Origin of the sequence: Streptomyces sp. NPDC048111 (assembly GCF_043202815.1) — a bacterium.
GTDB lineage: Bacteria > Actinomycetota > Actinomycetes > Streptomycetales > Streptomycetaceae > Streptomyces.
In genome coordinates this window covers 1-56,256 of record NZ_JBIDBD010000016.1, presented here as the reverse complement: position 1 = coordinate 56,256, position 56,256 = coordinate 1, and the positions used below count along the sequence as shown (strand labels likewise).

The window sequence follows — 56,256 nt, the reverse complement described above, 5'->3', positions numbered from 1 at the left end:
AGCACCGCCGGACCCGGCCGCAAGGACGGCACCCCGCAGCCGGGCGACCCCGGCGACGACCGCGACGGGGCGAAGGGCGGTCAGTGGCTCGCCAGGACCACCCAGGACTGCCGCGCCTACCGGGCCGGCAGCCTCGACGCGGACAAGCGCCGCAGCCTGGAATCCGCGGCCCACGGCCCGGGCGCCGTGAAGGCGTTCTGCGACCTGCTGCTCGACAGCGGGTCCGGCGGCAAGGGCGGCGCCGGCGGGGACGGCAAGGGCGGCGGCGACAAGGACCACGGCAAGGGCGGCGACGGCGGGAAGCACGGCGGTGGCGGTGGCGGTGGAAAGCAGAGCTCGGTCGGTCCGCGCGGCGACACCGTCCTGGACTGGCTCAAGCCCGGCGCGCTCGCCACGGCCCGCGCCCGCTGAACCCTTCCCCCGTGCCGCTACCAGCGCGCCTTTCCCCACCTTTCCCGGCCCGTCCGGCCGCCCGCCCGGCGGGGACGACATCCCGCAGTAACGTTTTTTGAGACGGCGGCGCAGTACTGAATGAGCCGACTGGTCATCGGCTGCGCAGATGAGCCGGGGTTCCCCCCGTACCCGTGGCTCCGCGCGAATGGCGCGGGCGGGACACGTTCCCCCGGTCCCGCCCGCGCCCTCCCTCTTCCCGGCCGCCGGTCACCCGGCGGCGCCGGGTCACCAGGAGACGACGACCTTGTCGCCGATGTGCACCTGGTCGAACAGGGCCGAGATCTTGGCCTTGTCCCGAACGTTCACGCAGCCGTGCGAGGCACCGTTGTAGCCGCGCGCGGCGAAGTCCGACGAGTAGTGCACCGCCTGGCCGCCGCTGAAGAACATCGCGTACGGCATGGCCGTGTGGTAGATCGTCGAGACGTGGTCGCGGCTCTTCTCGAAGACGCTGAAGACGCCCTCGCGGGTCGGCGTGTACTGCGAGCCGAAGCGGACGTCCATCGTCGACTGCACATGGCCGTCGATCACCCAGGACAGCGTGCGGCTGGTCTTGCTGATGCACATCACGCGGCCCGTCATACAGCGCGCGTCGAGCTTGGTGACCGGCTTGTTGACCGCCCGGCCCGCCAGCTCGTCCGCCGTCGGCTTCTTCGTCATGCCGAGCAGCCGGTCCCAGGTCACGGTGTCCGTGGACCCCGTGGCGGGCAGCCCGCGCTTGCCCTGGAAGCCCTTGACGGCGGCCGTGGTCGCGGCCCCGTACGTCCCGGTCGGGGTGTCGTCGAACCAGCCGATCTGGGCGAGCCGCGCCTGGAGCTCCTTGACCTGGGCGCCCTTCGACCCGGCGGCCATCACCACCTTGGGCGCGGGCCCGGCCGTCGCGCCCGCCGGGGAGCCCGAGGCCGCCGGCTTCCCGGCCGGCTTGCCGTCGTCGGAGGGCGAGGCGGAGGCGGAGGCCGGGCCGGAGGGCGTGGCCCGGGAGGACGCGGAGGCCGAGGGCGATCCCGGCGTGGCGGGCGCGCCCGCGCCGGCCGTGCCGCCCTGCGGCCCGCATCCCACGGCCACCGCGATGACGGCGGTCGCTGCGAGGGTCCTGGCTATGAGAGTGGTGCGTTGGTTCCGGCGCATCGGTCGCCCCCCTGTTCCTCTGTGTCCCCAGAGACAGATTCCCGGGCCCGATGGTTGCAAAAGCGGCCACCCGCATCACGAAAGCTGTGAGCAAGCTCCCAGGGTGCGCCTCTCCATCCGGCGCACGCCCCCCGCTACAGTCCGTCGCGAGGGTCGGGTACCAGCGAGTAGCAAAGCTCTAGCGGGAGGCACAGCACATGGCGCGCGAGTCGGAATCCGGGTTGCCCATCGAGCCCGTCTACGGACCGGAGACCCTCGCCGGCTGGGATCCCGCCGAGAAACTGGGCGAGCCCGGCTCGTACCCGTTCACCCGCGGGGTGTACCCGACGATGTACACCGGCCGGCCGTGGACGATGCGGCAGTACGCGGGGTTCGGCACCGCCGTCGAGTCCAACGCCCGCTACCAGCAGCTCATCGCCAACGGCACCATGGGCCTCTCCGTCGCCTTCGACCTGCCGACCCAGATGGGCCACGACTCCGACGCGGCCATCGCCTCGGGCGAGGTCGGCAAGGTGGGCGTCGCCATCGACTCCGTCGACGACATGCGGATCCTGTTCGACGGCATCCCTCTGGACAAGGTGTCGACGTCGATGACGATCAACGCCCCGGCGGCGCTGCTGCTCCTGATGTACCAGCTGGTGGGCGAGGAACAGGGCGTGTCCGCCGACCGGTTGACCGGCACGATCCAGAACGACGTGCTGAAGGAGTACATCGCGCGGGGCACCTACATCTTCCCGCCGAAGCCCTCGCTGCGGCTGATCGCCGACATCTTCAAGTACTGCCGCGCCGAGATCCCCAAGTGGAACACCATCTCGATCTCCGGCTACCACATGGCCGAGGCCGGCGCCTCGCCCGCGCAGGAGATCGCGTTCACGCTGGCCGACGGCATCGAGTACGTCCGCACCGCGGTCGCCGCCGGGATGGACGTCGACGACTTCGCGCCGCGGCTCTCCTTCTTCTTCGTCTCGCGCACCACGATCCTCGAAGAGGTCGCCAAGTTCCGTGCCGCGCGCCGCATTTGGGCCCGGGTGATGCGGGACGAGTTCGGCGCCGAGAACCCCAAGTCGCTGATGCTGCGCTTCCACACGCAGACCGCGGGCGTGCAGCTCACCGCCCAGCAGCCCGAGGTCAACCTGGTCCGGGTGGCCGTCCAGGGCCTGGCGGCCGTGCTGGGCGGCACCCAGTCGCTGCACACCAACTCCTTCGACGAGGCCATCGCGCTGCCGACGGACAAGAGCGCGCGCCTGGCCCTGCGCACCCAGCAGGTCCTCGCCTACGAGACCGATGTGACCGCCACCGTCGACCCGTTCGCCGGGTCCTACGTCGTGGAGCGGATGACCGACGAGGTGGAGGCGGCGGCCCTCGCCCTCATGGAGCGCGTCGAGGACCTGGGCGGCGCGGTCAGCGCGATCGAACACGGCTTCCAGAAGGGCGAGATCGAGCGCTCGGCCTACCGCATCGCCCAGGAGACCGACTCCGGGGAGCGCGTCGTGGTCGGCGTGAACCGCTTCCAGGTCGAGACCGAGGACCCGTACGAGCCGCTGCGCGTCGACCCGGCGATCGAGGCCCAGCAGGCGGCCCGGCTCGCCACCCTGCGCGCCGAGCGCGACCAGGCCGCGGTGGACACGGCGCTCGCCGCGCTGAAGAAGGCGGCCGGCGGTACGGACAACGTCCTGTACCCGATGAAGGACGCGCTCAGGGCCCGCGCCACGGTGGGCGAGGTCTGCGACGCGCTGCGCGAGGTGTGGGGCACCTACGTGCCGACGGACGCGTTCTGAGCGGGACGGACACCCTGCGGGGGTGATCCCGGGCCGGGTGCCGGCGGTCCGGGACCGTGTCCCCGGTCCGGGCGGAACGGTCCGGTCCGCTCCATGAAACGCGTGTGACCGCTGTCGTACCCGCGTGCGACACTCGCCGCATGCTGGGTGTGCACGACCTTCCGACCTATCTCGCCGGCCTCGCACTGATCATCCTGTTGCCGGGCCCCAATTCGCTGTACGTGCTGTCCGTCGGCGCCCGCCGCGGGGTGCGCGACGGATACGCGGCGGCCGCCGGCGTCTTCACCGGCGACACGGTGCTCATGACGCTGTCCGCGCTCGGCGCCGCCTCGCTGCTGCAGACGACGCCGCTGCTGTTCGCGGCGGTGAAGTACGCGGGCGCGGGCTATCTGTGCTGGCTCGCGGTCGGCATGCTGCGCCAGGCGCGCGCCATGTGGCGCACCCGGCACGAGCAGGCGCAGGACGGCCAGGCCGCCGCGGCGGACGGGGCGGGCGAGCGCCCCTACCGGCGGGCGCTGATGCTGAGCCTGTTCAACCCGAAGGCGATCCTGTTCATGATCTCCTTCTTCGTGCAGTTCGTGCAGCCCGACTACGCCTACCCGGCCCTGTCGTTCCTGCTGCTCGGCGCGCTGCTCCAGCTCGGCAGCTTCCTGTACCTGTCGACGCTGATATTCAGCGGGACGCGTCTGGCCGCCGCCTTCCGCCGCCGCAAGCGCCTCTCGGCCGGTGCCTCGTCGGCGGCGGGCGCGCTGTTCCTCGGCTTCGCGGTGAAGCTGTCGCTCAGCGGGGTCTGACGGGCCGCCGGGTGAGCGCCCTGCGCAGCAGCGGGGTCGCCCGGCGTTCCACCTGGCGGTGCAGCAGCCAGGCCAGCAGCAGCATCACCGCGATGGTGAGGGCGAAGGTGGCCGGGGCGGGGATGCGCAGCCCGCGGTGCAGTACGCCGACGACCACCCAGCCCAGGTGTTCGTGCACCAGGTAGAACGGGTAGGTCAGGGCCCCCGCCACGGTGAGCCAGCGCCAGTCGGCCCACCGCAGGTGGCCGAGCGCGACGGCGCCGACCAGCGCGAAGCCCAGCGTGACGATGGCGATGATCACCGTGGCGTGCCGGTTGGAGAAGGCCCCCGGGTTCGGCCGGTGCCACAGACCGGCGACCGCCCAGTGCTGGCCGATGGCCCAGCTGACGGCGACGATGCCCCAGGCGGTGACGTCGCGCCGGTTGCGGTGCAGCAGGTACAGGCCCATGCCGCCGATGAAGAACGGCGCGTACTGGGGCATGAACACCGCGTCGAGGAAGGGCTGGTGGGCCGTCGCGGTGAGCGCCGCCGCCACGGTCCAGCCCGCGCAGAACAGCACCACCCGGCGCCGGGTCACCCCCGGCAGGACGACGCAGAGGGCGAACAGCGCGTAGAAGCGCAGCTCGGCCCAGAGCGTCCAGCACACTCCGAGCACCCGGGGCACCCCGAGAGGCATCTGGAGCATGGTCAGGTTGACCACGAACTCGCTCGGCGTCACGGCCCGGTAGACCACCCAGGGCAGCGCGAACACCGCGGTCACCAGGATCAGCGCGGCCCAGTACGCCGGGTAGAGCCGGGCCACGCGGGAGGCGAAGAAGGCGCGCAGCGGGCGGCCCCAGCCGCTCATGCAGATGACGAACCCGCTGATGACGAAGAAGATCTGCACCCCGAGGCAGCCGTAGGAGAACCACTCGTGGGCGGCGGGGAAGAGCTTCTTGGGGGAGGCGCCCCACCCCCGGCTGATGTCGCCGGAGCGCCCGCCGTAGTGGTAGAGCGCCACCATCAGGGCGGCCGCGAGCCGCAGTCCGTCGAGCGCCCGGAGCCGGGAGACCGGCGCCACCACCGGGTCGGGTGCGCCCGCGCGTGGCAGCGGCGGCCCGCCGTCGGTGCTGCGTACCCGGGGCAGGGTGTTGGTCACGGCGTCTCTCTTCCCGGCGTTCCGCCGCGGCCCGTCCGGCCCCGGCGTCGACAGAGTAGGACCGCCGGGAGCCGAACCGCCGCCCGGGCAAAGGGAGTTCCGCTGACCGCCGCGCCCCGTTCACCTCGCGCCGCGACGGGTTCGCCCGGACGTCGGTTTCGGCGTCAGGGGCGCCGGACGCCCACCGAGGTGAGGTAGGCGTCGAGACCGGCGGCGCTCTCGCCCGCCCAGCCCACGTAGCCGTCGGGCCGGATCAGGAACAGACCGCGTCCGTACGCCGCGTACGGACCCAGTGCGTGCACCCGGACCTGGTCGAGGTCGAGGTCGAGCGCGGGGGCCGGCGTGTCGACGGCGAGCAGGGTGAAGTGCGGACCGCGCAGCAGGTCGAAGATCCTGCCCTCGGGCAGCGGCCCGTCCGGCGCGCGGTCGCCCGCCTCCAGGCAGCCCGCCCGGCCGGCCGAGAGCGGACCGCCGCGGTAGTGGAGGGCGAGCTGCGACACCTCGTCGGGGCGGCGGCTGTTCTCGCCGGTGAGGAAGGTGCGGTGCAGCCGGGTGGTCATGCCGAGCACGCCGGCCGCGACGGCCCTGCGCTCCTGCTCGTAACTGTCGAGCAGAGCGTCCGGCGCGCCGTGGCGGAGCACCTGGGCGAGCTTCCAGCCGAGGTTGTACGCGTCCTGGACGCTGGTGTTCAGGCCCTGGCCGCCGGCCGGGGAATGGATGTGCGCGGCATCGCCCGCGATCAGGACGCGGCCCGCGCGGTAACGCTCGGCGAGCGCCGCGCGCGGGCGGAAGTCGGAGGCCCAGCGCACCTCGATGACCTGCGCCTCCGTGACGGGCGTGCGGGAGGCGAGCAGCTTGCGGACGCCCGCCGCGCTGGTGTCGGGGACCGCGTTCGCATCGGCGTACTGGGCGATCAGCTGGAAGAGCCCGGCCTCGCCGGGCAGCGGGCAGAGCGCCACCCCGCCGTCCGGACTCCCGTTCCACAGGTGCCAGTTGACGTCGTCCACGTCCGCGTCCGCGGTGACGGTCAGGTCCGCGACGAGCATCGGCTTCGGGTCGACGCTCTCGCCGTGCATCTCGATCCCGAGCGCGCGGCGCACGCCGGACCGCCCGCCGTCGCCCGCGACCAGGTAGCGGGAGCGGACGGTGCGGCCGTCGGCGAGGCGAGCGGTGACGCCGTCGGCGTCCTGGTCGAAGGACGTCATCCCGGCGCCGAACTCCACGGCGCCGCCGAGGCTCCTCAGGTGCGCGTACAGCAGCTCCTGGAAGCGGGACTGGCCGATCAGCAGACCGTCGGGGTAGGGGTCGCCCTCGCTGGGCGTGCCGCGCCCGATCATGTCCCACTCGCGGCCGCGCCCGGTGCCGTCGGGCCCGACGCGGTCGAGCATCCGCGGATAGGCGCGGCCGGCCGCGCGCACACTCCCGGCGAGCCCCAGGTCGTCGAGCACCTCCAGGGTGCGCGGCTGGAGGCCCTTGCCGCGGGAGCCGGGGAAGAGCCGGTCGGACCGCTCGACGAGGACGGCGGGCACGCCCCGGCGGGCGAGGTCGATGGCGAGCACGAGCCCGGTGGGACCGGCGCCGACGATCAGCACGTCGGTACGGACGGAACCCGCTTCCTTAACAGCGTTAAATTCCATGCCTCGAAGCTTGCGCTTAACGGTGTTAAATTGTCAAGGTGGCTACGACGAAGATCGACCGGGCGCAGGTCGCCGACACCGCGCTGAGGCTCCTGAACGAGGTGGGCCTCGACGGGCTCAGCCTGCGGGCCATCGCCAAGGAGCTGGGCGTCCAGGCGCCCGCCCTGTACTGGCACTTCAAGAACAAGCAGGCGCTGCTCGACGAGATGGCGACGGTGATGTACCGGAGGATGGCCGCGGACGGAGTGCCCGGTGCCGGCGAAGCCACGTGGCAGGACCAGCTGCGGGCCGTCAACCGCGCCCTGCGCGCGATGCTGCTCGCGTACCGGGACGGCGCGAAGGTGTACGGCGGCGCCCGTTTCACCGGCACCGAGCACGCGCGGTCCATGGAGGTCTATCTCGAACGGATGCGCCGGGAGGGCTGGGAGCTGCGCGACGCGGTACGGGCCGGCACGCTCGCGTACGCCTACACGATGGGCTTCGTCGCCGAGGAGCAGGGCAGTGTGCCCCGGCCGGGCGAAGGGGGCGAGCCCGTCGACCTGGCGGCCCGCGCGGAGCGCCTGGCCGCCTACCCGCTGGCGGCGGCGGCCGGCACGGAGATCTTCGAGTCGTTCGACGAGCGGTTCGAGGAGGGCCTGAACGTCCTGGTGGCGGGTATCGAGGCCAGCTATCAGCCGCGCCGCTGACGGCGGCCGGGGTCGGCAGCGGCGTCAGCGGCGCCGGCGGGCCAGCGTGCGGGCGCGGCGGGCGATCCGGCGCACGGTCGCGTTGCGCGGGACGAACCCCAGCTGGGAGGGGAGCGCGCCCGGCAGGGCGAGCACGGTCAGGCGGCGGCGCTTGAAGTACCGCCAGGTGTGCGCGTCCAGGGACGTGGCGAGGTACCGCTCGGCCGCACCCCGCAGATCGGGCCGCAGCTCAGGCTGCATCGCGTACCCCACCGCGCCGATCAGCCCCGGCAGGTCGACGGAGGGTGGCGTCCCGCCCTCCAGGGGCGCGAGGAGGGCGTCCGCGATCGTCACCGGCACCCGGTTGCTGTTCTGGTAGGGCGCGAGCCGGTCCAGGAGCAGCTCCGTGCCGACCCGGGCCACCGGGATCCCGTAGAACGCCGACGCCGTCAGGAGGGCCGTCGAGAAGCAGCCCACCACCAGTGCGGGGGAGAGCCGCTCGTACAGCACCTCCGCCAGCAACGGGCGCTCCAGAACCGTCAGTTGGGCGCCGAGGGCCGCCGCCTCCGCCACCAGGGCCGCCGCTCCGGCGGGCGGGGCCGAGGGGTGCGGCTTGAAGACGATCCTGCGCAGGCCCCGCGCCACCGCGCCGCGCACCATCCGCAGATGCAGCTCCTCCTCCTCGGCCGGGGTCAGGATGGACAGCGCGGAGAGGTACTGGCCGAGGAGCAGCGCCATCGGCTCGCCGTCCGCCGTGACGCCCAACTCGTCCTCGAACGCGGCCAGTTCGGAGACGGTCTTCAGGAAGGCCGCCGTCGGCACCGTCTCGCCCGGCACCGCGAACTCGCCCAGCAGCAGCGGACGCAGCTCGGGCACCAGGTCGAGGTGGAGCACCCGGCGCACCCGCCCGCCGATCAGCGGGTCCAGCTTGTTGCGGGTGGGGCCGTACGTCATCAGGCCGTCCGCGTAGACGGTCACGGGCGCGTCGGGGAAGAGCTGGGCCACCGCCTGCGCGGGGTTGACCTGGATGGATTCGAGGGCGAGCTCGATCCGGTCGTCCCCGAGGTCCCACAGGGCCCTCAACTGCCGTTCCCACAGCGGAGCGTCGTCGGGCCGGGGCGACCAGCCGCCCGGGTGGAACGGGGCGATCGTGTCGTTCCAGGAGAGCACCCCGTCGAAGTGCGCGCGCAGCCGTGCGAAGCCGGGCATCGTGTCCAGCGGCGCCGACGTCTCGGGCACGGCGGCGTTGTCGCTGACGAGCAGCAGCCGCCGGTCCGCCGCGGGGAAGCAGCCGCTGTCCAGGGCGGCGGCCAGCGTGGCCACGCCGTACAGGGTGGACGCCGCGAAGATCTGGGTCGTACGCATCAGGCAGCGGCCCCCGCCCGTGAGACGGCCGGGCGGTGGCGCAGCTGGCGCAGGCGGGCGGCGCGGCGCGCGTCCATCGCGTTCAGCGCGTCCTTGAGGTGGTCCTGCGGCAGCCGCCGCAGTGCCCCGGCGCTCAGGGACCGCAATTGTCTGGCCACGGCCGGTTCGAACCTTTCGATGCTGCTCATGTGGTGGGAAATGATCGCGCAATACGTCCGCACGGCTTTCGGGAGGAGTTCGTCCGCCTGCGGGTCCTGCGCCGTCTCCGCGATCACCTGGTCGAAAGCGCGAAGGAAATCGAGTTGCCGTACATCGCCGATCTGCGTCAAAGAGGAGGCGACCCCGCGGCGGTAGAAAACACCCAAGTGACCCGTTACCGCGAACGAATCCGCCTCGCGGTGCAGGCGCCATATCCACGGCCGGTCCTCGGCGGTGCGCAGCCCGTCGGTGAAGTGCAGCAGCCCGCGGTCGGCCAGCCTGCGGTGGTACATCCCGGCCCAGGCGAACGCGTAGTCCACCGAGGTGGAGCGGGTGGCCGGCAGGATCGCCTCGCGGGGCGACATCACCTCACCGCGCCGGCCGTGCGGTACCCGGTGCACCGTGCGCTCCCGGCCGGTCACCTGGACGTGGTCGGTGCGCAGGAAGTCGCACCCCAACTCCTCCATCACGGACAGGAGTTGGGCGAAGTGACCGGGCGCGGTCCAGTCGTCACCGTCCAGGTACGCCAGATACTCGCCGCGGGCCGCGTCCAGGCCCGTGTTGCGGGCGGTGGCCAGGCCGCCGTTGCGTTCGTGTCTGAGCAGCACCGCCCCGGGCAGCTCGCGCTCGGCGCGTTCGAGCAGCTCGATCGTGCCGTCGGACGAGCAGTCGTCGACGAGCAGGAACTCGAAGTCGTCGCGGGCGTTGGCGCGCAGACTCCTGAGGGTGTCGGATGCGTAGGCGCGCACGTTGTAGAACGGCACGATGACGGAGAGCTTGACCACGGCGGTGACGCTAAGCGGGTCGTCCGTCATTCGTCCTGTCCGCCACCAAGATGCCGGGTGAACGAACGGCGGCGGGATTGTTAACCGGCCCGCCCGGGCGCACCGCGTGCCGTCAGTAGTCGCGCTGTTAACCCGTTGTTGCAGTCGAGTTGGGCCGCGAATCCGCACGGCTTCCTAGTTTCTACGGCGTGCCATCACGTACCGATTCACAGCTGCGGATCGCGGTTCTCGCGGATTCGGACACCCGGTGGAAATGGGGTGCGCTCACCGCACGCCGCCTCGCCGGACAGGCCCCCCGGACCGGGACCGCCGCCCCCGCCCCCGCCGCCCGCGCGATCGACGGCTTCCTGCTGCGCGGCCGTGCCACCCCCACCCCGCGCCAGCTGGCCGAGGTGGCGGCGGGCACGGACGCGCCGCGCGAAGTGACGATGGCCCAATTCCTGGACGTGATCGGCGACTTGGGCGCCGACGGTGCGGACGGGCGCGGCTACGACGTGGTCGTGCTCGCCCTGGTCGGCGGGGCCGCGCAGGCCGCGCTGCACGGGCTCGCGGCCCGGCTGCGCGGGCGCGCCCGGCGGCCCGTGGTCGTCACCGGCTATGTGGGCGTCGTCTACGAGAAGCTCGCCGACGGACTGCTCCTGCGGCACGGCGCGGACGTCGTACTCGCCAACTCGGCCCACGACGCGCGACGCTTCCGGGCGGTGTACGAAGGGGTGGGCGCCGACGCGTCCTCGGTCACCGAAGCCGCGCTGCCCTTCCTCGGCGGCCCCGCCCACCGGGCCGAGCCCGGCCGCGACACGGTCGTCTTCGCCGCCCAGCCCTCCGTCCCGGAGAGCCGCGCCGACCGGCGTTACCTGCTGTCCCGCCTGATCGGGCACGCGCGCCGCCACCCGGAGCGCGAGGTGGTCCTCAAGCTCCGCTCCAAGCCCGGCGAACACACCACGCACATCGAGGAACACCCCTTCCAGAAGCTCGCCAGGGGGCTGGACGCACCGGCCAACTTCTCCCTCGCGTACGGGAACATGGGCGACCTCCTCGACCGCACCGACCTCCTGGTGACGGTGTCCTCGACGGCCGCCCTCGAAGCCCTGCACCGCGGTGTGCCGACGGCCGTGCTCACCGACCTCGGCGTGCGCGAGGCCCTCGGCAACCACCACTTCATCGGCTCCGGCTGCCTCGCCTCCTGGGACCTGCTCGACACCGGCCACCGGCCCACGCCCGACCCCGGCTGGCTCGCCGCCCAGGGGGTGGCGCCGGGCGCCGCGTACGAGCGCGCCTTCGAGCAAGTCGGCGCGCGAGTGCGGGAGTTGGCCGCTCGTGCGAGCCTGCCGCCGCTCGCGCCGTACTACACCGCCGCCACCGCGCCCGGATATCTGCCGGGCATCCTCGCCCGCCACCGCCTGGCCCCCGACGGCACGGTGGCGGCGGGCGCGGCCCCGGCCGCCGAGCCCGGCGCGCTGCGCCGGGTGATCAGGGACGCCGTGCGCGACGCGGCGCGCGGTGCCTACCGCCACGGGGTGCAGCGGGTCGCGCCCGTCATCCGCCGGATGGGAGAGCTGTGATGGCCCCGAACGCCTCCGAGCGCCCCAGGGTGCTCGCCGTCATCCCCGCCCGGGGCGGCTCCAAGGGCGTGCCCGGCAAGAACCTGGCGCCGGTCGCCGGGGTGCCGCTGGTGGTGCGGGCCGTGCTCGCCTGCCGGGCCGCCCGCCTGGTCACCGACGTGGCCGTCTCCACCGACGACCCGGCGATCGCGGCGGCGGCCCGCGCGGCCGGGGCCGACGTGGTCGACCGTCCGGCCGGCCTCTCCGGCGACACGGCCACCAGCGAGGCCGCCGTCCTGCACGCCCTGGACGCCTACCCGGACACCGGGGCGGTGCTGCTCGTGCAGTGCACCAGCCCGTTCCTGACCCGCGAGGACGTCGAGGGCGTGGCCGCCGCGGTCGTCGAGGACGGCGCCGCGAGCGCCGTCACCGTCGCCCCCTTCCACGGCTTCCTGTGGCGCGAGGACGAGCTCGGCGGCGGCCGGGGCATGGGCCACGACAAGTCCTTCCGGCCCCGCCGTCAGGACCGCCCCCAGGACTTCCTGGAGACCGGCGCCGCCTACGCGATGGACGCCGAGGGCTTCCGCACCCACCGCCACCGCTTCTTCGGCCGCACCGCGCTGGTGCGCACCGACCCGGCCCGGGTCCTGGAGATCGACGAGCCGCACGACCTGGAGCGGGCCCGCGCGCTGGCCCCCGTCCTCGACCGGCGGCCCGCGCCCGCCCTGGCCGACGTGGACGCGGTCGTCCTCGACTTCGACGGCACCCAGACCGACGACAAGGTCCTCATCGACTCCGAGGGCCGCGAACTGGTCGCCGTGCACCGCGGCGACGGCCTCGGCATCGCCGCCCTGCGCCGGGCCGGACTGAAGCTCCTGATCCTGTCCACCGAGCAGAACCCGGTGGTCGCCGCCCGCGCCCGCAAGCTCAAGATCCCGGTGCTGCACGGCATCGACCGCAAGGACCTCGCCCTCAAGCAGTGGTGCGAGGACGAGGGCGTCGACCCCGCGCGCGTGCTCTACGCCGGCAACGACGTCAACGACCTGCCCTGCTTCGCGCTCGCCGGCTGGCCCGTCGCCGTCGGCAGTGCCCACGACTCGGTGCGCGCCGCGGCGCGTGCCGTCACCCGCGCCCCCGGCGGCGAAGGAGCGGTCCGCGAGATCGCCGCCTGGCTCCTGGGACCCGAACTCGACGTCCCCGGCTCCCCGTACGCCCCCGAGTCCCACCACACCCCCCTTCCCCACCACACCCCCGCCTGATTAAGGAAACGCCCTCATGAGCAACCGTCTGCGCACCCTCGGCAGCCGCATCGCGGGACCGGGCCGTCCCGTGTACGTCACCGGCGAGATCGGCATCAACCACAACGGCGACCTCGACAACGCGATCGCCCTGATCGACGCCGCCGCCGACGCGGGCTGCGACGCGGTCAAGTTCCAGAAGCGCACCCCGGAGATCTGCACCCCGCGCGACCAGTGGGACATCGAGCGGGACACCCCCTGGGGCCGCATGACGTACATCGACTACCGCCACCGCGTGGAGTTCGGCGAGGACGAGTACCGCGCCATCGACGCGCACTGCGCCGAGCGCGGCATCGACTGGTTCGCCTCCCCGTGGGACACCGAGGCCGTCGCCTTCCTGGAGAAGTTCGACGTGCCGGCCCACAAGGTGGCCTCCGCCTCACTGACCGACGACGAGCTGCTGCGCGCGCTGCGCGCCACCGGGCGCACCGTCATCCTCTCCACCGGCATGTCCACGCCGAAGCAGATCCGGCACGCGGTGGAGGTGCTCGGCAGCGACAACATCCTTCTGTGCCACGCCACTTCGACGTATCCGGCCAAGGCCGACGAGCTGAACCTGCGCGTGATCAACAGCCTGATGGCCGAGTACCCCAATGTGCCGATCGGCTACAGCGGCCACGAGACGGGCCTGCAGACCACCCTCGCCGCGGTGGCGCTCGGCGCCGCCTTCGTCGAGCGCCACATCACCCTGGACCGCGCCATGTGGGGCTCCGACCAGGCCGCCTCCGTCGAGCCGGGCGGCCTCACCCGACTGGTCCGCGACATCCGCACCATCGAGGCGGCGCTCGGCGACGGCGTCAAGAAGGTCTACGACTCCGAACTCGCCCCGATGAAGAAGCTGCGCCGCGTCGCCGGCGTGGTCGCCCAGGCCGAGGCCGCCGAGGCCGCCGAGGGCGGGGAGCGCGCCTCGGACCGCGCTCCGGCCGCGGTCTGAGGGGGCGGGCCCGCCGTGCCTCGGGACACCTCCGCCACCCTCGCCTTCGTGGAGAGCCCGGTCCAGCTGCTCAACGTCCTGGAGTGGGCGCACTCGCCGGGTCCGCTGCTCGACGGCGTACCCGCGCAGCAGCGGGGCGCGGCGCCCGACCTGTCGGGCCTGACCGTCGTGGTGCTCTCGCCGACCGACCCCATGTCGCGCGGCCAGCTGCGCCGGATGGCCGAGCTGGCCCGCGACGCGGGCACGAAGGTGCGCTGGGAGGAGGCCCGGGGCGGCCCCACGGCGCCGCTGGCCACCATCGGCGGGCTCACCCCCCTGCTGCGCCGGGCCGAGCGCGTCGTCATGGGCGATCCGTTCTCGCGCTACGTGCAGCTGCTGCTCACCGTCTCGCGCGCCCGTGACCTGGTGGTCGTCGACGACGGGACGGCCACCATGGAGTTCGTCCAGCAGCTCGCGCGCGGCGAACGCCTGGTGCGCTGGCACCGCCGCGGCAGCCGGGCCGGCCTGCGCGACCTGGTGTTCGCGCCGGTCTCCGCGGCCGCCCGGCGCCGCCTGACCCCGGCGCCGCGGCGCGGCGTGGAGGTGTTCAGCGCGATGCCGGTCGAGGCGCCCGACGGCGTCACCGTGACCCCCAACACCTTCGGCTGGACGCGGGCGGGCTTCGGGCCGCCGCGGCTGACCAAGGGGGCCGATCTGGTGGGGACCTCGCTGGTGGAGACCGGGGTGGTCGACCCGGAGAGCTATCTGGCCGCGGTCACCCAGCTGGCCCGTACGCACGGGGTGACCCGCTACTTCGCGCACCGCAGGGAGTCCGCCGAGAAGCTGCACGCCCTGCACGCCAGGACCGGGCTCGAAGTGGTGCGCCCCGATCTGCCGCTCGAACTCATCGCGCGGCGCGGCCCGGTGGGCCGTACGGTCCTGAGTTTCCCCTCCACCGTGGTGCACACCCTCCCGCTCGCCCTCGCGGGCACCGGGGTGCGCGTCGTGGTCTGCGACATCGACCCGCGCTGGCTCACCGAACGTGCCTCGCCGCGCGCCCAGGGTTTCCTGGACGGTGTGACGGGAACGGCGCGCAAGGCCCACGGACTGGCGACGGTGGCGGCCTGAGACCGGTGCCGCCTGCGGCCTCCTCCTGGAGGACGGCGGCGCCTCGCCCCGAGGAGGGAGCGCCCGTTCCAGGTCATCGGGCGGAAGAACGAAACACCTTACCCACGTGACGCGATCGACATGCGCCGCGCGACCAGCTTTCTTTCCCCTATGCGGCTGAACTTTTGTTGATCGCGAGCCAGTTGGACCGTCAAGAGGCCTACCCTCAACGAGTGAACCAGTTGATGTCCCGTGAGTCGTCCGAAGCCGATCAGCCCGGCGGAGCACCGCTGCCCGGCGAATTGAGCGAGGCCCTGTTCGCCGAACTCGTCGCCTTCCGGCGGGACTTGCACATGCACCCCGAGCTCGGCAACCAGGAGTTCCGCACCACCGCCGCGATCAAGGCCCGCCTCGAAGCGGCCGGCCTCGAACCGCGCGTGCTGCCCTCCGGCACCGGGCTCAGCTGTGACATCGGCAGCTGGGACGGCGTGCATCCGATGCTCGCCCTGCGTGCGGACATCGACGCGCTGCCCATCCCCGACGCCAAGACCGGCGTGCCCTACCGCTCCACGGTGCCCGACCGGGCCCACGCCTGCGGCCACGACGTGCACACCACCACGGTCCTCGGCGCCGGCCTGGTCCTCGCCGGCCTGCACCGCGAGGGCCTCCTTCCGGCCCCCGTGCGGCTGCTGTTCCAGCCCGCCGAGGAGGTGCTGCCCGGCGGCGCCGCCGACGCCATCGCGGCCGGCGTCCTGGACGGCGTGGGACGCATCATCGCGGTGCACTGCGACCCGCGCGTGGACGCCGGGCGCATCGGCCTGCGGCACGGCCCCATCACCTCGGCCTGCGACCGCCTGGAGGTCTCCCTGGACGGCCCGGGCGGCCACACCGCGCGCCCGCACCTGACGACGGACCTGGTGACCGCCGTGGCCCGGGTCGCCGCCGACGTGCCCGCGCTGCTGGCCCGCCGCATCGACGCCCGCGCGGGGCTCGCCCTGACCTGGGGCCGCATCGAGGCGGGCCACGCCTGCAACGTGATCCCGATGCACGCCGAGCTGGCCGGAACCGTGCGCTGCCTCGACCTCGCGGCCTGGCGCGACGCGCCCGACCTCGTACACGCCGCGATCGACGAGGTGGCCACCCTGCACGGGGCCAAATCGGAGATCAACTACGTCCGCGGGGTGCCCCCGGTCGTCAACGATCCGGTCGTCACGGAGCTGATCCACGACGCCATGGCGGCGCGCCGTGGCCTCCATGCGATCGAGGACACGGAGCAGTCACTGGGTGGCGAGGACTTTTCGTGGTACCTGGAGCACGTACCTGGGGCGATGGCCCGCCTCGGGGTGCGCACGCCGGGCTCGCACGCCCGCCTTGACCTCCATCGGGGTGATTTCGACGCGGACGAGACGGCGATCAAGGTCGGGGTCGAACTCTTCACCGCCGCGGCGCTCCTCGACGGCAACCGCTCGTAACCGGACACTTCATCCCCTGTTCGCGGCGATTCGATAACGGCTTACGAACAGGGCTTTACGCGACATCTACGCGCGTTACGATCCGACGCGAAACCAGCGCCGGTAGGGGCGCCTCGGTTCAGGTTTGAAGGGACCTCCTCTTGCGCCGGGTATCCAAGATCGCAGCGGCCGGTATCGCCACCGCCGCGCTCGCGCTTTCCGCCACCGCCTGTGGCTCCACGTCCTCGCAGAAGGACTCGGGCAGCTCCTCGTCGTCGACCGGCGGCAAGGGCGTCAAGATCGGTGTCGCGTACGACGTCGGCGGCCGTGGCGACCACTCGTTCAACGACTCCGCCGCGCGCGGTATCGACAAGGCCAAGGCCGAGTTCGGCGGCTCCGTCAAGGAGCTGACCGCCAAGACCACCGACACCGAGGCGGACCGCGAGCAGCGTCTGACCGACCTCGCGGGCGCGGGCTACAACCCGGTCATCGGCATCGGTTACGCCTACGCGAACTCGATGAAGAAGGTCGCGGGCAAGTACCCGAACGTCACCTTCGGCATCGTCGACTCCGTCGTCGAGGGCCCGAAGAACGTCGACAACATCGTCTTCACCGAGGAGCAGGGCTCCTACCTCGCGGGTGTCGCCGCGGCGCTGAAGACCAAGACGAACCACGTCGGCTTCATCGGCGGCGTCGACGTCCCCCTGATCAAGAAGTTCGAGGCGGGCTTCAACCAGGGCGTCAAGGACACCAAGCCGGACGTCAAGGTCGACAACCAGTACCTCTCGCACGGCTCGGACACCTCCGGCTTCGCCAGCCCCGACAAGGGCAAGGAAGCCGCGCAGGGCATGCTCGACAACGGCGCCGACGTGATCTACACCGCGGCCGGCTCCTCCGGCACCGGTGCGATCGAGGCCGTCGCGGGCAAGAAGGGCGCCTGGGCGATCGGTGTCGACTCCGACCAGCACGAGCAGGCCTCGCTGTCCAAGTACAAGAACTCGATCCTGACCTCGGTCGTCAAGAACGTCGACATCGGCGTCTACGACCTGATCAAGTCGATCAAGGACGGCAAGCCGCTGGTCGGCACCAACAGCTACCCGCTGGCCAAGGGCGGCGTTTCGCTCGCCACCAGCGGTGGCTACATCGACGACCTGAAGTCGCAGCTCGACGCGGCCCAGAAGAAGATCGTCGACGGCTCCATCAAGGTCAAGACGACCCCGTGACCCACGGCGGTCCCTGACCGCCCCCGTCACTCCTCGGCCCGGTGAGCAGGGACCGCCCTGCTCACCGGGCCGTAACGAAGTGTCAACTCTACGCGCGTAGGCCGGAGTTGGCGCGCCGTGAGTGTGCTGAACTACTACGCCGGGGGCCCGGCGTGGCACATCAGTACGCTTTCCGGCTTCCCCGGAAGCTCCCCGCCCCCCTGCTCCTGCCCACGAGGAGAGTGCGCCATCAACGCGTCCAGCCCTCCCGCCGTCGAACTGCGCGGCATCACCAAACGATTCCCCGGTGTCGTCGCCAACAAGGACATCGACATCACCGTCCGCAAGGGCACCGTGCACGCCCTGTGCGGTGAGAACGGCGCCGGCAAGTCGACCCTGATGAAGATCCTCTACGGCATGCAGAAGCCGGACGAGGGCACCATCGCCATCGACGGCACCCAGGCCGCCCTCTCCAGCCCCGCGGACGCCATCGCGCTCGGCATCGGCATGGTCCACCAGCACTTCATGCTGGCCGACAACCTGACCGTCCTGGAGAACGTCGTCCTCGGCGGTGAGAAGCTGTACGGCATCGGCGCCAGGGCCCGCAACAAGATCAAGGAGATCTCGGACGCGTACGGCCTCGGGGTCCGCCCGGACGTCCTGGTCGAGGACCTCGGTGTCGCCGACCGCCAGCGCGTGGAGATCCTCAAGGTCCTCTACCGCGGCGCGCGCACCCTCATCCTCGACGAGCCGACCGCGGTCCTGGTCCCGCAGGAGGTCGAGGCGCTCTTCGACAACCTGCGCGAACTCAAGGCCGAGGGCCTGACCGTCATCTTCATCTCGCACAAGCTCGGCGAAGTCCTCTCCGTCGCCGACGAGATCACGGTGATCCGGCGCGGCACCACGGTGGGCACCGCCGACCCCCGCACGACCACCACCAAGCAGCTCGCCGAGCTGATGGTGGGCAGCGAGCTGCCCTCGCCCGAGACCCGCGAGTCGACCGTCACCACGACGCCGATGCTCCAGGTCGAGGGCCTGCGGCTGGCCGCCACCGACCCGGACGGCGTGGTGCGCGAGGTGCTGTCCTCGGTCTCCTTCACCATCCACAAGGGTGAGGTGCTCGGCATCGCCGGCGTCGAGGGCAACGGCCAGGCCGAGCTCGTCGAGGCCATCATGGGCATGCGCATCCCGGACGGCGGCGTCATCACGCTCGACACCACCGACATCTCCACCGCCCCCACGCGCAAGCGCCGCGAGAACGGCGTCGGCTACATCCCCGAGGACCGCCACCGCCACGGCCTGCTCCTGGAAGCGCCGCTGTGGGAGAACCGCATCCTCGGCCACGTCACCGAGAAGCCGAACTCCAAGGGCCCCCTGCTCGACAACAAGGCCGCGCGCCAGGACACCGAGCGGATCGTGCGCGAGTACGACGTGCGCACCCCCGGCATCGAGGTCACCGCGGCGTCGCTGTCCGGCGGCAACCAGCAGAAGCTGATCGTCGGCCGCGAGATGAGCCACAACCCCAAGCTGCTGATCGCCGCGCACCCCACCCGGGGCGTGGACGTCGGCGCCCAGGCGCAGATCTGGGACCAGATCCGCGAAGCCCGCCGTGAGGGCCTCGCCGTTCTGCTGATCTCCGCCGACCTGGACGAGCTGATCGGCCTGTCCGACACCCTGCGGGTGATGTACCGGGGCCGTCTGGTCGCCGACGCCGACCCCGCCACGATCACCCCCGAGGAACTGGGCTCCGCCATGACCGGCGCCGCCAGCGGCCACCTGGAGCACCAGCAGAACACTGGGGGAGAGGACCGATGAAGAAGCTCACCTCCCGCATCGACAAGGAGAAGCTGCTCCTCGCGATCGCGGCCCCCGTGCTCGCGCTCGTCGCGGCCCTTGTCGTCACCGCCCTGATCATCCTGGCCACCGGCAAGAACCCGTTCCCGGCCTTCAACGACATGCTGTCGTACGGCTCGGCGAGCGACAGCCAGGTCTACATCCTCAACAAGGCGACGACGTACTACCTGGCGGGCATCGCGGTGGCCATCGGCTTCCGGATGAACCTCTTCAACATCGGCGTCGACGGCCAGTACCGGCTCGCCGCGTTCCTGGCCGCCGTCGTCGGCGGCGCGATGAGCCTGCCGGGCATCGTGCAGATCCCGGTCATCATCATCGTCGCCATGCTCGTCGGCGCGATGTGGTCGGCGGTCGCGGGCATCCTGAAGGTCACCCGGGGCGTCAGCGAGGTCATCTCGACCATCATGCTGAACGCCATCGCGACCGCGATCATCGCCTATCTGCTCCAGCCCGACCGGCTCGGCCAGCTCGACGAGGCGGGCACGCTCGTCTCGACCAAGCCGCTCCCCGAGTCGTCGTGGTTCTTCACCATCGACATGGGCCCGGCCGGACAGCTGTGGGGCTTCATCGTCGTGGCCGTCCTGGTCGGTGTCGCGTACTGGTTCACGCTCGGCCGCACCCGCTTCGGGTTCGACCTGCGGGCGGTGGGCCAGTCCGAGTCCGCCGCCGCCGCGAGCGGTGCCAACGTCAAGAAGATGATCGTCACCAGCATGATCATCTCGGGTGCGGTGGCCGGTCTCGTCGGCATGCCGACGCTGCTCAACGACAGCCACCAGTTCGACAACAGCTTCCCGCTCGGCCTCGGCTTCACGGGCATCGCCATCGCCCTGCTCGGCCGCAACCACCCGGTGGGCGTCGCGCTCGCCGCCCTGCTCTGGGGCTACCTGGAGCGCACCACCGGCCACTTCGAAGTGATCGGCTACGACAAGGAGATCCTCGGCGTGATCCAGGGCGTCATCGTCCTGTGCGTCGTGATCGCCTACGAACTCGTCCGCCGCTACGGCCTCAAGCGCCAGCAGCAGCGCGTCGGCGCCGAGCTCGCGGCCCAGGCCGCCAAGACCGAGACGGAGGTGACGGCATGAGCGTCACGACCGATACGACCACGACCCCACCGCCTCCGGCCGGGGTCAAGCGGGGCAACGCCAAGCGCAAGTTCTCCCTCGCGCAGGTCCTGCTGATCATCGCGGGCGCGCTGATCCTCGTCTCCGCCGTACGCGTGATCACCGGCGCCGACCAGCTCACCAGCGAGGGCCAGATCAGCGCCGCGCTCGGCCTCGCCGTGCCGATCGGGCTCGCGGGCCTGGCGGGTCTGTGGTCCGAGCGGGCCGGCGTGGTCAACATCGGCCTCGAAGGCATGATGATCCTCGGCACCTTCGGGGCCGGCTGGGTCGGCTGGCAGACCAGCCCCTGGCTCGGCCTGCTCGCGGGCATCGGCTTCGGCGTCCTCGGCGGTCTGATCCACGCGGTCGCCACCATCACCTTCGGCGTCGACCACATCGTCTCCGGTGTCGCGGTCAACCTGCTGGCCCTCGGCGTCACGCAGTACCTCGCCAAGCTGTTCTTCAACGGCGGCGAGGCCCAGGTCAAGGGCGGCAACCCCAAGCAGTCCCCGCCGGCCGACTCGCTGCCCAGCTTCAGCATCCCGGGCCTGTCCTCGGGCCTCGAATCGCTCCAGAACCACCACTGGTTCCTGATCTCCGACCTCGCCGGCATCATCGGCGGTCTGGTCACCGAGGTCTCCTGGGTGACCGTCATCGCCGCCGCGCTCTTCGTCGGCACCTGGTGGGTGCTGTGGAAGACGGCCTTCGGCCTGCGGCTGCGCTCCTGCGGCGAGAACCCGATCGCGGCCGAGTCGCTCGGCGTCAACGTGTACTCCTACAAGTACGCGGCGGTCGCGGTCTCGGGCGGCCTCGCCGGTCTCGGCGGCGCCTTCCTCGCGCTGGTCACCTCGCACATCTACCTGGAGAACCAGACCGGCGGACGCGGTTACATCGGCCTCGCCGCGATGATCTTCGGCAACTGGCGTCCGGGCGGACTCGCCATGGGCGCGGGCCTGTTCGGCTTCTCCGACGCGCTCCAGCTGCGCAACGGCGGCACCACCGTGCACGCCCTGCTCCTGCTGCTCGTCGTGCTCCTCGCGGCCCTCGCGGGCTGGAAGGCGTACAAGAAGGCGATGCTCCAGGCCGCGATCAGCGCGGTGATGGCCGCGCTCATCCTGGTCTGGTACCTGGTCACCGACGACGTGCCCGGCGACTTCGTCGGCGCGACCCCGTACGTCGTGACGCTGCTGGTCCTCTCGCTCTCCGCCCAGCGGCTGCGGATGCCCAAGGCGGACGGCATGCGCTACCGGAAGGGCCAGGGCAAGTGACGCCGACGCCCGACTGGGACGCCCTGCGCACGGCGGCGCGCGAGGCCATGTCCCGTGCGTACGCGCCGTACTCGGGCTACCCGGTCGGCGCGGCGGCCCTGGTCGACGACGGGCGCACCGTGACCGGCTGCAACGTCGAGAACGCCTCGTACGGCATCGGCCTGTGCGCCGAGTGCGGGCTGGTCTCCGCGCTCCAGTTGTCCGGCGGCGGCCGGCTGACGCACTTCACCTGCGTGGACGGGCTCGGCGACGTGCTCGTACCGTGCGGGCGCTGCCGTCAGCTGCTCTTCGAATTCGGCGGCCCTGAGCTGCTGTTGGAGACCCCCGAGGGTGTGCTCACCCTGGCGGAGATGCTGCCCCAGGCCTTCGGCCCGGACCACCTGAAGTAACCTCGCGGCCCCCGCACAGCCCGTGCGGGGGCCGCTCCTTCAACTCCCCTCTATGCGCGTAGAGTCGCGTACGTACCAACGTGCACCAAGCCGGAAGGAATGCCATGGACGTCATCTCCGTCATCCGCACCAAGCGAGACCGGGGCGAGCTGTCTCCCGAGCAGATCGACTGGGTCATCGACGCCTACACGCGCGGCGTGGTCGCCGACGAGCAGATGTCCGCCCTGGCCATGGCGATCCTCCTCAACGGCATGAACCGCACCGAGATCGCGCGCTGGACCGCGGCCATGATCGCCTCCGGCGAGCGCATGAACTTCGACTCGCTCTCGCGCCCGACCGCCGACAAGCACTCCACCGGCGGCGTCGGCGACAAGATCACCCTGCCGCTCGCCCCGCTCGTCGCCGCCTGCGGCGCGGCCGTGCCGCAGCTCTCCGGCCGGGGCCTCGGCCACACCGGTGGCACCCTGGACAAGCTGGAGTCGATCCCCGGCTGGCGCGCGCTGCTCTCCAACGAGGAGATGCTGAACGTCCTGGACACCACGGGCGCGGTCATCTGCGCGGCGGGCGACGGCCTGGCACCGGCCGACAAGAAGCTGTACGCGCTGCGCGACGTCACCGGCACGGTGGAGGCGATCCCGCTGATCGCCTCGTCGATCATGTCGAAGAAGATCGCCGAGGGCACCGGCTCCCTCGTCCTCGACGTCAAGGTCGGCACCGGCGCCTTCATGAAGAACATCGAGGACGCGCGTGAACTGGCGTCCACGATGGTCGCGTTGGGCACGGACAGCGGGGTGAAGACGGTGGCGCTGCTCACCGACATGTCCACCCCGCTCGGCCTCACGGCCGGCAACGCCCTCGAAGTCCGCGAATCCGTCGAGGTGCTGGCGGGCGGCGGCCCCGCCGACGTCGTCGAGCTCACCATCGCGCTGGCCCGCGAGATGCTGGACGCGGCGGGCATCAAGGACGCCGACCCGGCCAAGGCCCTCGCCGACGGCTCCGCGATGGACGTGTGGCGCCGGATGATCGCGGCGCAGGGCGGCGACCCGGACGCGACCCTGCCCGTCGCCCGCGAGCAGCACGTCGTGACCGCCCCCTCCTCGGGCGTCCTGACCCGCCTCGACGCGTACGACATCGGCGTGGCCGCCTGGCGCCTCGGCGCGGGCCGCGCCCGCAAGGAGGACCCGGTGCAGGCGGGCGCGGGCGTCGAGCTCCACGCGAAGCCCGGCGACACGGTGACGGCGGGCCAGCCCCTGCTGACCCTGCACACGGACACCCCGGAGAAGTTCGCGTACGCGCTGGAGTCCCTGGGCGACTCGTACGACGTGGCTCCCGCCGGGACGGCGTTCTCGGCGACCCCGATCGTGCGGGAACGTATCGCCTGACCTGCGGTTCTGGGCTGACGCCCTCGTACGGGTGAACGGGATCGGTGGACCATCGCCGGTCCCGTTCGGCATGCTGGACTGCGTGACGAACCGACGTAGGGAGACCGCCGTGAGCGCACTCACCGTCGACCACTCCGGCACCGGCCACGAGTGGGACGACGTCGTCCGGATCTGGGAGGAGACGGACGCACCCGAGGGCTGCAAGGTGGAGATCATCGAGGGGATCGTCACCGTGTCACCACCGCCGTCCGATGACCACAACGACACCGCCTGGCTCGTGCAACAGCAACTCCTCACAGTGCTGCCGGACGGCTGGGCGATCTACCAGACGCTGGGTCTCGCCCTCCAGCAGAGCGGGGGGCTGTACATGCCCGACCTTGTGATGATGTCGCGATCACGACTGAGCCAGGGTCCGGACGGCCGCACGGCCGCCGAGGACGCAGAACTCGTCGTGGAGATCACTTCGAAGAGCAACGCCAACCATGACCGCGTGACCAAGACGCACGGGTACGCCAAGTCCGGCGTGCCGTTGTATCTGCTGCTCGACCCCTGGCACTCGGGCCGGCCGACCGCCACGCTCTACGGCGAACCCGAACACGGCACCTACCGGGTCCTCGGAACGGTGGAATACGGCGGGAAGCTGCTCCTGCCCGCACCGTTCGACCTGGAGGTCGACACCAGCGACTTCCCCATGCGCTAGGCGCAGCAGGCGAAGCTGATCAGGCGCGCTAGCCCCGCGTCCTCCTCGCACGGGTGAACGGGATCGGTGGACCATCGCCGGTCCCGTTCGGCATGCTGGACTGCGTGACGAACCGACGTAGGGAGACCGCCGCGAGCGCACTCACGGTTGGCCACGAGCCCGGCCAGGGCTGGGACGACCTCGTCCGTCTCTGGGAGGGGACGGATGCGCCTGAGGGCTGCAAGGTGGAGATCATCGAGGGGATCGTCACCGTGTCACCAGCCCCGGCGAACCGGCACAACAGCATTGCGGCCAGGGTCCACAGGGCTCTGCTCGGGGTCATCCCGGAGGGATCACCTCGAAGGCGAACGCCGTTCACGACCGTGTGACGAAGGCGGCGGTCTATGCCGCTGCCGGCGTCCCCCTCTACCTCCTCATCGACCGGTGGGCTCCGGCCGGCCCCACGACGACTCTCTACGGCGAGCCCAAGGGTGGTGTCTACCGCGTCCTGCAAACGGCCAAGTTCGGTGAGGTCGTCCTGCTTCCCGAGCCGTTCGGACTTGCTCTGGACACCGGGGTGTTCCCCCTCGATTGAGCGGGGCGGGCGCCGGTGCGCTCCGGCCTACCGATGAGTTCCGGAAGGGCTCGGGGTCTGCATCGGTGTGGAAGCCATCGATCCCCCGGAGCAGCCCGCCGTCCTTTCCCTCCCCGACCCCCTCACCATCGCCGACGTACCCCTCCTGTGCGAACGGCTGCGCGGGCTGTACGGCGCGGGTGCCCGGGTGGTGGTGTGCGATCTCGGCGCGGTGAGCCGGGCCGACCTGGCCGTGGTCGAAGCGGTGGCGAGGCTGCGGCTCACGGCGCGGCGGGCCGGGGGGCGGGTGGTGTTGCGCAATGCGGGGGCGGGGGTCGTGGCGCTGCTCGATCTGGTCGGGCTGGACTCTTCGTGAGGCCTCGCACCGGATCCCGGGCGGGGTTGGGCCCGGCGCCCTCTTCCCAAGGCAACGGCCCCCCGGGGCGCACCCCGCGCCGGAAGGCGACGCCCCCTCAAGCCCCCCGCACCGGCTCGCCCTCCGCGTCCAGGCGGGTCGGGAGGTCGAAGAGGGGGAACCAGCGTTCGGTGTCGAGGAAGCTGCAGATGCCCGACACCTTGCCCCCGCTCGTCTCGATCACCATCAGCGCCCACGGCGTGAACCCGCCCGCCGGGTCCGGGTGGTAGTGGGCGAAGGCGGGCGTGCCGTTGGCCACCGTCGGCAGGAGGCGCGAGCCGCGGCAGACCGAGCCCACCCCCAGCATCCAGCCCACGATGTCGTCGTGGCCCCGCAGCCACAGGTCGTACGGCGGCATGGACAGCGTCGCGTCCTCGTGGAGCAGGGCGGTCAGCGCCGTCATGTCGTAGCCCTCGAAGGCCGCCACGTACCGGGCCAGGAGTTTTTGCTGCTCCTCGTCGAGCGGGTCCGCCGCGTCCGACTGCTTCGGCTCCGACTCGGCCAGGGTCGAACGGGCCCGCTGGAGCGCCGAGTTGACCGAGGCGACCGTCGTGTCGAGCAGCTCGGCCACCTCCGCCGCCTTCCACGCCAGCACCTCGCGCAGGATCAGCACCGCGCGCTGCTTGGGCGGCAGGTGCTGGAGCGCCGCGACGAAGGCGAGCCGCACCGACTCGCGGGCCAGCGCGGCCTCCGCCGGATCCTCGATCGTGGGCAGCACGCGCCCGTCCGGCACCGGCTCCAGCCAGGTCACCTCGGGACGGGAGTTGAGCTGGGCGTTGGCCACCGGGGTGGCCGCCGTCAGGTCCATGGGGCGGGCCCGCTTGTTGCCCGCGGTCAGCATGTCCAGACACACGTTGGTCGCGATCCGGTACAGCCAGGAGCGCAGCGAGGAGCGGCCCTCGAACTTGTCGATGCTGCGCCACGCCCGCACCAGCGTGTCCTGCACCGCGTCCTCCGCCTCGAAGGCGGAGCCGAGCATCCGGTAGCAGTACCCCGTCAGCTCTCTGCGGTGCTCTTCGAGGCGTACGTCCAGATCCGCCGCCGCTGCCAGCTCACTCATCGGTCCACCCCGTGTCGTGCTGCGCGAATACCAGCACTTCGGAAGCTACCCGACCCCACTGACAATCGCGCGTGAACCGGAGAAGGCGCAGGTCAGTGCGGGGCGTGTGCCAAGTGCAGACGGTGGGTGCGGCGCTCGGCGCGGGCCGCGTGCGAGCCGTACAGGGTGACCGAGACGACACCGAGCACCGCCAGGACGCCGAGCAGCACCGTGGCCGGCCAGCCCGCCGCGTGGAAGGCGACCGCGCCGAGCGTGCCGCCCGCGCTGGAGCCCAGGTAGTAGGCGGACTGGTAGAGCGCGGACGCCTGGGCGCGGCCGTGCTTGGCGGTGTGGCTCACCGAGGACGAGGCGACCGCGTGGCCCGCGAAGAAGCCCGCCGTGATCAGGACCAGACCCGCCAGGATCGCCGGCAGGGAGCTCGCGAGCGAGAGCAGCAGGCCCGCCGCGGTCGTGGACACCGCCAGGTAGAGGGCGCCCCGGCGGCCGACCCGGGCCACGAGCTTGCCCGCGGCCGCCGAGGAGACCGTGCCGACCAGGTACACCAGGAAGATCGAGCCGATCAGGCCCTGCGGAAGGTGGAAGGGCGCCGCGGTGAGGCGGTAGCCGATCACCGTGTAGACCGCGCCGAACACCGTCATGAACAGGGCGCCGATCAGGTACAGGCGCATCAGGAGCGGATCGGCGAGGTGGCCCCGCACGGTGCGGACCAGGGCGCGCGGGTTCAGCGAACCCGGCGTGAAATGACGGGCCTTGGGCAGCAGCAGCCGGAACACGACCGCGCACACCGCGGCCAGCGCGCCCACCGCGAGCAGCGCCGCCCGCCAGCCCCAGGCCTGGGCGACCCAGCCGGTGAGGATGCGGCCGCTCATGCCGCCGATCGAATTGCCCGCCACGAACAGGCCGATCGCCGCGACCAGCGCCTTCGGCTTCACTTCCTCCGCGAGGTACGCCATGGCCGATGCGGGCAGGCCCGCGATGGCCGCGCCCTGCACCGCGCGCAGCGCGACCAGCCAGCCCACGTTCGGCGCGAACGGCACGAGCAGGCCCACCGCCACCGCGACCGCGAGGGACACCGTCATCATGCGGGCCCGCCCGAACCGCTCGGACAGCGCGCTGAGCGGCAGCACGAACAGGGCGAGCGCGCCGGTCGCCGCCGACACCGTCCAGCTGGCCGCGCTCGCCGTGGCCCCGAGGTCCGCGGAGATCAGCGGCAGCAGGGCCTGGGTGGAGTAGAGGAGGGCGAAGGTGGCGACGCCGGCGGCGAAGAGCGCGAAGCTCATCCGGCGGTAGCCGGCGGCGCCCGGGGTGAGCTGGTGCGGGGACGGCGAGGTGGAGGCGGCCACGGTGGTGGACGCCCCGGTACTGGCGGGAGGCATGTCGAAACCGTAGGCCTGCCTGCATTGATGCGTCCAATGCACAGATGGGCGACAATCGTTCCACTCATGCATCAGGCGAGGTCAGGGACGCGCGTGTCATTGAACAGTTACGAAGAATCCATGGAGGACGCCGCCATGGCCCTGGCGCCGCGCCTCGCCTACTTCGCGGGAGTGGCCCGGCACGAGCACGTCACCCGGGCGGCGCAGGAGCTCGGGGTGCCCCAGTCGACCCTGTCGCGCGCCATGGTCCGCCTGGAGGAGGACCTGGGCGTCGCCCTGTTCGCCCGCAAGGGGCGCACCGTCTCACTCACCGCGGCGGGCCGCACCTTCCTCGGCTCGGCCGAGCGGGCGCTCGCCGAGGTCGGCCGGGCCGCCGAGTTGGTGCGCGCCGACGCCGATCCGGCCGCCGGCAAGGTCGCCTTCGGCTTTCTGCACACCATGGGTTCGGAGACCGTGCCGGGCCTCATCCGCGCCTTCCGGGTCGACCACCCCCGCATCCGGTTCACGCTCGTCCAGAACTACGGCGAGGCGATGATCGAGCGGCTGCGCGCCGGTGAGCTCGACCTCTGCCTCACCTCGCCGGTGCCGGACGCGCCCGATCTCGCGGCCCGGCGTCTGGACGAGCAGCGGCTGCGGCTGGTCGTACCGGACGACCACCGGCTCGCGAGCCGCAAGCGGGTGCGCCTCGCGGAGGCCGCCGACGAGACGTTCGTGACCCTGGAGCCGGGCTACGGGCTGCGCCGCATCACCGACGACCTGTGCGCGCAGGCCGGGTTCGCGCCGCGCATCGCCTTCGAGGGCGAGGAGGCCGAGACGCTGCGCGGCCTGGTCGCCGCCGGGCTCGGGGTGGCTCTCCTGCCGCCGCCCGCGGTCGCCCGGCCGGGTGTCGTCGAGCTGACCGTCACCGCGCCCCGCGCGGTGCGCGAGATCGGGGTGGCCTGGCTCGACGGGCACCCGGACACCCCGCCGGTGGCCGCCTTCAAGTCCTTCCTGCTCTCCCGGCGGGGCAAGCTGATCCCCGAGTAGGAAGGGGAAGGCGGTCCGGCTTCTGTTCTTCGGGCAGTCCCAACCGACCTAGTGGCGAAGGGACTTGCCGAAGCCCGCGGCCAAAGGCATGCGCAGGCCGAGCGGGGGCGGCGCGGCGAAGGCGTCGGTGACGGGGCGGGCGTACGGGCGGGAGAAGAGCGTGCCGAAGACGAAGTCCGCGGCCAGGGCGTGGACTTCGGGCCGGTGCTGGCGCAGGGCGTGGCCGTCCGAGTGCACCTCGAAACGGCAGGTGTCCCGGTTCGCCTTCTTGGCGCGCTCGGCGAGGCGGTAGGAGAGCTCCGGGTCGCAGCGCGTGTCATTGGTGCCGTGCACGATCAGCACGCGCCGGCCCACCAACTGCTTGACCGGCTCCGATGCGGCCGCCAGGTCGTCCTCGGGAATCCAAGGGGCCAGTGCCAGAACGGAGTTGACGGCGTGGTGTCCCGCCGCCCGTAACGCGGCCCGGCCGCCCATGCCGTGCCCGGCCAGGCACACCGGCACGTCGCCGTACCGCCGTACCACCTCGTCCGCCGCCCACGCGGTGTCCGTGGCGAGCCGTGCGTCGCCGCCGTTCCAGCCCTGGCCGCGGTAGCGCACGACATGGGTCACCAGGCCCTCCGTACGGCCGTCCCTGGCCAGCCTGCGGGCCAGCGGCAGGGCCGCCGCGTAGGCGAGGGGGGAGGGCCGGCGTGCCGAGACGGGGTCGCCGTCCGGCAGCACCAGGACCACACCGCTGACCGTCGCGCCGGCGCCGGTCGCACCGACGGCCCGTCCGAGTCGGGCAGCAGGCAGGGGAATCGCTTGCTGTGCCATGGCAGAACAGTCTCAGAAGCCCGGGTGTACGCCACCCGTCCGCACGGTCACTGTTACGTATCGACGGTGCCGGGACGCCCGGTGATCTACGCGCGTAGGGACTAGAGTGCGCAGATGACGAGCCAGACCGCATCCGTACCCAGCCCGGATCAGATCAGCCGTGCCCCGAAGGTGCTGCTCCACGACCACCTCGACGGCGGTCTGCGTCCTGGGACCATCATCGACATCGCCCGCGAGAACGGGTATGACGGACTGCCCGAGACCGAGGCCGACAAGCTCGGCATCTGGTTCCGCGAGGCCGCCGACTCGGGCTCCCTGGAACGGTACTTGGAGACCTTCGCGCACACCTGCGCCGTCATGCAGACCCGCGACGCGCTGTTCCGGGTGGCCGCCGAATGCGCCGAGGACCTCGCCGAGGACGGCGTCGTCTACGCCGAGGTGCGGTACGCGCCCGAGCAGCACCTGGAGCGGGGCCTCACCCTGCACGAGGTCGTCGAGGCCGTCAACGAGGGCTTCCGCGAAGGGGAACGGCGGGCCCGCGCGGCCGGCCACCGCATCCGGGTGGGCGCCCTGCTCACCGCGATGCGCCACGCGGCCCGCGCCCTGGAGATCGCCGAACTCGCCAACTCCTACCGGGACTCGGGCGTCGTCGGCTTCGACATCGCCGGCGCCGAGGCGGGCTTCCCGCCCACCCGCCACCTCGACGCCTTCGAGTACCTCAAGCGCGAGAACAACCACTTCACCATCCACGCCGGCGAGGCCTTCGGCCTGCCGTCGATCTGGCAGGCGCTCCAGTGGTGCGGCGCGGACCGGCTCGGCCACGGGGTGCGCATCATCGACGACATCGAGATCGCCGAGGACGGGAGCGTGAAGCTCGGCAGGCTCGCCTCGTACGTGCGCGACAAGCGGATCCCGCTGGAGATGTGCCCGACCTCCAACCTCCAGACGGGGGCCGCCACCTCCTACGCGGACCACCCCATCGGGCTGCTGCGCAAGCTGCACTTCCGGGCCACCGTGAACACGGACAACCGCCTGATGTCGGGCACCAGCATGAGCCAGGAATTCGAGCACCTCACGAGCGCCTTCGGCTATACGCTCGACGACCTGCAGTGGTTCACGGTCAATGCGATGAAATCAGCATTCATTCCTTTCGATGAACGACTGGCCATGATCAATGACGTGATCAAGCCCGGATATGCCGAGCTGAAATCCGAATGGCTGTTCCAGCAGACCGCCACGACCAGCGGTTCTGCGAGCGCGGGCGGCTGATCTTAGGTATAGGAAAACGGCCGTGTGTGTGAACGCGCGGCCGTTTTCACATGTTTGCGGTGCGAGCGCCGCGCTGACTACCTTGGCGAGCCGCTCACCTCCCCATCGCAAGGACGAATTTCTGATGAAGCAGTCTGCCAAGACGCTCGGTGTCGTTGCCCTCGGTGCCGCCTTCGCCGCCGCTGCCGCCGGGACCGCCTCCGCCGTTCCCGCGCTCCCGGCCCTCGGCGCGCTGTCGACCGTGACCGCCGGAACCCCGCTCGGCACCCTGTCCAAGGTGGTGCCCGCGGCTTCCCCCGAGGCCCTGACGGGTCAGCAGACGGCGGGCCAGAAGAAGGAAAGCAGCGACCCCGTGAGCGGCCTGCTCGGCGGCCTGCCGACCGGCCCGGTGGCGAGCAACCTCACCGGCGGCGGCCTCACCGGCTGAACCGTCCCGCGCGTCCCCCCGGGGCGCACACCCGGCTCACGGGTGTGCGCCCCGGCGGTGTGTGTGCACGTGTGTGTGCGCAGGTGTGTGTGCGCTGGGCCCGGGCCGCACGCCCGGAGGCGACCGGAGGCGACCGGAAGAGCTACCAGGCGGCGCGCCGGGACTTCTCGGACGGGAACAGCGCCCACATCGCCAGATAGACCAGGAACTGCGGACCCGGCAGCAGGCACGACACCACGAAGATGACCCGCATCGTGTTCGCGGAGGTGCCGAAGCGCCGGGCCAGCGCTGCGCACACTCCGCCGATCCAGCGGCCTTCGGTGGGGCGGACAAGAGGGGCGCTCATGGCGGGCTCCTTCGGAGCTGGAGTGGGGGAGCGGCCGGTGCCGGCTCCCTGGTGATGTCTCCCATGGTCCCGCCGGGCGTGCGTCACGGCGTCGGACTACGGGGCCATGCCGACCCTGGGAATTGTCGGGGTACGTCCCTGAGGGGCATCCTCCCGAAGGACGGGAGCACGCTGTTCGCGCTGGTTCCTGCGACGGAGGCCGCGTCGTCCCGCGGGCACCACGGCGAGGTGGGCGAGCGCCACTCCGGCGGTGTTCAGGAGCAGCGAGTCCACGTCCGGGACCTGTCCGGGCACGGCCGTCTGCAGCAGGGCGATCCCGAGCGAGATCAGGGCTCCGGCCAGCACGGTGCGTACCAGTGAGGCGAGCGGGGACACGCGCAGGCGGCCCCCCACCATCGGCAGCAGCACCCCGAGCGGAGCCAGCAGCAGGAGGCCCTCGCCGATCCGGTGCGCGGCCTCCAGCGGGCCGAGCGCGAGGTCGGCCCTGATGCCGGCGAAGGGCGTCAGATTGGTGGCCGTCACCCACATCACATCGCGTGGCCGCAGCGCGGTCCATGCCACGAGCAGCAGATGGGCGAGGAGGAGGACGCCTCCCACCACGCGGAACCTGATGACGGCGCTGCCGTCCTGACCATGACGCTGCTGCACGCCCCCCAAGACGCAGCCCGTGGCGCGAACGGTTCCGCAGGGCCGACGTGATTCAGGCCGCCCAGCCCCCCGGGGCCCCGCCCGCCCTAGGTGTGGCCGGGGCGGGGGATGTCGCCGAGGGTGGCCGCGCTGTCGGGGTGCGACTTCATCTCCGGCGTGCAGGTGTAGCCGCGCGCCGGGTCCTCGCCCGGCCCGCCGAGCACCACCTGCCGGGTGTCGGGCGTGGCCGGGATGTTCTCCGCGTACGTGCAGACCAGCTGGGACAGGGCGAGCGCGGACAGGTCCGCGGGGGTGCGGCTCAGGCGCAGTGCGCCCGCCGGGTCGTTCGCGCGGGCCGCGCCGACGGTGAGCGGCCCCTTGGCCTCGGTGGTGAACCCGGCGTCCTTCTCGTCCCCCGACGGCGTGGCGATGAGCTCGTCGAGGAGGGCCTGGGCGAAGCGGAGCCGGTCCTGGGCGCCCCGGTTCTCCGGGATCCGCACCGAGCGCTGCGCGGTGACCAGCTGCGTCCCGCACACCAGATAAACGTGCACGGTGACGCCCTCGAACTGCGGGGCGACCGCGCCACCCGGCACCTCGCACGGCACCCGCGACGGCGCGGGCCCGGCGTCGACCGGCACCGAGGTGGGCCGGATCCCGCACCCCGCGGCGGCCAGGACGAGCAGCCCGGTCAGCGCGGCAGCTGCCCGGCGGTGATGGCCTCTCACTGCGCCGCGCCCCCTTCCGGCGTCTCCGCGGCGGGCTCGGTGGCGTCCAGCGGAAGCCGCAGCACGAACACGGCGCCGCCCTCGGGGGAGTTGGAGGCGGTGATGTCGCCGCCGTGGATGTGCGCGTTCTCCATCGCGATGGACAGGCCGAGCCCGCTGCCCTCCGAGCGCGGCCGCGAGGCGCTCGCCTTGTAGAACCGGTCGAAGACGTGCGGCAGTACGTCCTCGGGGATGCCGGGTCCGTGGTCGCGGACCGCGATCACCAGCTCCTCGCCCTCGACGCGCACCGCGACCCGCACCGGCGAGCCGCCGTGCTTGAGGGCGTTGCCGATCAGGTTGGCGAGCACCACGTCCAGGCGGCGCGGGTCCAGACGGGCCATGATGCCGCGCTCCGCGTCGAGTTCGACCGCGTCGAGCCAGGCCCGGGTGTCGATGCAGGCGGTGATCTGGTCGGCGATGTCCACGTCGTCCAGGACCAGTCGGGCGGTGCCCGCGTCGAAGCGGGTGACCTCCATCAGGTTCTCGACCAGGACGTTCAGGCGGCGCGTCTCGGACACCACGAGCCGTACCGCGGGCGCGATCATCGGGTCGAGGCTGTCCTCCTCCTCGTCGAGGACCTCGGCGACGGCCGTCAGCGCGGTCAGCGGCGTACGCAGCTCGTGCGACATGTCGGCGACGAAGCGGCGGCTGGCCTCCTCGCGCGCGCTCATGTCGGTGACCTTCTTCTCCAGCGCCTCGGCCGTGCGGTTGAACGTCCGTGACAGATCGGCGAGTTCATCGGTTCCGGACACCCGCAGACGGGTGTCGAGCTTGCCCTCGCCGAGCCTGCGCGCCGCGTCCCCGAGCCGCTGCACCGGCCGCAGCACGGTGGTGGCCGCCGCCTGTGCGAGCAGCGCGGAGGCGAGCAGCGCGAGGAAGGTGGCGATGCCGAGGGACCAGGCGAGCGAGTTGAGGTCGCGCCGCTCCTGGTCGAGCGGGGCCAGCATGTAGCCGGTCGGGCCGGCGCCGATGATCTTGGTACCGCCCACCAGGTACGGCCGGCCGTGCAGCGTGATCCGCTGCCAGAACAGGTGGTACGGGTAGGCGTTGCTGCCCGTCACCTTCTGCTTCTTGTTCACCGCCTCCTGGAGCGAGGCGGGCACGTCCTTCAGCGTGAAGCCGTCCACGTCGGAGGCCCCCACGATCGGCTTGCCCGGGGCGCGCTCGGCCACCAGGAGCACGTTGTAACGGGAGTTGCTGCTGTCCGCCATCTGCTGGGCGGCCACTTGGAGGTCGTGCTCGGCCGGTTGCAGGGGCAGCGAGGCCGCCCGGTTCTGCATGCCCTGCCGGAAGTCGTTGAGCGCCGAGTCCTGGGTACGGACCAGGACGGCCTCGCGGTTGAGCCAGTACGCGATGCCGGACGCGGAGACGGCCGCGGTCAGCGCGACCAGCGCGAACACCACGACGAGGCGCAGCCGCAGACTGGTCCAGCGCAGCCCGGCGAGTATCGCTCGCTTCACTTGCCCTGCTTATCGGGGGTACGGAGGTGGTGCGGCTGGATCACGAGGGCGTGTCCAGGCGGTAGCCGACACCGCGGACGGTGCGGATCAGGGTCGGCGAGGACGGCACGTCCTCCACCTTGGCGCGCAGCCGCTGCACACAGGCGTCCACCAGGCGGGAGTCGCCGAGGTAGTCGTGCTCCCAGACCAGTCGCAGCAGCTGCTGGCGGGAGAGCGCCTGACCGGGCCTGCGGCTCAGTTCGAGCAGCAACCGCAGCTCGGTGGGCGTGAGTTGGAGGTCCTCGCCGTTCTTGGTGACGGTCATCGCGGCGCGGTCGATCACCACGCTGCCGAACGCCGCCGAGTCGGTGGCCTCCCGTTCGCCGCGCCGCAGCACCGCCCGGATCCGGGCGTCGAGCACCCGTCCCTGGACCGGCTTGACCACATAGTCGTCGGCACCGGACTCAAGGCCCACCACCACGTCGATGTCGTCGTTGCGCGCGGTCAGCAGGATGATCGGCAGCTGGTCGGTGCGCCGGATCCGGCGGCACACCTCGAAGCCGTCGATCCCGGGCAGCATCACGTCCAGCACGATCAGGTCCGGCCGCTGCTCGCGCAGCAGCTTCAGGCCGTCCTCTCCCGTCGCCGCGGTGGCCACACGGTGGCCCTGGCGTGACAGGGAGAGTTCGAGGGCCGTGCGGATGGCGTCGTCGTCCTCGATCAGCAACAGGAAAGGCACAGAGGTCATTCTGGCCCATGGGGGAGAGGAGTACGACCCCCGTCCGCTCCCGGGCCTCCGACGCCACCTTCACAGGCCCCTGTGACAGGCCTGTGACACTCGGCGGACAGCTCGATGAAGTGGCCCGGGCAGGCTCTTCCTCGTAACCAGGCACGCCGATGAAACAGACTCCACCGACGGGGGGCGCGAGATGAACGCACTGCACAGCACCAACTCCAGCGCAGTTGTGACGCGTCTCCACGACGTCGCACGGAGCACCGAGAAGTCCGGCGCCGGCGCGGGGGTACGGGGGTGCGCTCGCGGCGCCGGGCGTCAGCACACGTCCTTCATGACGGTCGTTGACGCCCCCGCGGTTCCGGCCGCGGGGAACAAGCCGCAGAAGAACGGGGAGGCGGCGTACCGGGAGGCACCGGCCGGACACGGCGGCCTGTCGGAGGCGGAGTTCACCGCCTACGTCCAGGAGCGCCGCGCCTCCCTGTACGCCACCGCCTACCACCTGACCGGTGACCGCTTCGAGGCGGAGGACCTGCTCCAGAGCGCGCTGTTCTCCACCTACCGGGCCTGGGACCGCATCAGCGACAAGGCCGCGGTCGGCGGTTATCTGCGCCGCACGATGACCAATCTGCACATCAGCGCCTGGCGGCGGCGCAAGCTCAACGAGTACCCGACCGAGGAGCTGCCGGAGACGGCGGGCGACACGGACGCGATGCGCGGCACCGAACTGCGCGCGGTGCTGTGGCAGGCGCTGGCCCGTCTGCCCGAACTCCAGCGCACGATGCTGGTCCTGCGTTACTACGAGGGCCGCACCGACCCGGAGATCGCGGACATACTCGACATCAGTGTCGGCACGGTGAAGTCCAGCATCTGGCGCTCGCTGCGCCGGCTGCGCGAGGACGAGGTCCTCAGCTTCGGCCGTGACGAGGAGGAGTCCTTCGGCGAGCTGGTGGCCTGAGGGCGGGGGGAGGGGCCGCGGACGGTCCACGGGGGACACGGGGGCCGTCCACGGTAACGGGGAAAACGGGGGGACACGGGGGAAGCGGCGGGGCCATCGGCCCCGCCGCTTCGGTGTGCGGCGCCGAAGCGCCTACGCGGCGGCCGTCGTGCGCGAGCGGCCCGCCGCCGCGCCGGCGATGCGGCCGAGCGCCTCGCGCCCGTCGCAGGCGTGGGCGCCCAGCGCCGTCTGGCGGCCGACGATCGCGCGTTCGGCGCGCATCAGGCGCCAGCCGCGGCGCAGCAGGAACGTCACCGACTTGCGGCCCTCGCGCAGATCGCGCAGCAGCCTGCGGCGGAACGTCGTGGAGGGCCGCCCGCGCAGGCAGATCGCGTCCGCGAGCACCCCGAGTTCCTGGCAGCGCGTCACGATGTCGGCGGCGAAGATGCCCTCGGCGATGAACAGCGGGGTGCGGCCGATGCCGAGTTCGGTGGTGCCGGTGATGGAACTCGTGGCGATGGAGTAGACCGGCACCGCGGTGCGCCCGGTGCGGCACAGCTCGGTGATGGCGGCGACCGCGGCGTCCGCGTTCCAGGACAGCGGGGAGTCCCAGTCGATGTCCGAACTGCCCGCCACCGTCGGCAGGGTCGGGTCGTCGCATTCTTTGTAGAAGTCGTCGAGGCGCAGCACGGGCAGTTCCGTGCGGGCGGCGAGGGACGACTTGCCGGAGCCGGAGGGCCCCGAAAGGAGCACGACGCGCGTCGCGATGGCAGATGAACTCACGGGACACCAGTCTGGGGCATGCACCCGTGAGTGGGACCCCCCGGGGATGCCGTTGGTATCGAGCATCACATCTCAACTACGCTTCGCGTTCGCGCGATTACGCCATTTCGTACGAGAGTGAGTGGGATCCCATGGGACAACACGAGGCGTCGAGCCCCGCCGGAGGGATGCGCCACCGGGCGCTGCTGCGGGCCGGGCTCACCATCACCGCGGCCGGCGCGGCCCTGGCCGGCGCGGGTCAGGCCGCCCAGGCGGCGCCGGCCCACACGACCGGTCAGAGTGCGACGGTCACCGACCTCGCGGCGGCCGCGCAGGGGGTGACCGGGGCCGTCGGGCACGTCTTCGGACCGGCCAAGGGGCTGCGGCTCGACCCGCTGGCCAACACCGGGGTCGACCCGCTGACCAATGGAGTGGGCACCCAGATCGCCGACTTCCAGCCCGTCTCGACGACCGCGGTGACCGGAGTGGTGACCAGCGGCGCGGCCGTCGGGGACCTGCCGGTCGTGGGCGCGGTCACCGGACTGCTGCCCGGCTGACGCGTACGCGAAGGGCCCCGCCGACGACATCGGCGGGGCCCTTCGGTATGGCTCAGTACGCGGAGCCGGAGGCGCCCAGGGAGCCCGTGGGGTGCCAGACGGTCTTGGTCTCCAGGAACGCGGTGAGGCGCTCGGTGCCCGGGTCCGCCGTGAAGTCCACGGCCTTGGCGCGCAGCACGCGCTTGAGGTTGTCCGCCGCCGCGATCTCCAGCTCGCGCGCGAGCTCGGCGCCCGCACCCGTCAGGTCGATCGCGTTGACGTCCTGGTGCGCGGCCAGCGGTGCCGCGATCTCCGCGGTCCTGCCGGACAGGACGTTGACGACGCCACCCGGCAGGTCGGAGGTGGCCAGCACCTCGCCGAGCGAGAGCGCCGGGAGCGGCGCCTTCTCGGAGGCGATGACGATCACGGTGTTGCCGGTCGCGATGACGGGCGCGACGACCGAGACCAGGCCGAGGAACGAGGAGTCCTGCGGGGCCAGCACCGTGACGACACCGGTCGGCTCGGGCGTGGAGAGGTTGAAGAACGGGCCCGCGACGGGGTTGGCCCCGCCCACGACCTGACCGATCTTGTCGGTCCAGCCCGCGTACCAGACCCAGCGGTCGATCGCCGCGTCCACGACCGCGGCGGCCTTGGACTTCGAGAGCCCCTCGGCCTCGGCGACCTCGCGCACGAACTGGTCCTTGCGGCCCTCCAGCATCTCGGCGATGCGGTAGAGGATCTGGCCGCGGTTGTACGCGGTCGCCCCCGACCAGCCGCCGAACGCCTTGCGGGCCGCGACGACCGCGTCCCGCGCGTCCTTGCGCGAGGAGAGGGGCGCGTTGGCCAGCCACTTGCCCTTGCTGTCGACCACTTCGTACACCCGGCCGCTCTCGGAACGCGGGAACTTCCCGCCCACGTACAGCTTGTAGGTCTTGAAGACACTCAGACGCGTCGGAGTCTCAGACATCGAGGTAGCCCTCCAGGCCGTGCCGGCCGCCCTCGCGGCCGAAGCCCGACTCCTTGTAGCCGCCGAACGGCGAGGTCGGGTCGAACTTGTTGAACGTGTTGGCCCACACGACACCGGCGCGGAGCTTGCCGGCGACGGCGAGGATGCGCGAGCCCTTCTCCGTCCAGATGCCGGCGGACAGGCCGTACTGGCTGTTGTTGGCCTTGGCGACGGCCTCGTCCGGAGTGCGGAAGCTCAGCACCGACAGGACCGGGCCGAAGATCTCGTCGCGGGCGATGGTGTGCGCCTGGGTGACGTTGGTGAACAGCGTCGGGGCGAACCAGTAGCCCGCCGAGGGCAGTTCGCACGGGGCGGACCAGCGCTCGGCGCCCTCCGCCTCACCGGTCTCGGTGAGCGCGGTGATGCGGGCCAGCTGCTCGGCGGAGTTGATGGCGCCGATGTCGGTGTTCTTGTCCAGCGGGTCGCCGAGGCGCAGCGTGGACAGGCGGCGCTTGAGCGAGTCGAGCAGCTCGTCCTGGATCGACTCCTGGACCAGCAGGCGCGAGCCCGCGCAGCAGACCTGGCCCTGGTTGAAGAAGATGCCGGTGACGATGCCCTCGACGGCCTGGTCGATGGGGGCGTCGTCGAAGACGATGTTGGCGCCCTTGCCGCCCAGCTCCAGGGTGACCTTCTTGTCGGTGCCCGCGACGGAACGCGCGATGGCCTTGCCGACGTTGGTCGAGCCGGTGAAGGCGACCTTGTTCACGTCCGGGTGCTCGACCAGGGCCGCGCCCGCGTCGCCGTACCCGGTGAGGATGTTGACGACGCCCTTGGGCAGGCCGGCCTGGCGGCAGATGTCCGCGAAGAACAGCGCCGAGAGCGGGGTGGTCTCGGCGGGCTTCAGGACGACCGTGTTGCCGGTCGCGAGTGCCGGGGCGATCTTCCAGGCCAGCATCAGGAGCGGGAAGTTCCACGGGATGACCTGGCCGGCGACGCCGAGCGGGCGCGGGTTGTTGCCGAACCCGGCGTGGTCGAGCTTGTCGGCCCAGCCCGCGTAGTAGAAGAAGTGCGCGGCGACCAGGGGGAGGTCCGCGTCGCGGGTCTCCTTGATCGGCTTGCCGTTGTCCAGGGTCTCCAGGACGGCCAGTTCGCGGCTGCGCTCCTGGATGATCCGCGCGATGCGGAACAGGTACTTGGCGCGCTCCGAGCCGGGCAGCGCCGACCACGTCACGAACGCCCTGCGCGCGGCCTTGACGGCGCGGTCCACGTCCTCGGCGCCCGCCCGGGCGACCTCGGACAGGACCTCCTCGGTGGACGGCGAGACGGTCTTGAAGACCTTGCCGTCGGCGGCCTCGGTGAACTCGCCGTCGATGAACAGGCCGTAGGACGGCGCGATGTCGACGACCGAGCGGGACTCGGGGGCGGGCGCGTAGTCGAACGCGGCCGTCTGCTTTTCCATGGTCATGGTGATCAGTCCACCGTCACGTAGTCGGGGCCGGAGTAGCGGCCGGTCGCCAGCTTCTGACGCTGCATCAGGAGATCGTTGAGCAGCGAGGAGGCGCCGAAGCGGAACCAGTGGCTGTCCAGCCAGTCACCGCCCACCGTCTCGTTGACCAGGACCAGGAACTTGATGGCTTCCTTGGTGTTGCGGATGCCGCCGGCGGGCTTCACGCCGACCTGGGTGCCGGTCTGGGCGCGGAAGTCGCGTACGGCTTCGAGCAGGACCACGGTGTTGGCCGGGGTGGCGTTGACCGCCACCTTGCCCGTCGAGGTCTTGATGAAGTCGGCGCCGCCCATCATGCCGAGCCAGCTGGCCCGGCGGATGTTGTCGTACGTCGACAGCTCGCCGGTCTCGAAGATGACCTTGAGCCGGGCCCGGTCGCCGCACTCGGCGCGGACGGCCGCGATCTCCTCGTACACCTTGAGGTAGCGGCCGGCCAGGAACGCGCCCCGGTCGATCACCATGTCGATCTCGTCGGCGCCCGCCTCGATGGCGTCCCGCACGTCCGCGAGCTTCACCGCCAGCGCCGCGCGGCCCGCGGGGAAGGCGGTGGCGACGGACGCGACCTTGACGTCCGAGCCCTTCAGCACCTCCTTGGCGGTCGCCACCATGTCCGGATAGACGCAGACGGCGGCGGTGTGCGGGGTGGTGCGGTCGGTCGGGTCGGGGTGGACGGCCTTGGCGGCGAGCGCCCGGACCTTGCCCGGGGTGTCCGCCCCCTCCAGGGTGGTCAGGTCGATCATCGAAATGGCCAGGTCGATGGCGTACGCCTTGGCCGAGGTCTTGATCGAACGGGTGCCGAGGGACGCGGCGCGCGCTTCCAGACCCACCGGGTCGATGCCGGGGAGCCCGTGGAGGAAGCGGCGCAGCGCGCCGTCGGACGCGGTCGCGTCGGCGAAGGCAGCTGCAGGTGCATTGGTGGGCATGGTCACCAGATGAGCATATCTACGCGCGTAGCTGCCTGTACAGCCCCCGGGGCTCAGGTGAGCGGAGGTGAGCTCTGTCACGCGCCTGTGACACGGAGCGGACCCTTCTCGTACAGGTGATCCATAGATTTCTTCTTGCAGCCCCGCCCAGCCTCAACGGCCCCACCCGGCAGAGGAGGCGGCATGCGACCTCTCCTTCTTCTTCCTTCTCCGGCCACTCGGCCGCCCAGCTCCACGGAGTCGTTCATGTCGACCTACGCCCGCACCCCGCTCCGCGCCGCGATCGCCACCGCCGCCCTCGCGGGCGCCCTCCTCGCCCCGGCCACCGCGTTCGCGGCCACCTCGGCGCCGGCCGCCTCGTCCACCGAGAAGTGCCACGTCACCAAGGACGTCGCCTCGGTCCAGCCGCACATGTTCGTCACGCTCACCAACGACCTCGCGGACGGCCCGAAGGCGGAGCTGCGCAACGACCAGGGCAAGACCGTCGCCACCGTCGACCGCGCCCACCCCGCCAACCTCGGCGCCGGCATCAAGCTGGAGGCGCACACGGGCGGCAAGGCGGTCTTCTTCCAGCGCAGCCAGGGCGGCGACGCCCCCTGGAAGTCCCAGGACTTCCCGGCGCTGCCCAAGTCCTGCATCGACCCGGGCACCACCACGTACAAGCTGGTCAACGGCGAGAGCGTGGCGGTGTACCGGTTCTCGACCGGCCACTACCGGGCCGAGTTCGCGACCAACGGGAAGGTCGTCCTGATCCTGGGGACCGAGGCGGTGGGCGAGGACGTGGACGGCTACGTCCACGGCATGCACGTGGCGCTGAACTCCACGACCGGCAGGCTCGTCTCGGAGTTCACCAACGGCCGCTCCGGCTGCACGGTGACCGAGATCGTGCCCAGCGTCTTCCACGACGGCATGTCGGTGAAGCTCACCAACAGCCCGCAGGGCGCGAAGGCCTCGCTGCGCGACAGCAGCCTCAAGGTGCTCGCCACGGTCGACGCCGCCCACCCCGTCAGCGGCCAGGGCATCCGCGTGGACGGCGCCCGCACCAGCGCCCCGAAGCTCGGCCAGCGCACCCAGGGCGGCGGCACCCCCTACCGCTACACCGCGTTCCCGACCCTGCCCAAGGGCTGCGCCGTGAACGGCACCCCGGCCAAGACCCCGGCCGCCGCCGCGGCCAACTCCCCGGCGCAGAACGGCGGTCAGACCACGGTGGTGCCCAAGGGCGCGGTCGCGGCCGGTGCCGAGTTCCAGCAGGGCGGTGGCGACAAGGGCCTGCTGATCGCGGGCGGAGCCGCAGCCGTGGCCGCCGCCGGAGCCGGCGTCTTCGTCCTGCGCCGCCGCGCCGGCGCGAGCAACTAGCTTGCTGAGGCCGGGTGTTGAGCCCGGCCGCCGGGAACGACCCGCCCGGGCGGGCCTCCTCCAGGAGGCCCGCCTTCCTCCTTCGCCCCCTCACTTCGCCCCCGCCCTTCGCCCCCCTTCGCCCTTCCTTCGCCGGCCCGGAGCGCCCCATGTCCCCTACGCGCACGGCCCGTTCGGCCGCCGCCGTCCTGCTCGTCCTCGGCGCCGGCCTCACGGCCGCCGGCTGCGGGTCCGCCACCCCCGCGGCCACCCCGCCCCCGACCGTCTCCACCGCCTCCCGTGCGCCCGCGGCTCCGAAGGCCGCCGCCCTGCCCGCCTCCGAGCCGGTCCGGGTGCGGATCCCGTCGGCCGGGGTGGACACCGGGCCCGTCCTGCACCTCGGGCTCGCCGACGACGGCACCGTCGAGGTGCCCTCGGTCGCCGACGCCGACCGGATCGGCTGGTACGACAAGGGGGTCACCCCGGGCCAGCAGGGCCCCGCCGTGCTCATCGGGCACTTCGACACCGTCAGGGGCCCGGCGGTCCTGAAGGACATCTCCCGCGTCAGGGCCGGCGACACCGTCTCGGTCGTCCGCGCCGACGGGCGCACCCTCGCCTTCCGCGTCCGCGCCCTGGAACAGGTCGACAAGAAGACCTTCCCGACCCAGAAGGTGTACGGGAACACCGACCGCCCGGAGCTGCGGATCATCACCTGCGGCGGCGAGCTCACCGGCGGGCACCGCCCCGACAACATCATCGTGTACGCGGATCTGGTGGCCTGAGCGAACCCGGCCGCGGGGGCGTGAGGCAGAATCGGGCCATGACGAGCCCCACGCCGCCCACCGAGCCGGCCTACGCCGACCGGACCTACCGCTCCGCCGCCGGTATCGCCGGCGGCGCGCTGCTGCTCGCGATCGGCATCTGGCTCGGCGTCGACGCCGTGATCCAGGGCCACGGCAACGCGCCCTGGCTGTCGCTCGCCGTGCTGCTGTGCGCGGTCCCGCTGATCGTCGCCTTCAGCTTCCGCCCGGCGGTGTTCGCGGGCGCGGACCGGCTCCTGGTGCGCAACCCGTTCCGCACGATCACCCTGCCCTGGGCGTCGGTGGCGGACGTACGGGCCGGCTACTCCAGCGAGGTCTTCGACCAGGAGGGCGGCAAGTACCAGCTGTGGGCCATCCCCGTCTCGCTGCGCCAGCGCAAGCGGGCCGCCCGCCGCCAGGTGCGCGACGCCACGGTCGACGGCCAGACGGGCACCTCGCTGACCACCGACGTCACCGACACCGGGGCGCGGATGGCGCCCACCGACCAGGCCATCCGCGCCCTGCGCGAGCTCGCCGAGCAGAGCGCCGCGCGGGAGAGTGCGCAGGGCCCGGTGAGCGTCCGCTGGGCGTACGAGGTCATCGCGCCCGCGGTCGCCGGCGCGCTCCTGTTCGTGGTCCTGCTCGCCATCGGCTGAGGCCGGGGCCCGCCCCGGCCGGGGCGCGGCCCGTCACGGCGGCCCCGGCCACACCAGGAGCATGTACGCGCCCAGCCAGGCCGACGACAGGGCCGCGGCCCCCAGGACCAGGACGGCCGTCGTGCGGCGGGTCCGGGCCAGCGCCAGCGCGAGCGGGAGCAGCAGCGGGAAGCCCGGCACCAGGAAGCGGGCCCGCGGGAAGTAGACGCCCCCGCTGCCGAGCACGACGAGCAGCAGGGCGCCGGTGAAGACCAGCAGCACCAGCGGCTGGCGGTCGGCGACGGACAGCAGGTACAGCGCGCCGGAGGCGATCAGGATCAGCGTGACCAGGGCGAGGAACAGCGGCGGCCGGTTCGCGTAGACCAGGATGGCGCGCATGTCGCGCAGGGTGCCGATCCCGCCGTCCCACTCGTTGGACCAGAGCCTCTGCACCGCGAAGTAGCCGTCCCAGCGCCCGAGCCGCACCCCCACCCACGCCACGTACGCGCACCAGCCGAGCGGGGCGAGCAGGCCGCCGAGCACCGGGCGCGGGGCGAGGCGCCGGTCGCGCACCAGGGCCGCGAGCGCGGCCAGGGAGACCGCCGCCGCGACGGCGATGCCGGTCGGCCGGGTGAGACCGGCGAGCGCCGCCAGCGACCCCGCCCACACCCAGTGCCGGCGCAGCACGCCGTACAGGGCCCAGGCCGTCAGCGCGGTGAACAGCGACTCGGTGTAGCCCATCCACTGCACGACGCCGACCGGCATCGCGCCCCACAGGACGGTGAGCAGGGTGCCCGTGCGCCGGCCGTGCAGGCACTCGCCCACCGCGAACACCCCGCACGCGGCGACCAGCGAGCACGCGACGGCCAGTGCCAGGGCGACGCTCGCGCGCGAACCCGGTGTGACGGCCGCCGCCGCCTTCACCAGGGCCGGGTACAGCGGGAAGAAGGCGAGGTTGTTCAGGTCCCCGGCGCGCAGGACGTGCGTGTAGCCGTGGTCGGCGATGCCGAGGTACCAGTTGGAGTCCCACGACGTGGCGAGAGTCGGCCAGAGCCCGTGGTGGCGCAGGTGCGCCCACCGGGCGAGGACGAGCGTGCCGAGCAGGCGCACCGCGAGATAGCCGAGCAGCGCGGGCCCCGCGAGGCGCAGTGCGGTACGGGCCCGCTCCGCGGCCGGCGGCCGGCTCGCCGTGCCGTGCGGGGCGGGGTGCCGGCGGGCGGCGGGGACGGGGCCGCGGCGGACCGTGGTCGATGCTGGGGGCGGCGCGGTCGGGGCCACGGCGACAGCTCCTTGGCTCGGGCACGGCGAGAGGTACGGGGGTCACCCTTTCTCGCAAGTCCCCGCCCGGTGCCGCACCGCTGCGTCAACTGCCGTACGAAATCACCCGAAAGCGGGACCGGGGCGGTGCTCCGTCGACCACCGCCCCGGTCCCGCCGCTGAAGCCGTCCGTCAGATGCCGGCGGCGGCCGCCAGGTCCTTCTTGATGCCGGCGAGCAGTTCGGCGGCCCGGGCGCGGGCCGCCGCCAGCTCGTCGGCCGAGGCGACCGGCACCACGACCTCCAGGTAGCACTTGAGCTTGGGCTCGGTGCCGCTGGGACGCACGATCACGCGGGCGCCCTCCAGGTAGTAGCGCAGACCGTCGGTGGGCGGCAGCTGCTCGGTGCCCTCCGTCAGGTCCTCCGCCCTGGTCACGGCGAGGCCCGCGAGCGCGGTCGGCGGCTGCTCGCGCAGGCGCGCCATCGCGTCCGAGATCACCGTGAGGTCCTCCACGCGGACCGACAGCTGGTCGGTGGCGTGCAGTCCGTGGGCCAGTGCCAGCTCGTCGAGCAGGTCGAGGACCGTGCGGCCCTGCTCCTTCAGGACGGAGGCCAGCTCGGCGAAGGCCAGGGCCGCCGTGATGCCGTCCTTGTCGCGCACGCCCTCGGGGTCGACGCAGTAGCCCAGCGCCTCCTCGTAGCCGTAGCGCAGCCCGTCCACGCGGGCGATCCACTTGAACCCGGTGAGCGTCTCCTCGTAACCGAGCCCGGCCGCCTCGGCGATCCGGCCGAGCAGCGAGGACGACACGATCGACTCGGCGAACACGCCCGTGACGCCCTTGGTGACCAGGTGGGCGGCGAGCAGCGCGCCGACCTCGTCGCCGCGCAGCATCCGCCACTGGCCGTCGCGGTCCTTGACCGCGGCCGCGCAGCGGTCGGCGTCCGGGTCGTTGGCGAGGACGATGTCCGGGTCCGCGCGCCGGGCCGTGGCGAACGCCAGGTCCATCGCGCCCGGCTCCTCCGGGTTGGGGAAGGCGACCGTCGGGAACGCCGGGTCGGGCTCGGCCTGCTCGGCCACGAGGACCGGCTCGGGGAACCCGGCCCGGGCGAACGCGGCGAGCAGCACGTCCTTGCCGACGCCGTGCATCGCCGTGTAGACGACGTTCGCGGTGCGGGGGGAGCCGGGGGTCAGCACCGCGTCCGTACGCGCCAGATAGGCGTCCAGGACCTCGTCCCCGAGCACCTCCCAGCCGGACTCGGGCCGCGGCACGTCGTGCAGCGAGGCGACGGCCGCGATCTCGGCGGCGATCTCCGCGTCCGCGGGCGGCACGATCTGCGAGCCGTCGCCGAGGTAGACCTTGTAGCCGTTGTCGCGCGGCGGGTTGTGGCTCGCCGTCACCTCGACGCCGGCCACGGCGCCCAAGTGCCTTATGGCGTAGGCGAGTACGGGCGTGGGCAGCGGCCGGGGCAGGACCGTGGCCCGCAGTCCGGCGCCGACCATGACGGCCGCGGTGTCCCGCGCGAAGTCCGCGGACTTGTAGCGCGCGTCGTAGCCGATGACGACGAGACCGTCGCCCTGGCCCTTGGCCTTCAGGTACGCGGCGAGTCCGGCGGCCGCGCGGATGACGACCGAACGGTTCATCCGCATCGGCCCCGCGCCCAGCTCGCCGCGCAGCCCGGCGGTGCCGAACTGCAGCGTGCCGCTGAACCGCGCGGCCAGCTCCGCGGCGTGCTCGGCGTCCGCCGAACTCTCGATGAGCTTGGCCAGCTCCTCGCGCGTTTCGGCGTCGGGGTCCTCGGCCAGCCAGGCCTGGGCCCGCGCGATCAGGTCCTGCGTCACGTTGTCAGCCTTTCGGGAAGGGCGTACGGGTGGGCGTGCGGAAGGGCTCGGGGCTCCGCGGAGGGATCAGATGCGGTCGAGCACGCGGGTGAGCAGCTCGCCCATGCGCGCCGCCGAGTCGCGGCCGGCCTGGAGGACCTCTTCGTGGTTGAGCGGCTCGCCGGTCAGGCCGGCGGCCAGGTTGGTGACGAGCGAGATCCCGAGGACCTCGGCGCCGGCCTCGCGGGCGGCGATGGCTTCGAGGACGGTCGACATGCCGACCAGGTCGCCACCGAGCACGCGGACCATGTTGATCTCGGCCGGGGTCTCGTAGTGCGGGCCGGGGAACTGGACGTAGACGCCCTCCTCCAGCGTCTCGTCGACCTCCTTGCACAGCGCGCGCAGGCGCGGCGAGTACAGGTCGGTCAGGTCCACGAAGTTGGCGCCGATGATCGGCGAGGTGGCCGTGAGGTTGATGTGGTCGCTGATGAGGACCGGCTGGCCGGGGCGCATGCCCTCGCGCAGACCGCCGCAGCCGTTGGTGAGCACCACGGTCTTGCAGCCGGCGGCGACGGCGGTGCGCACGCCGTGCGAGACGGAGGCCACGCCGCGGCCCTCGTAGAAGTGGGTGCGGCCGAGGAAGACCAGGACCCGCTTGTCGCCGATCTTGTACGAGCGGATCTTGCCGCCGTGTCCCTCGACGGCCGGCGCCGGGAAGCCCGGCAGCTCGGTCACGGGGAACTCGGCCTCGGGGGCGCCGAGCGCGTCGACGGCCGGCGCCCAGCCGGAGCCCATCACCAGGGCGACGTCGTGGGTCTCGGCGCCGGTCAGCTCGCGCAGACGCGCGGCGGCCGCGTCGGCGGCGGCGTGGGGGTCCTGGAGCAGGTCCGGGGTGGCAGATGCGTTCACTGAGTCTCTCGCCTCGCGAAGGAACGTCGTCCCGCCCGGTGACTGTCCGGCCGGGTCCGGGGGGTTTTCCCCCGGTAAAGAAGAAGTACGCGCACGAGCGTAACCGCTGAAGTCCTACGCGCGTAGATGTGAAGGATAACGGAACTGTCCGATCCGTTTGTGGCTTCGCACGAAAGCCCGGCCGCGTCGCGCCGCCGGGCACCCCTGACCTGCGGCCGGGTCAGCAGGGCCGCTTGCGCAGCTCCATCACGTAGTCGTGCGGCGCGCCCGCGGACTCCGCCGCGTCGGCCAGCTCGCCCAGGTACCGCGCCGAGGGCAGACCGCCCTCGTACCCGTTCAGGACGTAGAGCCAGGCCGCCTCCTCGCCGTCCAGGGTGTGCACCCGCACCCGCATCCGGCGGTAGATGTCGAGGCCGACGCCCTCCCACCGGTCCATCGACTCCTCGTCGAGCGGCGCGATGTCGTAGAGGGAGACGAAGACCTGGGAGCGGGGGGCCTCGACGATCGTCGCGAGCGCGCCCTCCCAGCCCATCTGCTCCCCGCCGAACGTCAGGCGCCAGCCGTTGAGCCAGCCGGTGCCGCGCAGCGGTGAGTGCGGGGCGCGGCGGGTCATCAGCCGCGGATCCAGGTTGCCGGCGTACGCGGCGTAGAGCGACATGGTGACGAGGGTACGACAGTGGCCCGCGCGGGCCGTTCCCGCGGCCCGCCGCCACCGGCGCCCCGCCGGACCCCGGCGGATCCGGCCGGCCGGGCCCCGGGCGGCCGAATGGCGCCCCCGGGGCGAGGACTCTTGAAGCGTGCGGGACAATGAGGTACGTACTGCGTTCCCCCGGGGCCCCGCCCCGGACCCCCGGCCGGGCGGGCAGGCAGGCCGGGATCGACACTACGAGGCGGACTTTTTCGTGACGCGGATCGTGATCATCGGTGGCGGACCGGGCGGATACGAGGCGGCCCTGGTGGGCGCCCAGCTCGGCGCGGAGGTGACCGTCGTCGACTGCGACGGTCTGGGCGGGGCGTCGGTGCTCACCGACTGCGTGCCCTCGAAGACCCTGATCGCGACGGCCGAGGTGATGACCACCTTCGACTCTTCGTACGAGGAGTTGGGCATCCTCGTCGCCGACGACACGCCGCCCGAGGAGCAGTCCGCGCGGGTCGTCGGGGTGGACCTCGGCAAGGTCAACCGGCGTGTCAAGCGCCTCGCGCTGGCCCAGTCCCACGACATCACCGCCTCCGTCACGCGCGCCGGCGCCCGGGTGATGCGCGGCCGCGGCCGGCTCGCCGGACCGCAGGGCATCGACGGCACCCGCGACGTGATCGTCACCGCCGCCGACGGCACCGAGGAGATGCTCACCTGCGAAGCCGTCCTGATCGCCACCGGCGGCAGCCCGCGCGAGCTGCCCGACGCGCAGCCCGACGGCGAGCGGATCCTCAACTGGACGCAGGTGTACGACCTGGACGAGCTGCCCGAGGAGCTCATCGTGGTCGGCTCCGGCGTCACCGGCGCCGAGTTCGCCGGTGCCTACCAGGCGCTCGGCTCCAAGGTCACCCTCGTCTCCTCCCGCGACCGCGTGCTGCCCGGCGAGGACCCGGACGCGGCCGCCGTCCTGGAGGACGTGTTCCGCCGCCGCGGCATGAACGTCATGGCCCGCTCGCGTGCCGAGTCGGCCAAGCGCGTCGGGGACCGCGTGGAGGTCACGCTCTCCGACGGCCGGGTCATCAGCGGCAGCCACTGCCTGATGGCCGTCGGCGCGATCCCCAACACGGCGAACATGGGCCTGGAGGAGTCGGGCGTCCGCCTCAAGGAGTCGGGCCACATCTGGACCGACAAGGTCTCGCGCACCTCCGCCCCCGGCGTGTACGCGGCCGGTGACGTGACGGGCATCTTCGCGCTCGCCTCGGTCGCCGCCATGCAGGGCCGCATCGCGATGTACCACTTCCTGGGCGACGCGGTGGCCCCGCTGAACCTGAAGACCGTCTCCTCCAACGTCTTCACCGACCCCGAGATCGCCACCGTCGGCTACACCCAGGCCGATGTCGACGCGGGCAAGATCGACGCCCGGGTCGTGAAGCTCCCGCTGCTGCGCAACCCGCGCGCCAAGATGCAGGGAATCCGCGACGGCTTCGTCAAGATCTTCTGCCGCCCCGGCACCGGCATCATCGTCGGCGGCTGCGTCGTCGCGCCGCGCGCCAGCGAGCTGATCCACCCGATCTCGATCGCGGTCGACAACAACCTGACGGTGGAACAGATCGCCAATGCGTTCACCGTGTACCCGTCGCTGTCGGGTTCGATCGCCGAGGTGGCCCGTCAGCTGCACACCCGCAAGAAGGCCGGCGAGGCGTAACTCCCCTGGTGGGAAAGGGGGTTGGCGAGGGGAGCGCGGACCGTACGGATCCGCGCGGCGCCTATACCACTCGGCGACCCCCTTTGGGTGCACCTTCCGTTATTCGGCGCAAACCGCTGAAAACATTCAGGCGCCCAAGTTACTGTCAGTTTCGTGTTCGCTGCAGAACGTCGCCAATTGATCCTCGAAATGGTGCGCGCCAACGGAGCGGTATCGCTCCGTGAGCTCGCCCGCGTCGTCCAGACCTCCGAAGTGACCGTACGGCGGGACGTGCGGGCCCTGGAGGCCGAAGGACTCCTCGACCGACGGCACGGTGGTGCCGTACTACCCGGCGGGTTCACCCGTGAATCCGGCTTCCCGCAGAAATCCCATCTGGCCACGGCGGAGAAGACGGCCATCGCCGACCTCGCCGCCGGACTCGTCGAAGAGGGCGAGGCCATCGTGGTCGGCGCGGGGACGACCACGCAGGAGCTGGCCCGCCGGCTCGCGCGGGTCCCCGGCCTGACCGTCGTCACCAACTCCCTTCTGGTGGCACAGGCGTTGGCGCACGCCAACCGGGTCGAGGTCGTCATGACCGGAGGCACCCTGCGCGGCTCCAACTACGCCCTGGTGGGCAGTGGCGCCGAGCAGTCCCTCCAGGGCCTGCGGGTCTCCCGCGCCTTCCTGTCCGGAAGCGGTCTGACCGCCGAGCGCGGTCTGTCCACCTCCAACATGCTCTCCGCGAGCGTGGACCGGGCGCTGGTGCAGGCCGCGGCCGAGGTGGTGGTCCTGGCCGACCACACCAAGCTCGGCACCGACACCATGTTCCAGACGGTGCCGACGGACGTCATCACCCGCCTGGTCACCGACGAGCCCCCCGGCCATGACGACCGGGCCGCCACCGAGTTGCAGGCCCTCGCCGACCAGGGCGTACAGATCGCCGTGGCCGGGTCTTCGGGAGCCGCGTCGGGCGAGAGCGTGCCCGGCCGCCCCCCGCGCCGCGACATGCCCCTGCCGGGCCAGCGCCGCACCCACGCGCCGGGCGCGGGGCCGCAGTTGCGCAGCGCGACGGCGATGGGCGAGCCGCAGGGCTCCGCCGAGCGGGCGCGCGTGGCGGACCTGCGGCGGCGCTGAGGGGTGCGGTGCGGGTTACGGGGACGGGGTGCGGATTACGGGTACGGGGTGCCCCCGCGCCGGGTGGCTGGGGTCTGCTCCGGTGGGGGTTGCGCGCCGGTCCGGCGCTGGTGCTCGGTGGGCCGGGGTGGCCCTGTGGTTCGGGTGGGTTCGGCCCCGGGCGGGATCGGCCGGGGTGCGTTCGGCGCGGGTGGGCCCTAGCCCTTCAGGCCCCGGTACGTCAGGGCGAGCAGGCGGTCGGCCAACTCCGGGTCGTCCGGGGTCTGTTCGGCCGCCAGCGCGATGGCGTTGGTCAGCTGCATGAGGTCGGCGATGGTCACGTCGGCGCGTACGGAACCGGCTTCCCGGGCCCGCGCGAGCAGGGCGTCGCCCGCCTCGCGCATCGGCTCGCTGCACTGGGCCAGCGCCGAACTCGCGTCGCAGGACGCCGACATGAGGGCCCTGGCCAGGCCGCGGTAGAGCCCGGCGTGCGTGATGATCGCGCGCAGCCACTCGATGAGAGCGGCGCACGGCCGGTCCGACCCGAGCAGCTCCCTCGACCGGTCGAGCAGTACGTCCACCTCGCTCTGGAACACCGCGCTGAGCAGGGCGTGCCGGGTGGGGAAGTGGCGGTACAGGGTGCCGATGCCCACGCCTGCCCTGCGGGCCACGTCCTCCAGGGAAGTGTCCGCTCCGCGCTCTGCGAAGGCGGTGCGGGCGACGGTGAGTAGGCGGGCGTGGTTGCGGCGGGCGTCTGCCCTGAGGGGGCGGGGGGTGCCTGGGGGTGTGCCTGCCATCCCCCCAGCATGCCACCGCCCTCTGAGGCTCCGCCCCAGACCCCCTGAGGGTCTGCGCCCCTCGGGCCCCGGGGGGTTCGCCCACCCGCCCGCCCGTGCGGGGGGTTGCATCGGCTGAGCCCTGGGGCTGCGCCCCAGACCCCCAGGGAGCTGCCCACCCACCCGCCCGTACGGGGGGTTGGATTGGCTGAGCCCTGGGGCTCCGCCCCAGACCCCGCGGGGGCTCCGCCCCCTGCACCCCCGGTCGCGCCTGAACGGCGCTCGTCCTCAATCGCCGGACGGGCTGAGGATGCCGATGCTGGCCCGCACCATGCCGCCAAGGGGCGCGGGGAACTGCGCAAGCCAGGCTGGGACGCACATGCAGCCCAGCACCGTCCCTGCCAGGGGCGCGGGGAACTGCGCAGGGCAGCCTGGATACGACATGCGGGCCAGCACCGGCCCTGCCAGGGGCGCGGGGAACTGCGCGAGCAGCGACCGCCGGTCCGCCGACGACCCGAGGTGGGGGGCACCGACACACCCGGGCCCGCACTAGTGCCGCCAGGGGCGCGGGGAACTGCGCGAGAAGCGAGCACGGTCCGCACCCGACCGAGGGGTTGAGGGGCGCGGGGAACTGCGCGAGGGGGGCAGAAGAGCCCCGGGCGCGGTTGGTGCGGCCGGGGCTCTTGGGCGTCACGCCAAGGTCAGTCCTTGATTTCGCAGATCGTCGCGCCGGAGGACACAGATGCCCCGACCTCCGCCGAGAGGCTCTTCACCGTGCCCGAGCGGTGAGCGTTGAGGGGCTGCTCCATCTTCATGGCCTCCAGGACCACGATGAGGTCACCCTCCTTGACCTCCTGGCCCTCCTCGACCGCGATCTTGACGATCGTGCCCTGCATGGGCGATGCGAGGGTGTCGCCGGAGGCGGCGGAGCCCGCCTTCTTGGTGGCGCGGCGCTTGGGCTTGGCGCCGCCGGCCGCGGCGGTGCGGGCCAGGCTCATGCCGAGGGAGGACGGCAGGGAGACTTCGAGGCGCTTGCCCCCGACCTCGACGACGACGGTCTCGCGGCCGGGCTCCTCGTCGGTCTCGGCATCGGCGGTGGCCGTGAAGGCGGGGATGGTGTTGACGAACTCCGTCTCGATCCACCGGGTGTGGATGGTGAAGGGGTCGGCGGTGAACGCGGGGTCGGTGACGACCGCGCGATGGAAGGGAATGGCGGTGGCCATGCCTTCGACGGTGAACTCCTCCAGGGCGCGGGCGGCGCGCTGGAGGGCCTGTTCGCGGGTGGCGCCCGTGACGATGAGCTTGGCGAGCAGGGAGTCCCAGGCGGGGCCGATGACCGAGCCGGACTCGACGCCCGCGTCCAGGCGCACACCGGGGCCGGAGGGCGGGGCGAAGCGGGTCACGGTGCCGGGGGCGGGCAGGAAGCCGCGGCCGGGGTCTTCGCCGTTGATGCGGAACTCGAAGGAGTGGCCGCGCATGACCGGGTCGTCGTAGCCGAGTTCCTCGCCGTCGGCGATGCGGAACATCTCGCGGACCAGGTCGATGCCGGTGACCTCTTCGGTGACCGGGTGTTCGACCTGGAGGCGGGTGTTGACCTCGAGGAAGGAGATGGTGCCGTCGGTGCCGACGAGGAATTCGACGGTGCCGGCGCCGACGTAGCCGGCTTCGCGCAGGATTGCCTTGGAGGCGGCGTAGAGCTCGGCGTTCTGGGCCTCGGTGAGGAAGGGGGCGGGGGCTTCCTCGACGAGCTTTTGGTGGCGGCGCTGGAGCGAGCAGTCGCGGGTGGAGACGACGACGACGTTGCCGTGCTGGTCGGCCAGGCACTGGGTTTCGACGTGGCGGGGCTTGTCGAGGTAGCGCTCGACGAAGCACTCGCCGCGGCCGAAGGCGGCGACGGCCTCGCGGACGGCGGAGTCGTAGAGCTCGGGGACCTCATCGAGGGTGCGGGCGACCTTGAGGCCGCGTCCGCCGCCGCCGAAGGCCGCCTTGATCGCGATGGGCAGGCCGTGCTGCTTGGCGAACTCGACGACCTCGTCCGAACCGGAGACCGGGTCGGGGGTGCCCGCGACGAGCGGGGCGCCGGCGCGCTGGGCGATGTGACGGGCCGCCACCTTGTCGCCCAGGTCGCGGATGGCGTGGGGGGGCGGGCCGATCCAGGTCAGGCCCGCGTCGAGTACCGCCTGGGCGAACTCGGCGTTCTCGGAAAGGAATCCGTAACCCGGGTGGACCGCGTCGGCTCCCGAGTCGGCCGCGGCCGCGAGCACCTTGGCGATGTCCAGATAGCTGGCCGCCGGGGTGTCACCGCCCAGGGCGAATGCCTCGTCCGCTGCCCGGACATGCAGTGCATCCCGGTCCGGATCGGCGTAGACGGCTACGCTCGCGATTCCGGCATCCCGGCAGGCCCGGGCAACGCGGACAGCGATTTCGCCACGGTTGGCGATGAGCACCTTGCGCACGATGGCTCCCTCCTTGAAACAAGCTGAGTTTAGGGAAGCCGCACACTGGCTTACGACCCGTCCCCAATGGTGAGCTTGCCCACACGGAGTGTGATTCGAGGCACGCTCAAGTCGCGAAATCCCTTGTCGCACCACGGTACGCCGGGCTTCCGTACCGCACAGTAGCGGTGGGGTGTGGTCAAGGTCTCTGTCCCGGGGCCCAGCAGGTCCCCGGGTTTCTTTGTCGGGTCCCTACGAAGTGGTGCAAGATTCTTTGCGATCGGCACCCCGCGCGGCGGGACGCTCGGACTCCGGCCCCGCCCATTGTTGTCCGGACCCTTGTACGAACCATTACCGATTAGTAGCGTGCGCGCCACAGCCGTACTAGGGGTAACAGGGGGTGTCGCGCGTGGTGCGCCGACCGATCGCCATCGTGACCGCGCTCATTCTCTTCGTCGAGGCCTGCGGTGTGGTGCTGGTCAACTGGGTGCTCGGCCTGCTCGCCCGCGACCAGAACATGTCGATGGCCGGAGTCGATCCGCACGCGATATCCGTCGGGGCGTGGGTCGCGGGCGGTCTGTTCGGGCTCTTCCTCGCCGTCTGCGCGGTCCTGTTGCTGCTCATCGGCATCCGCGACCGTGCCCCCGGCCGCGTCGCCCGCATCACGCTGATCGCCTGCGCGGTGGTGCACGCGGTGCTGGCGGCGTTCACCGTCGGCCTGGTGGGCTGGGCCGCGTTCGCCCTCTTCATGGTCGTGTTCGCGCTGCTCGTGCTCGTACTCCTGGCGTACGTACGGGAGCGCCCGGGGCTGTTGCCCGGGGGCGGGCCGGAGCCGGAGCCCGCGCCCGAGGACGGGCCGCCGCCGGCCCCGAACGGCACGCCGGCGGCGGCCTGAGCCTCGGCCCGGCCGTGGGGGCCGGGCCGTCCTCGGGCCGCCTGCCCGGCTGGTCCGCGCGGGTCAGGACCAGAGGTCGGTGATCCGGACGTCGAGGTCGGCGAGGAGCTTGCGCAGCAGGGGCAGGCTCAGGCCGATGACGTTGCCGTGGTCGCCCTCGATCGAGTCGACGAAGGGCGCCGAGCGGCCGTCGAGGGTGAACGCGCCCGCCACGTACAGGGGTTCACCGGTCGCCACGTACGCCGCGACCTCCTCGTCACTGGGCTCGCCGAACCGCACGACCGTCGAGGCGGTCGCCGCGGCCCGTCCGCCGGTGGCGGTGTCGATCACGCAGTGTCCGGTGCGCAGCACGCCCGAACGGCCGCGCATGGACTTCCAGCGGGCCGTCGCGTCCTCGGCGTCGGCGGGCTTGCCGAGGGCGAGGCCGTCCAGTTCGAGTACGGAGTCGCAGCCGATGACCAGGGCCCCGGTGGCCTCGGGGCGGGCGGCGACGGCGTCGGCCTTGGCCTCGGCGAGGACCAGGGCGAGTTCGGCGGGGGTGGGGGCGGTGAGGGCGTCCTCGTCGACGCCGCTGACGATGACCTCGGGGGCGAGGCCGGCCTGCCGGAGCAGCCCGAGGCGGGCGGGGGACTGGGAGGCCAGGACGAGGCGGCGGGCAGCAGTCATGCCCGCCATCGTAGGCCGCCGGGTTCCTTGCTTCGGCCGCCGCCGGGGTCTCCCTGCGGGGGCTGTGGGTGGGGGGTGTCGGTGGGGCCCGGGCTTGCCCGCGGGGGCTACCTATGGGGTGCCGGGTGGGGCGCCGGGGCCTTCTTGTGCGGGCTGTCCCCGGGGTGCCGGGCAGGGTGCCGGGGCCTCCTTGTGCGGGCTGCCCCCGGGGTGCCGGGCGGGGTCAGTGGAGGTTGACCACCACCATCGCGATCACCATGGCGAGGGCGAGGAAGAGTCCTGCTCTGCGCATCATGGCCTGGGCGTCGCGGAGTTCCTTGGGGGGTTCGTTCTCGGGGTCGGACGACAGCATGCGATCGATAGTGCGGGGGGGTTGGGGGGGTGCGCCTGAGTACGGGTACCTATTCATCGGGGCTTGCAGGGGTTTGCCCACCTGCCCGTGCGGGGGGTTGGGGGCCCGGCTCCCTGGGGCTCCGCCCCAGACCCCGAGGGGGCTTGCCCACCCGCCCGCCCGTGGAGGAGGTTGGAGGGTGCCTGGCCCTGGGGCTGCGCCCCAGACCCGCTGAGGGGCTCCGCCCCTCGGACCCCGGCGGGTTTGCCCACCCGCCCGCCCGTGCAGCGGGTTGAACCGGCTGAGCCCTGGGGCTGCGCCCCAGACCCGCTGAGGGGCTCCGCCCCTCGGACCCCGGCGGGGGCT

The 56,256-nt window shown here is 72.3% G+C and carries 53 protein-coding genes and 1 pseudogene (1 of these 54 only partly in view); 29 read left to right on the top strand and 25 right to left on the bottom strand.

Going from position 1 to position 56,256, the window contains the following annotated elements:
• A protein-coding gene (locus tag ACGF3I_RS23620) for a hypothetical protein (protein WP_393135079.1) crosses the window boundary here: on the top strand, positions 1-411 show its 3' portion. It extends 615 nt beyond the left edge of the window; only the last 411 of its 1,026 coding nucleotides appear in the window; its start codon lies off the left edge, out of view; it ends in the stop codon at positions 409-411.
• A 267-nt stretch (positions 412-678) separates the two neighbouring features.
• Here the strand turns inward: ACGF3I_RS23620 and ACGF3I_RS23615 are convergent, their stop codons facing one another.
• Positions 679-1,578, bottom strand: coding sequence for a peptidoglycan-binding protein (locus ACGF3I_RS23615; protein ID WP_393135077.1), 900 nt, complete (start codon positions 1,576-1,578; stop codon positions 679-681).
• 197 nt (positions 1,579-1,775) lie between these two features.
• On the opposite strand from ACGF3I_RS23615, the gene ACGF3I_RS23610 reads away from it, so the two are divergent.
• A complete protein-coding gene (locus ACGF3I_RS23610; RefSeq protein WP_393135075.1) occupies positions 1,776-3,356 on the top strand; it encodes a methylmalonyl-CoA mutase in 1,581 nt (526 codons plus the stop codon).
• Positions 3,357-3,496: 140 nt separating this feature from the next.
• The gene (leuE, locus tag ACGF3I_RS23605; protein WP_393135073.1) at positions 3,497-4,150 is read left to right on the top strand and encodes a leucine efflux protein LeuE; all 654 of its coding nucleotides are present in this window, start codon (positions 3,497-3,499) and stop codon (positions 4,148-4,150) included.
• Here the strand turns inward: leuE and ACGF3I_RS23600 are convergent.
• A complete protein-coding gene (locus ACGF3I_RS23600) occupies positions 4,137-5,288 on the bottom strand; it encodes an acyltransferase family protein (RefSeq protein WP_393135071.1) in 1,152 nt (383 codons plus the stop codon). The genes leuE and ACGF3I_RS23600 overlap by 14 nt on opposite strands.
• A 164-nt stretch (positions 5,289-5,452) precedes the next feature.
• Positions 5,453-6,925, bottom strand: a complete 1,473-nt coding sequence (locus ACGF3I_RS23595) for an FAD-dependent monooxygenase (protein ID WP_393135069.1) — start codon at positions 6,923-6,925, stop codon at positions 5,453-5,455.
• Between the two features lie 38 nt (positions 6,926-6,963).
• On the opposite strand from ACGF3I_RS23595, the gene ACGF3I_RS23590 reads away from it, so the two are divergent.
• The gene (locus ACGF3I_RS23590) at positions 6,964-7,611 is read left to right on the top strand and encodes a TetR/AcrR family transcriptional regulator C-terminal domain-containing protein (protein ID WP_393135067.1); all 648 of its coding nucleotides are present in this window, start codon (positions 6,964-6,966) and stop codon (positions 7,609-7,611) included.
• 24 nt (positions 7,612-7,635) lie between these two features.
• Here the strand turns inward: ACGF3I_RS23590 and ACGF3I_RS23585 are convergent, their stop codons facing one another.
• Together ACGF3I_RS23585 and ACGF3I_RS23580 are read right to left on the bottom strand one after the other, a co-directional pair.
• A complete protein-coding gene (locus tag ACGF3I_RS23585; RefSeq protein ID WP_393135065.1) occupies positions 7,636-8,955 on the bottom strand; it encodes a polysialyltransferase family glycosyltransferase in 1,320 nt (439 codons plus the stop codon).
• Positions 8,955-9,938 (bottom strand): glycosyltransferase family 2 protein, encoded by a 984-nt coding sequence (locus tag ACGF3I_RS23580; RefSeq protein ID WP_393135233.1) that lies wholly within the window; start codon positions 9,936-9,938, stop codon positions 8,955-8,957. The genes ACGF3I_RS23585 and ACGF3I_RS23580 overlap by 1 nt, the downstream gene beginning before the upstream one ends.
• 188 nt (positions 9,939-10,126) lie before the next feature.
• On the opposite strand from ACGF3I_RS23580, the gene ACGF3I_RS23575 reads away from it, so the two are divergent.
• The 14 genes and pseudogenes from ACGF3I_RS23575 to ACGF3I_RS23510 all read left to right on the top strand — a co-directional run bounded on the left by ACGF3I_RS23575 (position 10,127) and on the right by ACGF3I_RS23510 (position 25,072).
• On the top strand, positions 10,127-11,500 hold the full coding sequence (locus ACGF3I_RS23575; protein ID WP_393135063.1) for a DUF6716 putative glycosyltransferase: 1,374 nt from the start codon (positions 10,127-10,129) through the stop codon (positions 11,498-11,500).
• Positions 11,500-12,738 (top strand): cytidylyltransferase domain-containing protein, encoded by a 1,239-nt coding sequence (locus ACGF3I_RS23570; RefSeq protein WP_393135061.1) that lies wholly within the window; start codon positions 11,500-11,502, stop codon positions 12,736-12,738. The genes ACGF3I_RS23575 and ACGF3I_RS23570 overlap by 1 nt, the downstream gene beginning before the upstream one ends.
• A 16-nt stretch (positions 12,739-12,754) precedes the next feature.
• Complete coding sequence (locus ACGF3I_RS23565) at positions 12,755-13,711, top strand: N-acetylneuraminate synthase family protein (RefSeq protein ID WP_393135060.1); 957 nt, start codon at positions 12,755-12,757, stop codon at positions 13,709-13,711.
• Between the two features lie 15 nt (positions 13,712-13,726).
• The gene (locus ACGF3I_RS23560; RefSeq protein WP_393135058.1) at positions 13,727-14,818 is read left to right on the top strand and encodes a hypothetical protein; all 1,092 of its coding nucleotides are present in this window, start codon (positions 13,727-13,729) and stop codon (positions 14,816-14,818) included.
• A 224-nt stretch (positions 14,819-15,042) separates the two neighbouring features.
• The gene (locus ACGF3I_RS23555) at positions 15,043-16,269 is read left to right on the top strand and encodes an amidohydrolase (protein WP_393135231.1); all 1,227 of its coding nucleotides are present in this window, start codon (positions 15,043-15,045) and stop codon (positions 16,267-16,269) included.
• 140 nt (positions 16,270-16,409) lie between these two features.
• Complete coding sequence (locus ACGF3I_RS23550; RefSeq protein ID WP_393135056.1) at positions 16,410-17,471, top strand: BMP family protein; 1,062 nt, start codon at positions 16,410-16,412, stop codon at positions 17,469-17,471.
• 228 nt (positions 17,472-17,699) lie between these two features.
• Positions 17,700-19,265: an ABC transporter ATP-binding protein gene (locus ACGF3I_RS23545; RefSeq protein ID WP_393135229.1), complete on the top strand. Its 1,566-nt coding sequence runs from the start codon at positions 17,700-17,702 to the stop codon at positions 19,263-19,265.
• Entirely contained in the window at positions 19,262-20,386 is a 1,125-nt protein-coding gene (locus ACGF3I_RS23540; RefSeq protein WP_393135054.1) for an ABC transporter permease, read from the top strand. Before ACGF3I_RS23545 ends, ACGF3I_RS23540 begins: the two co-directional genes overlap by 4 nt.
• Positions 20,383-21,672, top strand: a complete 1,290-nt coding sequence (locus ACGF3I_RS23535; RefSeq protein ID WP_393135052.1) for an ABC transporter permease — start codon at positions 20,383-20,385, stop codon at positions 21,670-21,672. Before ACGF3I_RS23540 ends, ACGF3I_RS23535 begins: the two co-directional genes overlap by 4 nt.
• Positions 21,669-22,061 (top strand): cytidine deaminase, encoded by a 393-nt coding sequence (locus tag ACGF3I_RS23530; RefSeq protein WP_393135051.1) that lies wholly within the window; start codon positions 21,669-21,671, stop codon positions 22,059-22,061. Before ACGF3I_RS23535 ends, ACGF3I_RS23530 begins: the two co-directional genes overlap by 4 nt.
• A 104-nt stretch (positions 22,062-22,165) precedes the next feature.
• Positions 22,166-23,443 carry a thymidine phosphorylase gene (locus tag ACGF3I_RS23525; RefSeq protein ID WP_393135049.1) on the top strand — a complete coding sequence of 426 codons (1,278 nt, stop codon included), beginning with the start codon at positions 22,166-22,168 and terminating at the stop codon, positions 23,441-23,443.
• A 109-nt stretch (positions 23,444-23,552) separates the two neighbouring features.
• Complete coding sequence (locus ACGF3I_RS23520) at positions 23,553-24,143, top strand: Uma2 family endonuclease (protein WP_393135048.1); 591 nt, start codon at positions 23,553-23,555, stop codon at positions 24,141-24,143.
• A 92-nt stretch (positions 24,144-24,235) separates the two neighbouring features.
• A pseudogene (locus ACGF3I_RS23515) lies at positions 24,236-24,717 on the top strand (Uma2 family endonuclease).
• A gap of 67 nt (positions 24,718-24,784) precedes the next feature.
• On the top strand, positions 24,785-25,072 hold the full coding sequence (locus ACGF3I_RS23510) for a lipid asymmetry maintenance protein MlaB (RefSeq protein ID WP_393135046.1): 288 nt from the start codon (positions 24,785-24,787) through the stop codon (positions 25,070-25,072).
• Between the two features lie 97 nt (positions 25,073-25,169).
• Here the strand turns inward: ACGF3I_RS23510 and ACGF3I_RS23505 are convergent, their stop codons facing one another.
• Together ACGF3I_RS23505 and ACGF3I_RS23500 are read right to left on the bottom strand one after the other, a co-directional pair.
• On the bottom strand, positions 25,170-26,171 hold the full coding sequence (locus tag ACGF3I_RS23505) for a sigma-70 family RNA polymerase sigma factor (protein ID WP_393135044.1): 1,002 nt from the start codon (positions 26,169-26,171) through the stop codon (positions 25,170-25,172).
• 92 nt (positions 26,172-26,263) lie between these two features.
• Complete coding sequence (locus tag ACGF3I_RS23500) at positions 26,264-27,547, bottom strand: MFS transporter (RefSeq protein WP_393135043.1); 1,284 nt, start codon at positions 27,545-27,547, stop codon at positions 26,264-26,266.
• Between the two features lie 120 nt (positions 27,548-27,667).
• Between ACGF3I_RS23500 and ACGF3I_RS23495 the strand changes: the two genes are divergently transcribed.
• Positions 27,668-28,573 (top strand): LysR family transcriptional regulator, encoded by a 906-nt coding sequence (locus ACGF3I_RS23495; protein ID WP_393135041.1) that lies wholly within the window; start codon positions 27,668-27,670, stop codon positions 28,571-28,573.
• A 48-nt stretch (positions 28,574-28,621) separates the two neighbouring features.
• On the opposite strand, the gene ACGF3I_RS23490 is transcribed toward ACGF3I_RS23495, so the two are convergent.
• Positions 28,622-29,386 (bottom strand): alpha/beta hydrolase family protein, encoded by a 765-nt coding sequence (locus tag ACGF3I_RS23490; protein WP_393135039.1) that lies wholly within the window; start codon positions 29,384-29,386, stop codon positions 28,622-28,624.
• A gap of 114 nt (positions 29,387-29,500) precedes the next feature.
• On the opposite strand from ACGF3I_RS23490, the gene ACGF3I_RS23485 reads away from it, so the two are divergent.
• Positions 29,501-30,655 (top strand): adenosine deaminase, encoded by a 1,155-nt coding sequence (locus ACGF3I_RS23485; protein ID WP_393135038.1) that lies wholly within the window; start codon positions 29,501-29,503, stop codon positions 30,653-30,655.
• 124 nt (positions 30,656-30,779) lie between these two features.
• Complete coding sequence (locus ACGF3I_RS23480; protein ID WP_393135036.1) at positions 30,780-31,082, top strand: hypothetical protein; 303 nt, start codon at positions 30,780-30,782, stop codon at positions 31,080-31,082.
• A gap of 142 nt (positions 31,083-31,224) precedes the next feature.
• On the opposite strand, the gene ACGF3I_RS23475 is transcribed toward ACGF3I_RS23480, so the two are convergent.
• The 5 genes from ACGF3I_RS23475 to afsQ1 all read right to left on the bottom strand — a co-directional run bounded on the left by ACGF3I_RS23475 (position 31,225) and on the right by afsQ1 (position 34,997).
• The gene (locus ACGF3I_RS23475; RefSeq protein ID WP_393135034.1) at positions 31,225-31,428 is read right to left on the bottom strand and encodes a PspC domain-containing protein; all 204 of its coding nucleotides are present in this window, start codon (positions 31,426-31,428) and stop codon (positions 31,225-31,227) included.
• Positions 31,429-31,524: 96 nt separating this feature from the next.
• Positions 31,525-32,076, bottom strand: a complete 552-nt coding sequence (locus tag ACGF3I_RS23470; RefSeq protein ID WP_393135032.1) for a VanZ family protein — start codon at positions 32,074-32,076, stop codon at positions 31,525-31,527.
• An 86-nt stretch (positions 32,077-32,162) separates the two neighbouring features.
• Positions 32,163-32,780, bottom strand: coding sequence for a hypothetical protein (locus ACGF3I_RS23465; RefSeq protein WP_393135030.1), 618 nt, complete (start codon positions 32,778-32,780; stop codon positions 32,163-32,165).
• Positions 32,777-34,279: an ATP-binding protein gene (locus ACGF3I_RS23460; protein ID WP_393135028.1), complete on the bottom strand. Its 1,503-nt coding sequence runs from the start codon at positions 34,277-34,279 to the stop codon at positions 32,777-32,779. The genes ACGF3I_RS23465 and ACGF3I_RS23460 overlap by 4 nt, the downstream gene beginning before the upstream one ends.
• Positions 34,280-34,319: 40 nt before the next feature.
• Positions 34,320-34,997 (bottom strand): two-component system response regulator AfsQ1, encoded by a 678-nt coding sequence (gene afsQ1, locus ACGF3I_RS23455; protein ID WP_189762146.1) that lies wholly within the window; start codon positions 34,995-34,997, stop codon positions 34,320-34,322.
• Positions 34,998-35,187: 190 nt separating this feature from the next.
• Here afsQ1 and ACGF3I_RS23450 point away from each other — a divergent pair, with 190 nt between their 5' ends.
• Positions 35,188-35,949 (top strand): SigE family RNA polymerase sigma factor, encoded by a 762-nt coding sequence (locus ACGF3I_RS23450; protein WP_393135026.1) that lies wholly within the window; start codon positions 35,188-35,190, stop codon positions 35,947-35,949.
• A gap of 132 nt (positions 35,950-36,081) precedes the next feature.
• Here ACGF3I_RS23450 and ACGF3I_RS23445 read toward each other — a convergent pair whose 3' ends face one another.
• Positions 36,082-36,777 (bottom strand): uridine kinase, encoded by a 696-nt coding sequence (locus ACGF3I_RS23445; RefSeq protein WP_393135024.1) that lies wholly within the window; start codon positions 36,775-36,777, stop codon positions 36,082-36,084.
• Positions 36,778-36,842: 65 nt separating this feature from the next.
• On the opposite strand from ACGF3I_RS23445, the gene ACGF3I_RS23440 reads away from it, so the two are divergent.
• Complete coding sequence (locus ACGF3I_RS23440; RefSeq protein WP_393135023.1) at positions 36,843-37,247, top strand: hypothetical protein; 405 nt, start codon at positions 36,843-36,845, stop codon at positions 37,245-37,247.
• A 52-nt stretch (positions 37,248-37,299) separates the two neighbouring features.
• On the opposite strand, the gene ACGF3I_RS23435 is transcribed toward ACGF3I_RS23440, so the two are convergent.
• From ACGF3I_RS23435 to deoC, 3 genes are read right to left on the bottom strand one after another with little or no spacing between them, the layout of a single operon-like run.
• A complete protein-coding gene (locus ACGF3I_RS23435; RefSeq protein WP_393135021.1) occupies positions 37,300-38,193 on the bottom strand; it encodes an aldehyde dehydrogenase family protein in 894 nt (297 codons plus the stop codon).
• A complete protein-coding gene (locus ACGF3I_RS23430) occupies positions 38,186-39,631 on the bottom strand; it encodes an aldehyde dehydrogenase family protein (RefSeq protein ID WP_393135227.1) in 1,446 nt (481 codons plus the stop codon). Before ACGF3I_RS23430 ends, ACGF3I_RS23435 begins: the two co-directional genes overlap by 8 nt.
• An 11-nt stretch (positions 39,632-39,642) precedes the next feature.
• The gene (gene deoC, locus ACGF3I_RS23425) at positions 39,643-40,605 is read right to left on the bottom strand and encodes a deoxyribose-phosphate aldolase (protein ID WP_393135019.1); all 963 of its coding nucleotides are present in this window, start codon (positions 40,603-40,605) and stop codon (positions 39,643-39,645) included.
• A 240-nt stretch (positions 40,606-40,845) separates the two neighbouring features.
• Here deoC and ACGF3I_RS23420 point away from each other — a divergent pair, with 240 nt between their 5' ends.
• The 3 genes from ACGF3I_RS23420 to ACGF3I_RS23410 all read left to right on the top strand — a co-directional run bounded on the left by ACGF3I_RS23420 (position 40,846) and on the right by ACGF3I_RS23410 (position 43,390).
• Complete coding sequence (locus ACGF3I_RS23420) at positions 40,846-41,955, top strand: hypothetical protein (protein ID WP_393135015.1); 1,110 nt, start codon at positions 40,846-40,848, stop codon at positions 41,953-41,955.
• Positions 41,956-42,104: 149 nt separating this feature from the next.
• The gene (locus ACGF3I_RS23415) at positions 42,105-42,716 is read left to right on the top strand and encodes a class F sortase (RefSeq protein ID WP_393135013.1); all 612 of its coding nucleotides are present in this window, start codon (positions 42,105-42,107) and stop codon (positions 42,714-42,716) included.
• A gap of 38 nt (positions 42,717-42,754) precedes the next feature.
• Entirely contained in the window at positions 42,755-43,390 is a 636-nt protein-coding gene (locus tag ACGF3I_RS23410; RefSeq protein ID WP_393135011.1) for a PH domain-containing protein, read from the top strand.
• Positions 43,391-43,423: 33 nt separating this feature from the next.
• Here ACGF3I_RS23410 and ACGF3I_RS23405 read toward each other — a convergent pair whose 3' ends face one another.
• The 4 genes from ACGF3I_RS23405 to ACGF3I_RS23390 form a co-directional block, all read right to left on the bottom strand.
• Positions 43,424-44,647, bottom strand: a complete 1,224-nt coding sequence (locus tag ACGF3I_RS23405) for a hypothetical protein (protein WP_393135009.1) — start codon at positions 44,645-44,647, stop codon at positions 43,424-43,426.
• A gap of 171 nt (positions 44,648-44,818) precedes the next feature.
• Positions 44,819-46,465, bottom strand: a complete 1,647-nt coding sequence (locus ACGF3I_RS23400; RefSeq protein ID WP_393135007.1) for a phospho-sugar mutase — start codon at positions 46,463-46,465, stop codon at positions 44,819-44,821.
• A gap of 66 nt (positions 46,466-46,531) precedes the next feature.
• Positions 46,532-47,353 (bottom strand): purine-nucleoside phosphorylase, encoded by an 822-nt coding sequence (locus ACGF3I_RS23395; RefSeq protein WP_393135005.1) that lies wholly within the window; start codon positions 47,351-47,353, stop codon positions 46,532-46,534.
• A gap of 220 nt (positions 47,354-47,573) precedes the next feature.
• Entirely contained in the window at positions 47,574-48,011 is a 438-nt protein-coding gene (locus ACGF3I_RS23390; protein ID WP_393135003.1) for a gamma-glutamylcyclotransferase, read from the bottom strand.
• Between the two features lie 244 nt (positions 48,012-48,255).
• On the opposite strand from ACGF3I_RS23390, the gene ACGF3I_RS23385 reads away from it, so the two are divergent.
• Together ACGF3I_RS23385 and ACGF3I_RS23380 are read left to right on the top strand one after the other, a co-directional pair.
• Positions 48,256-49,695: an NAD(P)H-quinone dehydrogenase gene (locus tag ACGF3I_RS23385; protein WP_120721740.1), complete on the top strand. Its 1,440-nt coding sequence runs from the start codon at positions 48,256-48,258 to the stop codon at positions 49,693-49,695.
• Positions 49,696-49,848: 153 nt separating this feature from the next.
• On the top strand, positions 49,849-50,808 hold the full coding sequence (locus tag ACGF3I_RS23380; RefSeq protein WP_393135001.1) for a DeoR/GlpR family DNA-binding transcription regulator: 960 nt from the start codon (positions 49,849-49,851) through the stop codon (positions 50,806-50,808).
• A gap of 197 nt (positions 50,809-51,005) precedes the next feature.
• On the opposite strand, the gene ACGF3I_RS23375 is transcribed toward ACGF3I_RS23380, so the two are convergent.
• Positions 51,006-51,584: a TetR/AcrR family transcriptional regulator gene (locus ACGF3I_RS23375; RefSeq protein WP_393134999.1), complete on the bottom strand. Its 579-nt coding sequence runs from the start codon at positions 51,582-51,584 to the stop codon at positions 51,006-51,008.
• Between the two features lie 680 nt (positions 51,585-52,264).
• A complete protein-coding gene (locus ACGF3I_RS23370; RefSeq protein ID WP_393134997.1) occupies positions 52,265-54,019 on the bottom strand; it encodes an acetyl/propionyl/methylcrotonyl-CoA carboxylase subunit alpha in 1,755 nt (584 codons plus the stop codon).
• 379 nt (positions 54,020-54,398) lie between these two features.
• Here ACGF3I_RS23370 and ACGF3I_RS23365 point away from each other — a divergent pair, with 379 nt between their 5' ends.
• The gene (locus ACGF3I_RS23365) at positions 54,399-54,893 is read left to right on the top strand and encodes a hypothetical protein (protein ID WP_393134995.1); all 495 of its coding nucleotides are present in this window, start codon (positions 54,399-54,401) and stop codon (positions 54,891-54,893) included.
• Between the two features lie 63 nt (positions 54,894-54,956).
• On the opposite strand, the gene ACGF3I_RS23360 is transcribed toward ACGF3I_RS23365, so the two are convergent.
• Both ACGF3I_RS23360 and mmpB read right to left on the bottom strand, forming a co-directional pair.
• Positions 54,957-55,568, bottom strand: coding sequence for a Maf family protein (locus tag ACGF3I_RS23360; protein ID WP_393134994.1), 612 nt, complete (start codon positions 55,566-55,568; stop codon positions 54,957-54,959).
• Positions 55,569-55,782: 214 nt separating this feature from the next.
• Positions 55,783-55,911 (bottom strand): morphogenic membrane protein MmpB, encoded by a 129-nt coding sequence (gene mmpB / locus ACGF3I_RS23355; RefSeq protein WP_393134992.1) that lies wholly within the window; start codon positions 55,909-55,911, stop codon positions 55,783-55,785.
• Positions 55,912-56,256: the final 345 nt, after the last annotated feature.

Excerpts from the sequence above, each read along its gene's own strand:
- ACGF3I_RS23615 (WP_393135077.1), bottom strand. The coding sequence starts at position 1,578 with ATGCGCCGGAACCAACGCACCACTCTCATAGCCAGGACCCTCGCAGCG.
- ACGF3I_RS23610 (WP_393135075.1), top strand. The coding sequence starts at position 1,776 with ATGGCGCGCGAGTCGGAATCCGGGTTGCCCATCGAGCCCGTCTACGGA.
- leuE (WP_393135073.1), top strand. The coding sequence starts at position 3,497 with ATGCTGGGTGTGCACGACCTTCCGACCTATCTCGCCGGCCTCGCACTG.
- ACGF3I_RS23595 (WP_393135069.1), bottom strand. The coding sequence starts at position 6,925 with ATGGAATTTAACGCTGTTAAGGAAGCGGGTTCCGTCCGTACCGACGTG.
- ACGF3I_RS23585 (WP_393135065.1), bottom strand. The coding sequence starts at position 8,955 with ATGCGTACGACCCAGATCTTCGCGGCGTCCACCCTGTACGGCGTGGCC.
- ACGF3I_RS23570 (WP_393135061.1), top strand. The coding sequence starts at position 11,500 with ATGGCCCCGAACGCCTCCGAGCGCCCCAGGGTGCTCGCCGTCATCCCC.
- ACGF3I_RS23565 (WP_393135060.1), top strand. The coding sequence starts at position 12,755 with ATGAGCAACCGTCTGCGCACCCTCGGCAGCCGCATCGCGGGACCGGGC.
- ACGF3I_RS23555 (WP_393135231.1), top strand. The coding sequence starts at position 15,043 with ATGTCCCGTGAGTCGTCCGAAGCCGATCAGCCCGGCGGAGCACCGCTG.
- ACGF3I_RS23540 (WP_393135054.1), top strand. The coding sequence starts at position 19,262 with ATGAAGAAGCTCACCTCCCGCATCGACAAGGAGAAGCTGCTCCTCGCG.
- ACGF3I_RS23535 (WP_393135052.1), top strand. The coding sequence starts at position 20,383 with ATGAGCGTCACGACCGATACGACCACGACCCCACCGCCTCCGGCCGGG.
- ACGF3I_RS23525 (WP_393135049.1), top strand. The coding sequence starts at position 22,166 with ATGGACGTCATCTCCGTCATCCGCACCAAGCGAGACCGGGGCGAGCTG.
- ACGF3I_RS23505 (WP_393135044.1), bottom strand. The coding sequence starts at position 26,171 with ATGAGTGAGCTGGCAGCGGCGGCGGATCTGGACGTACGCCTCGAAGAG.
- ACGF3I_RS23500 (WP_393135043.1), bottom strand. The coding sequence starts at position 27,547 with ATGCCTCCCGCCAGTACCGGGGCGTCCACCACCGTGGCCGCCTCCACC.
- ACGF3I_RS23495 (WP_393135041.1), top strand. The coding sequence starts at position 27,668 with ATGGAGGACGCCGCCATGGCCCTGGCGCCGCGCCTCGCCTACTTCGCG.
- ACGF3I_RS23490 (WP_393135039.1), bottom strand. The coding sequence starts at position 29,386 with ATGGCACAGCAAGCGATTCCCCTGCCTGCTGCCCGACTCGGACGGGCC.
- ACGF3I_RS23485 (WP_393135038.1), top strand. The coding sequence starts at position 29,501 with ATGACGAGCCAGACCGCATCCGTACCCAGCCCGGATCAGATCAGCCGT.
- ACGF3I_RS23480 (WP_393135036.1), top strand. The coding sequence starts at position 30,780 with ATGAAGCAGTCTGCCAAGACGCTCGGTGTCGTTGCCCTCGGTGCCGCC.
- ACGF3I_RS23475 (WP_393135034.1), bottom strand. The coding sequence starts at position 31,428 with ATGAGCGCCCCTCTTGTCCGCCCCACCGAAGGCCGCTGGATCGGCGGA.
- ACGF3I_RS23450 (WP_393135026.1), top strand. The coding sequence starts at position 35,188 with ATGAACGCACTGCACAGCACCAACTCCAGCGCAGTTGTGACGCGTCTC.
- ACGF3I_RS23445 (WP_393135024.1), bottom strand. The coding sequence starts at position 36,777 with ATGCTCGATACCAACGGCATCCCCGGGGGGTCCCACTCACGGGTGCAT.
- ACGF3I_RS23440 (WP_393135023.1), top strand. The coding sequence starts at position 36,843 with ATGGGACAACACGAGGCGTCGAGCCCCGCCGGAGGGATGCGCCACCGG.
- ACGF3I_RS23435 (WP_393135021.1), bottom strand. The coding sequence starts at position 38,193 with ATGTCTGAGACTCCGACGCGTCTGAGTGTCTTCAAGACCTACAAGCTG.
- ACGF3I_RS23430 (WP_393135227.1), bottom strand. The coding sequence starts at position 39,631 with ATGGAAAAGCAGACGGCCGCGTTCGACTACGCGCCCGCCCCCGAGTCC.
- ACGF3I_RS23420 (WP_393135015.1), top strand. The coding sequence starts at position 40,846 with ATGTCGACCTACGCCCGCACCCCGCTCCGCGCCGCGATCGCCACCGCC.
- ACGF3I_RS23415 (WP_393135013.1), top strand. The coding sequence starts at position 42,105 with ATGTCCCCTACGCGCACGGCCCGTTCGGCCGCCGCCGTCCTGCTCGTC.
- ACGF3I_RS23410 (WP_393135011.1), top strand. The coding sequence starts at position 42,755 with ATGACGAGCCCCACGCCGCCCACCGAGCCGGCCTACGCCGACCGGACC.
- ACGF3I_RS23390 (WP_393135003.1), bottom strand. The coding sequence starts at position 48,011 with ATGTCGCTCTACGCCGCGTACGCCGGCAACCTGGATCCGCGGCTGATG.
- ACGF3I_RS23375 (WP_393134999.1), bottom strand. The coding sequence starts at position 51,584 with ATGGCAGGCACACCCCCAGGCACCCCCCGCCCCCTCAGGGCAGACGCC.
- ACGF3I_RS23360 (WP_393134994.1), bottom strand. The coding sequence starts at position 55,568 with ATGGCGGGCATGACTGCTGCCCGCCGCCTCGTCCTGGCCTCCCAGTCC.
- mmpB (WP_393134992.1), bottom strand. The coding sequence starts at position 55,911 with ATGCTGTCGTCCGACCCCGAGAACGAACCCCCCAAGGAACTCCGCGAC.